Raw genomic sequence first — 57,671 nt, 5'->3', positions numbered from 1 at the left:
AACTGAAAGTGTAGAAGGGCATTAGGAGATACGCTTACCGATATGTGCCCCATCGGGTAATGGGGCGCTAGGTTATCTAAACTCAGGCTAGGGTGACATCGCTGTGGAGTTGGCAACTACAGGCCAGCACGTAGCCTTGTTCGATTTCCGTCGGGGTTAACGTCATGGTGCTGCTGGTGGTGTATTGGCCATCGATAATGCGGGTTTTGCACGAACCGCAAACGCCAGCACGGCAGGCGGCATTAACCGGTAACTTGTGGGACTCCAGCGCTGCGAGCAGGGTGCTGCCGACCGGTACGCGGAATTCACGCAGCGGCTGACCGATGCGCAGCGTCAATTGCTCACCTTGCCCATCATCAACTTCTGCCGAGGTGTGGAACTGTTCCTGGTGGAAGTTGGCTGCCGGCACGCCGAGCTGTAGGCAAAGCTGTTCAACCTGCTGCATGTAAGGGGCCGGGCCGCAGGTCATCACGGTGCGCGAGGCAATATCCGGTACGACCTGTTGCAACACCTGCTCGTTGATGCGGCCAGACAGGAAACCGGGCTGTGCATCCTGTTCTGCCATCAACGTCAACTGGAGTTGCGGATGAGCGGCGGAGAGTTGCTGCCACTGTTCGGCAAAAATCACATCCGCAGGCGTGCGAACGTTGAAGATCACCTTGATATCACATTGTGGGCGGTTGACTACCAGCCAACGACACATGGAAATTATCGGCGTGACGCCACAGCCTGCGGCCAGCATCAGGTAGCGATCGCTCGGGTGTTGAACGCAGCTGAACTCCCCTTGGGCATCCGACAGCCACAGTGTCTGGCCCGGTTTGACCTCTTGCGTCAGCCAACGCGAGCCAAGCCCATCCGCCAAACAGCGCACGCTGATGCTGATAAACGGGCTCAGACCGGGCGAAGAGGAGAGGGTGTAGGCGCGCAGCGTGTCTTCACTGTCGCGAATGCTGACCAATGCAAACTGACCGGGCTGATAAGGGTAAAAATCGTTGTTGATCAGATTCAGCGTCCAGACGTCGGCGGTTTCCTGGTGCAGGGAATGTACCTGCATCCGGTTGGGGCATAGTGGGCTGGGTTGGCTCATGGGGCACCTCAAAACAAACGGGGCCACCGCGAAGGGCAGCCCCGGAACATCGGCCTTAGCCGAGAAGAGTTTGCATATCCTGCTCTACGGTGGTGACCGAACGCAGGCCGAATTTCTCATTCAGCACTGCTAACAGATTGTCGGTCAGGAAGGCCGGTGCGCTTGGGCCGGTGACGATGTTTTTCACTCCCAGCGACAGCAGCGTCAGCAGAATGACGATCGCTTTCTGCTCGAACCATGACAACACCAGGCTGAGCGGCAGATCATTGACCGTTCCACCGACTTTCTCGGCGAGTTTGACCGCCAGCATCACGGCAGAATAGGCGTCGTTACATTGGCCTACGTCCAGCAGGCGCGGCAGGCCTTCCAGCGTACCGAAGTCCAGTTTGTTGAAGCGGTATTTACCGCAACCCAGCGTCATGATCAGGCAATCTTGCGGTACGTTGCGGGCAAAGTCGGTGAAGTAGCTGCGTTCATCACGGCTGCCATCACAACCGCCAACCAGGAAGACATGGCGCAGTTTTTTCTGCACGACCAGATCGACGACGGTATCCGCAGCGCTGAGCAATACCTGGCGGCCAAAACCGACGGTGATCAGGTGTTCAATCTCGCTGTAAGGGAAGCCAGCCAACTGCTGTGCCTGAGCGATCACGGTGCTGAAATCATCGCCTTCCAGATGGTTGACGCCTGGCCAGCCAACGATACTGCGCGTCCAGATGCGATCGCCATAATTACCGACGTTCGGATCGATAATGCAGTTGGAGGTCATCACGATCGAGCCTGGGAATTTGGCGAATTCGGTCTGCTGATTCTGCCAGCCGCTGCCGTAGTTCCCCACCAGATGCGGGAATTTTTTCAGCTCTGGGTAGCCATGGGCTGGCAACATTTCGCCGTGGGTATAGACGTTGATGCCGGTGCCTGCGGTCTGTTCCAGCAGCAGGCGCAGATCTTTCAGATCGTGGCCGGAAATCAGGATCGCCTTGCCCGCGACCGGGCGCACGTTGACGGTGGTCGGCTGTGGATCGCCAAAGGCGCTGGTTTCGCCGCGATCCAGAATGGCCATCACGCTGAAGTTCATTTTGCCGATGGCCATCGAGTTGTTCAGCAGGGTGTCCAGATCGCTCGGTTGAGTGCCCAGCCAGGCCATAAAGGCGTGGTAATCGGCGTAGATCTGGTTGTCGAACTGGCCCAGCACATGGGCATGTTCCATATAGGCAGCGGCCCCTTTCAGGCCGTACAGGCACAGCATACGTAGGCCGTGGATATCGTCGCCCACTTCGGCTTTATCGTTATTGAGGGCAAACTGCGCGGCCTGTTGCAACAGCGCTGGCATATCGTCACCGGCCAGTTGCAGCTGGGCCAGAGGGTGATCGACCCGTACGCTGGCATCGAGCAGACGGCAGCGAACCGCCAGCGAATCACGCAGGGCAATGGTGTCACGCGCATAGCCGATAATGCGAGCGGAATCGAAGTTGACGTTGGTCAGCGTAGAGAAGAAGGCGCGTGGGGAAAAACTGTCGACATCATGGTCGATAATCCCTAATGCACGCGCCTGCAAGGCCCAGGCAGACAGCCCTTGCAGCGCCGCTATCAACAGATCCTGCAGGTCTGAAGTTTCTGCCGTTTTCCCGCACATCCCTTGAGCGTAAGAGCAGCCGTTGCCTGCCGGTGTCCGGATGGTTTGTTCACATTGCACACAGAACATAATCGCTTCCTTTTTTAAAGTTGCATTTATAATGCTTGTTTTGAAGCATAGATCGATGGCGCAACCTTAAAAAGGCTTTTTTGACACAACTTTAACAAAGATTGATTTAGAACAAGTTGACGTGCGGATGGGAATTATTACGATTTTACCGTTTGGGCGCGGCAAATGAACCGCGCCCGTGATGGTTACGAGAACAGGGCGATCAACACCGGAGCCAACAGGCTCAGCAGGAATCCGTGTACGATGGCCGGAGGCACCATTTCCATCCCGCCGCTGCGTTGCAGCACCGGCAGCGTGAAGTCCATCGAGGTGGCACCGCATAAGCCTAATGCGGACGAACGACTGCGGCGCACCAGCGTAGGCAGCAGCATAATCGCCACCAGCTCACGAGCCAGATCGTTGAAGAAGGCGGCGCTGCCCATCACCGGGCCATAGGCGTCGGTGATCAGGATGCCGGAAAGGGAATACCAGCCAAAGCCCGAAGCCATCGCCAAACCGGCTTTCAGCGGCAACCCCAGCAGCAGTGCGGCGATTGCTCCACCGAAAAGCGAACTGGCGGCCACCACCACGGCGACCATCATGCCACGGCGATTGAGAGCGATTTGGCGCAGCGTCATCCCGCTGTTGCGTAACTGCGCGCCCACCAGCAACAGCAGAAACAGCAGGGCGTATTCGCTGCCTTGGCCGGCAAATTGCAGCCAGTGCCATTGGGTGAGGCCCAAGGCAAAACCCCCAATTACCACTCCACAGAGTTTCAGGGATTCCAATGCCATATGCAGACGCGAGGGTAACGTTTCTTGCTTGTGAGCGCTGTGCCAGGGGCGACGGCGTTCAAACAGAGATAACCACAGGAGGTTGGCGCAAAAGATGCACAGGAAAAACACCAGGGTGTACTGAAAGATCAACAGCAGATTGCTGCTGAGGTTTTCCAGGAATGCCAGGCTGATCCCCATAAAGAACAGGATCACATACACCATCCAGCTCAGCAGGCGGTTAATGGCCCGGATCAGAGTGACGCTACGCAAGGGGACAAGATAACCGACGATCAGCGGTATCAGTATAATCAGCAGTCCTGAGTACATGTGAAACGAGCGTCCTTTAATGTTAAGGGGGTAAGGCAAACCCAACACGCTAACCAAAATAATCGTCTGAGTAAAGTGGCTGATTTGCGGTGTTTACCGCACGCATGGGAATGTCTGCTTGACCTGCAATGGCTTTATTGCTCATCCTCAAGGTATCAGGCGAATAAAGGAGTCAGCAGATGTACCTGGAGCGCATTGAGATTGTAGGGTTCCGCGGAATTAACCGGCTTTCACTGACGCTGGATGATAACACTGTATTACTAGGGGAAAATGCCTGGGGTAAGTCCAGCCTGCTGGACGCCATGACCTTTTTGCTGGCTCCGGTTCAGACGCTGTATCGCTTCGAAGCCAAAGACTTCTACTTCCCACCGGGGGAGGAGGCGGCCAAAGATCGTCATTTGCAGATTATCTTCACCTTCTGCGAGAAAGATCTCGGTCATGCACATCTGCCGCGCTATCGCCACCTTTCGCCGCTGTGGTCGAAGGGGGAAGATAACCTGAGCCGCATTCATTACTGCTGCGAAGGGGAGTTGGCCGATGATGGCACGGTATGTACCTGGCGGCGTTTCCTTGACGCAGATGGCAATGCCTTGCACCTGCACCATATCGATCAACTGGTGCACGCCCTGATCCGTATTCATCCGGTGCTGCGGCTGCGTGATGCGCGCTTTATCCGCCGCCTGCGGCCCAGCTCGCTCAGCGATCGTCTCCCCGCCGATAACGAAGCCCTGGCACAACAATTGGATCAACTGACGCGTGAACTGGTGCGCAATCCGCAAAAGCTGACCAATGCCGAACTCAGGCAGGGGCTGGCGGCAATGCAGCAACTGCTCGAGCACTATTTTGCCGAGCAGGGCTCACAGGTTGCCGGGCCTCGCCATCGTCGCCAGCCGGAACAGCAGGCGTGGCGATCGCTGGACAGCATCAACCGCATGATTGCCGAACCTAACAGCCGCAGCATGCGTCTGATCCTGCTCGGGATGTTTTCTACGCTGTTGCAGGCCAAGGGCAACGTCAAGCTCGATCCCCATGCCCGGCCACTGTTGCTGGTAGAGGATCCGGAAACGCGCCTGCACCCAATCATGCTGTCGGTGGCCTGGGGGTTGCTCAATCAGATGCCGTTACAGCGCATTACCACCACCAATTCCAGCGAACTGGTATCGCTGGTACCGGTGGAGCATATTTGCCGCCTGGTGCGCGAATCGGCACGAGTCGCCACCTATCGCCTTGGGCCGAAAGGGTTAAGCGCGGAGGATGGACGACGCATTGCGTTCCACATCCGCTTCAACCGGCCTGCCTCGCTGTTTGCCCGCTGCTGGCTGCTGGTGGAAGGGGAAACCGAGGTTTGGCTGCTCAACGAACTGGCGCGCCAGTGTGGCTACCGTTTCGAGTCCGAAGGCGTGCGGGTCATTGAGTTTGCCCAATGTGGGCTGAAGCCCCTGCTGAAGTTTGCCCGCCGTATGGGCATTGAATGGCATGCCCTGGTAGATGGTGATGAAGCAGGCAAAAAATACGCCAACGCCGTGCGCAGCATGCTGGATAACCACGAAGATAACGAACGCGATCGCCTGACCGCACTGCCCGCACCGGATATGGAACACTTCATGTATCGGGAGGGCTTCAGTTCGGTCTATCATCGGGTGGCTTCAATACCGCCAAAGGTACAGATGCCGGTACGCAAGGTGATCATCAAGGCGGTGCATCACACTTCCAAACCCGATCTGGCGATTGAGGTGGCCATGCAGGCCGGAGCGTGGGGCACCGATTCTGTGCCGCCATTGCTGAAGAAAATGTTTTCCCGCGTGATGTGGCTGGCACGGGGTAAGGCCGACTGACCGGGCCACAGATTGACTGGTTGGGGAATTAAACGTGTTACAGATTGTCTACTTGAGCTGATTACGGCTCCAGGGCAGCTCCCTCTCCTGTGGGAGAGGGTTGGGGTGAGGGCAAAATTTACGTGGGTTGTCGGGGTTGGCAACTGGAAATCGCTAGGAACAGAGATTGATGTGGGTAAAAAAAGGTAAAAAACGCGGGTTGGTGGTATGCGCCGTTCTGGTGGTGCTCGCCATTTTGGCTTATTGGCACTTTAGCCATCCGGCCCCGGTAGAGTTTAAAACGGTCAAGGTGGTCAAACGCGATCTGGAGCAAAGCGTGCTGGCGACCGGCCAACTGGATGCCGTACGCAAGGTTGACGTGGGTGCCCAGGTCAGCGGGCAGTTGGAAAGCCTGAAGGTCGAGATTGGCGATAAGGTACAAAAAGGCCAACTGCTCGGCATTATCGATCCCCAGCAGGCGCAAAACAGCATCCGCGAAGGCGAGGCCACGCTGCAGCAACTGCAAGCCCAACTGCAACAGGCGCAGGCGGAGCAGCAACTGGCCGAGGTTACCTTGCAGCGTAACCGCGAACTGGCCAAGGTGCAGGCGGTATCGCGCCAGGATTTGGATCAGTTCGCCACCAATCTGGCGGTGAAAAAGGCGCAGGTTGCCACCACCCGGGCGGAGATCGCCAAAAATCAGGCCAGCCTGGACACCGCCAAGATCAATCTGGCCTATACCCGTATCGAAGCGCCGATGGACGGTGACGTGGTGCAAATCACCACCTTGCAGGGCCAGACGGTGATCGCCGCGCAGCAAGCGCCCAATATTCTGACGCTGGCGGATATGAGCACCATGCTGGTGAAGGCACAGGTTTCCGAGGCGGATGTGATCCATCTCAAACCGGGGTTGAAAGCCTGGTTTACCGTGCTGGGGGATCCGAGCAAACGCTTTGACGGCGTGCTGAAAGACATTCAGCCCACGCCAGAAAAGGTCAATAACGCTATTTTCTATTACGCACGTTTCGAAGTGCCAAACCCACAGGGTTTGCTGCGTCTGCAAATGACCGCGCAGGTGCATATTCAACTGGCTGGGGTCAGCGATGCGCTGGTGATCCCGTTGGTGGCATTAGGGGATCAGATCGCCGATAACCGTTACCACATTTCGGTGCTGCAACAGGGCAAGGAAGAGAAACGGGAAGTCACTATCGGCATTCGCAACAACGTGGATGTGGAGATTATCAGCGGGTTACAGGCCGGTGAAGAGGTGATCGTCAGCCGCGGCGGCGCGGAGGCCAGCTGATGACCGCACTGTTAGAACTGAGTGATATCCGGCGTAGCTATCTCTCCGGCGATCAAACCGTGGACGTGCTGAAAAACGTCAGTCTGCGCATTGATGCCGGTGAGATGGTGGCGATTATGGGGGCTTCTGGCTCCGGTAAATCAACGCTGATGAACATTCTTGGCTGTCTGGACAAACCCAGCGCCGGGACTTACCGCGTCGCCGGGCAGGACGTGGCGACGCTCGATGGCGATGCGCTGGCTCAGCTGCGGCGCGAGCATTTTGGTTTTATCTTTCAGCGTTATCATCTGCTGCCTCACCTGAGTGCGGCACATAACGTCGAAGTGCCTGCGGTGTATGCTGGGCTGAGCAAGGCAGCACGGCGCGAAAGAGCGGCAGCCTTGCTGCAACGCCTGGGGTTGGGAGAGCGTATCTCCTACCGGCCAAGCCAGCTTTCCGGGGGGCAGCAGCAGCGCGTCAGTATTGCGCGGGCATTGATGAACGGCGGTCAGGTGATCCTGGCGGATGAGCCAACCGGTGCGCTCGACAGCCATTCCGGTGAAGAAGTGATGACGATCCTCAAGCAGCTGCGTGAGCAGGGGCACACGGTGATTATCGTCACGCACGATCCGGCGGTAGCCCAGCAGGCGGAACGGATTATCGAGATCCGCGACGGAGAAATCATCGCCGACTCCCGGCCGCAGGCGCAGGGCAACCCGCAGGCCAAGATGCTGGAGCTCGCCACGCCAGCGCCTTCCTGGCAGCAGATGGCCGGCCGTTTCCGCGAGGCCCTGGTAATGGCCTGGCGAGCCATGGCGGCCAACAAGATGCGCACGGCGTTAACCATGCTGGGGATCATCATCGGCATCGCCTCGGTGGTGTCGATCCTGGTGATCGGCGACGCGGCCAAGCAGATGATCCTGGCTGACATCAAATCCATCGGCACCAACACGGTGGATGTCTATCCCGGCAAAGACTTTGGTGACGACGATCCCACCTTCCGTCAGGCGTTGAAATATGGCGATCTGAGCGCGTTACGTGAGCAGCCCTATGTCAGCGCGCTGTCGCCCAATATCAGTAGCAGCATGCGGCTACGGTTTGGCAATATCGATGTTGCCGCCAATGTCGCGGGCGTCAGCGAGCAGTATTTTCGGGTTTATGGCATGACGTTCTCACAAGGGGTAGGTATTGACGCCATGCAGGTACAATCTCAGGCGCAGGTGGTGGTCATTGACGCCAACACGCAGCGCCGCCTGTTCCCCTATCAAAAGAACGTGGTGGGTGAGGTGATCCTGGTGGGTAATATGCCCGCCACGATAGTTGGCGTCGCGCAGGAAAAGCAGTCAATGTTTGGCAGCAGCAAGACGCTGAGCGTATGGGTGCCCTATAGCACGATGGCTAACCGGTTGATGGGGAATGACTACTTTGACTCGATCACCGTGCGTATCCGCGATGGTTACAACAGCCAGGAGGCGGAGCAACAGTTGACGCGCCTGCTGACGTTACGCCACGGCAAGAAAGACTTCTTCACCTACAACATGGACAGCCTGGTGCAGACCGCAGAGAAAACCACCCGCACGCTGCAACTGTTCCTGACTCTGGTCGCGGTGATCTCGCTGGTGGTGGGGGGGATTGGGGTGATGAATATCATGCTGGTTTCGGTCACGGAAAGGACGCGTGAAATCGGCATTCGTATGGCGGTCGGGGCGCGTTCCGGCGATGTTCTGCAACAGTTCCTGATCGAAGCCGTGCTGGTTTGCCTGGTGGGGGGCGCGTTGGGGATCGCGCTGTCGTTCGCGATTGGTCTGGTGGTGCAATTGGCGATGCCGGGGTGGCAGATCAGCTTCCCGCCGGTGGCCCTGCTGAGTGCGTTCTTGTGTTCCACCGGTATTGGCGTGGTATTCGGCTACTTACCGGCTCGAAGCGCCGCACGGCTGAACCCGATTGATGCGTTGGCGCGTGAGTAACAGCAAAAATAAAATGCCAGTCATACGGCGACTGGCATTTTAACTTGGCTATGCAGAAGGGGGCTTGTGGGAGCGTCTAGGCCATTGCCTCGCTTTCCAGCGGCATAATCAGGCTCGCATGGTTCCCTTTCGGCCCTTGATGCACGTCGAACCTGACCTGTTGGCCTGCTTTCAACGTTCGGTAGCCATCCATTTTAATTGTTGAATAATGCGCGAAGATATCTTCACCGCCGCCTTCCGGGCAGATAAAACCGAACCCTTTGGCGTTATTGAACCATTTAACAGTACCCGTCTCCATGCTTCTACATCCCTCGCAACGCAATTTTTAGATGAGATGAATAACTGATTCTGGTGAGTCCCTGCTGGTCAAAAGACCAGCAACCCACGAATTTACACTCTAGAGCAAATGATCATCACGTCAAGGGATCGGCCAATGACCGCTTCGAGCAGTTCACCAAAGTTTGAGCTAGTTAACGCTATTGACATGGTTTGGTAACAATTTATCGCCGCGATTATTCGCTTTGTGCTGCGGCACGTTACCTACGAAGATGGTAAAATGATCTCGATAACCCAGTTTGAATAACCCGAACATGGCCCCATATACTGAGGCATGGCAGAGAAGATGAGCAGCGATGGGCAATAGCAACGATTGGCTAAATATTGAACACTTGGCCGAAGAAAAACAAATCGATGCGGTAAAACCGCCGTCAATGTATAAAGTTATACTTAACAACGACGATTACACACCGATGGAATTTGTGATTGACGTTCTGCAAAAGTTCTTTTCTTATGATATTGAACGTGCAACGCAACTGATGCTCACGGTCCACTATCAAGGCAAGGCGATCTGCGGGGTTTTCACCGCCGAGGTCGCGGAAACCAAGGTGGCCCATGTGAACCGTTACGCAAGGGAGAACGAGCATCCGTTGCTCTGTACGCTGGAAAAAGCCTGAAAAGGCAATCTATTGGGGAGGTGCCTATGCTCAATCAAGAATTGGAACTCAGTCTCAACATGGCTTTCGCCAGAGCGCGCGAGCACAGACATGAGTTTATGACCGTGGAGCACCTGTTGCTGGCGTTACTCAGCAACCCTGCCGCGCGCGAAGCGCTCGAGGCTTGTACGGTGGATCTGGCCGCGTTACGCCAGGAGCTGGAAGCCTTTATCGAACAAACCACACCGACGCTGCCTACCAGCGAAGAGGAGCGCGACACCCAGCCGACGCTCAGCTTCCAGCGTGTGTTGCAGCGTGCGGTATTCCACGTGCAGTCCTCCGGCCGGAGCGAAGTGAGCGGTGCCAACGTGTTGGTGGCGATCTTCAGCGAACAGGAGTCCCAGGCGGCATACCTGCTGCGTAAACACGACGTCAGCCGTCTCGACGTGGTGAACTTCATTTCACATGGCACACGTAAAGATGAGCCGGGCCAGGCACCTAATGCGGAAAACCCGGTAAACGAAGAGCAGCCTGGAGGGGAAGACCGTATGGAAAACTTCACCACCAACCTCAACCAACTGGCCCGCGTGGGCGGTCTCGATCCGCTGATTGGCCGTGACCGTGAACTGGAGCGCGCCATTCAGGTGCTGTGCCGCCGTCGTAAAAACAACCCGCTGCTGGTGGGGGAATCCGGCGTAGGTAAAACCGCGATTGCCGAAGGGCTGGCCTGGCGGATCGTGCAGGGCGACGTGCCAGAGGTCATGGCAGACTGCACGCTCTACTCGCTGGATATCGGCTCATTGCTGGCAGGCACCAAATACCGTGGCGACTTCGAGAAGCGCTTCAAGGCGCTGCTCAAACAGCTGGAGCAGGATAAGAACAGCATCCTGTTTATCGACGAAATTCACACCATCATCGGTGCCGGTGCGGCTTCCGGTGGGCAAGTGGATGCCGCCAACCTGATCAAACCGCTGCTGTCAAGTGGCAAGATCCGGGTGATCGGCTCGACCACCTATCAGGAGTTCAGCAATATTTTCGAAAAAGACCGCGCGCTGGCGCGTCGCTTCCAGAAAATAGACATTACCGAACCAACGCCGGAAGAGACCATTCAGATCATCAACGGTCTGAAAACCAAGTACGAAGCGCATCATGACGTGCGTTACACCGCCAAAGCGGTACGTGCAGCGGTTGAGTTATCGGTGAAATACATCAATGACCGTCATTTGCCGGACAAGGCGATCGACGTGATCGATGAAGCCGGTGCGCGCAGCCGCTTGCTGCCGGTGAACAAACGTAAGAAAACGGTCAACGTGGCGGATATCGAATCCGTGGTGGCGCGCATTGCGCGTATCCCGGAAAAAACCGTCTCTGCCAGCGATCGCGACGTGCTGAGAAGCCTGAGCGACCGTCTGAAAATGCTGGTGTTCGGCCAGGATCCGGCTATCGAGGCGCTGACCGAAGCGATCAAGATGAGCCGTGCTGGTCTGGGCCAGGATCGTAAACCTGTAGGTTCCTTCCTGTTCGCCGGGCCGACCGGGGTGGGGAAAACCGAGGTTACGGTACAGTTGGCGAAAGCGCTGGATATCGAGCTGCTGCGGTTTGATATGTCCGAATATATGGAACGCCATACCGTCAGCCGTCTGATTGGCGCACCTCCGGGCTACGTCGGTTACGATCAGGGCGGCCTGTTGACCGATGCGGTGATCAAACATCCGCATGCGGTAGTGCTGCTCGATGAAATCGAGAAGGCGCACCCGGACGTGTTCAACCTGCTGTTGCAGGTGATGGATAACGGGACGCTGACCGATAACAACGGCCGTAAGGCGGACTTCCGTAACGTGATCCTGGTGATGACCACCAACGCCGGGGTACGCGAAACGGAACGCAAATCGATTGGCCTGATCGAGCAGGACAACAGCATCGACGCGATGGAAGAGATCAAGAAGGTGTTTACGCCAGAATTCCGCAACCGTCTGGACAACGTCATCTGGTTCAACCATCTGTCTCCGGCGGTGATCCAGCAGGTGGTCGACAAGTTTATCGTCGAACTGCAAGCACAGCTGGATGCCAAGGGCGTGTCGATGGAAGTGAGTGACGAAGCGCGTGATTGGCTGTCAGTGAAAGGCTATGACCGTGCGATGGGCGCTCGCCCAATGGCGCGTGTGATGCAGGAAAGCCTGAAAAAACCGCTGGCCAACGAACTGCTGTTTGGTTCACTGGTTGACGGTGGTTCGGTGAAAGTCGAACTGGATAAAGAGAAGAAACAGCTGACTTACCACTTCCTCAGCGCCCAGAAGCGTAAAGCGGATGAAGGTGCAGTGCACTAAGCGGTAGGGAGTTCACGAAAAAGCGATGCCTAGGCATCGCTTTTTTTATACGTGAAATTCACATACCGCAGAAATGAGTGAGCCCTCTCAGTTTACCTGCGCCAACACAACTCGGTGGAGAACGTTGCTGCGGCGGTAAACGGAAAGGGCTCTTTTTGAGGGATCACATCCTCGGTGTCACCAATGGCTGGCGACGGGTGAGCCGATTAACGGCTACGGAAGACAATGCGGCCTTTGCTCAGGTCGTACGGGGTCAGCTCTACAGTGACTTTGTCACCCGTCAGGATGCGGATATAGTTTTTGCGCATTTTACCGGAGATATGAGCGGTTACCACGTGCCCGTTTTCCAATTCAACACGGAACATGGTGTTTGGCAGCGTATCAAGAACGGTGCCCTGCATTTCAATATTGTCTTCTTTGGCCATCGAATCCTCTAGGTCTAACTACCATAGTTTTTAACCGGCAAGATAATGCCGAAAAACCCACATTATGTAAAGGAGTGTCGGTGAACAATGCACCGATCCCACAAAATTAGTCAGTCTGGGTGGGTAGTACAACCAGCTGTGGGGGTATGACTTGCGCTGTCCAGCACTCCGGCGCTAAGGTCCTGCGCTGAAGGTTGCTCAACTGCTGTAAAAATAGGCGGCGGGGGATTTCCCTCGCTCCAAGCCGGGCAGTGTGAGCGTTAAGCACCTGACAGTCAACCAATTCCCCACCATAACCGGCAAAATGGCGGCAAAACGCCAATAAAGCACACTTTGAGGCATTGGTCGTGCGGCTGAACATCGATTCCCCGCAAAACAGCGCCCCTTGAGCCACGCCGTACAGGCCGCCGACCAGCTCTTCCCCTTGCCACACTTCAACGGAATGGGCATGCCCTAGATGATGTAACTGCAAATAGGCTTGTTGCACCTCTTCGCCAATCCAGGTGCCTTCGTCGGGACGGTATGAGCAGGCGGCGATCACGGCGGCAAAATCATGATTGAGGGTAATACGGAACGGATCGCTGCGCAGGAAGCGTCTGAGGCTGCGGCTGACGTGATATTCCGCAGGGAACAGCACTGCCCGTGGGTCTGGCGACCACCAGAGGATGGCTTCCCCAGGCGAATACCAAGGGAAGATACCGCGCTCATAAGCCGCCAGCAGTCGCGCAGGCGTAAGATCGCCACCAATCGCCAGCAGACCGTTAGGATCGTGAAGAGCGCCCTCTGGTGAAGGAAACGCGACGGACTGCGATGACAGCTTAACAATGCGCATAAAACCTCTTAGCGTTGCCTACAGGCCGTTTTACAGCGATACATGGCTGATACGTTGATGGAACTGGGCATAGCGGCCAGGCTGGCGCATCAGCGCCGCATGGCTGCCTTGTTCGACGATACTGCCACCGTCCATCACGCAGATGCGGTCGAAATGCTCCAGCCCATATAACCGATGAGTGACCAGGATTAACGTCTTGCCTTGGCAATGCTGGCGTAGCAGGGCCAGGATCTGTTGCTCGGTCTCGGCATCCAACCCGTCGGTAGGTTCATCAAGCAGCAGCAACGGTGCGTGATGCAGCAAAGCACGGGCAATGCCCAAACGGCGTTGTTCACCACCGGAAAGCTGACGGCCACCTTCACCCAGCCAGGCATTCAGTCCTTCGTTTTCCAGCAGCTTATCCAGTCCAACCTGTTGCAGCACAAGGTTTAACGCCTCATCGCTGGCCTCAGGTGCGGCAATACGCAGGTTTTCTCGCAGCGTAGAGCTGAAAATATGCACCCGCTGGCTCACCACCGTGGTCATGGCGCGCAGCGTAGTTTCATCATAGCTAGCCAGCGGCTGGCCGTTGAGTTGGATCTGTCCGCTGTCAGCATTCCAGGCGCGGGTCAGCAATTGCAGCAGGGTTGATTTACCGCAGCCGGTACGGCCCAACAGCGCGATGTGTTCGCCAGCGGCAATAGACAACGTCACGTTGTTCAATACCGGTAGCGGCTGGTCGGGATAGGTAAAGGACACCTCGCTCAGTTGCAGCGCCGCGCCCGGCTGTGGGGCTGGGCCGCTGGCAGGGAAGGTGACTTCCGGTTGTTGATCGATAATTTGTTTGACGCGGGTGGCTGAAGCGATCACCTGACCCAGATGTTGGAACGCGGCAGCAACGGGCATCATGGCTTCAAAAGAGGCCAGGGCAGCAAAGGCAAACAGGGCGATCAACGCTCCAGGTTGGGTGTCGCCACCAATCCCCGCCGCGGCAAGCCACATCAGCAACGTAACGGTAAGGCCGCTGGCCAGGATCATCAGCGCCTGAGCAATTCCCCCAAGCGAAGCCTGTTGCCATTGGCGGCGCTGCCAGCGCTGTTCGGTTGCGATGAGTTTATGACGGAAAGCGTCCAGCGCGCCGAACACTACCAGTTCGGCCTGCCCTTGTAGCCAGGCAGTCAGATCGGTGCGGTACTGGCTGCGTAACAGGGTCAACTCTTCCCCGATGGGCTTACCTGCGCGATAGAAAATCGGTGGCACGGCCAGCAACAGCAATAACAAAATCCCGCCCAACGTCAGTGCGAGCGGGACATCCAGCCAGCTAAGGCCGAAGGTGACCACCACAATCACCACCGCAGCGCTGACCATCGGTGAAATCACCCGTAGGTAGAGGTGATCGAGCGTATCGACGTCGGCCACCAGGCGGTTGAGCAGTTCGGCCTGACGGAAACGGGCAATACCCCCCGGCGACAGCGGCAGGATCTTGCGGAAGGTGAATACCCGCAGATGGGACAATACGCGGAAGGTGGCGTCATGGCTGACGACCCGTTCTGCATATCGCCCGGCGGTACGGAAGATCGCCGCCCCCCGCACGCCAGCGGCCGGTAACATGTAGTTGAAGGTCATTAATCCCGCCAGCCCGGCCAGCGAAGAGGCGGCCAGGAACCAGCCGGACAGCGCCAGCAGGCCGATACTGGCCAGTAAGGTGACGATGGCCAGGACGATGCCCAGCAAAATCAGCAACGTGTGGCGGCGATACAACGCCAGGAATGGCAGCAAAACGCGCATGATTATAGCTCCCCGCTGCGGTGTGCAATCAGTTTGGCAAACAGACCGGGCTGGGCGCAGAGCGTGGCGTAGTTGCCCTGCTGCACGATCTTCCCGCTGTCCATCACCCAAATCTGGTCGTAATCTTCGGTATCTTCCAACTGGTGCGTGACCAGCAGTGTGGTTTGCTGATGGGAGGCCGCATTGAGCGCCTGCATCACCAGGCGTTCGCTGTGGGCGTCCAGACTGGCCGCAGGCTCATCCAGTAACAGCAAACGGCGGGGGCTGAGCAGCGCTCGGGCCACGGCCACACGCTGAGCTTGCCCAACGGAAAGACGAGCCGCGCCATCACCCAGGTCAGTTTCCAGCCCTTTTGGCAGATGCGGCAGGAATTCGCTGACGTAAGCCTGCTCGACGGCCTGCTGCAATTGGCCCTCGCTGGCCTGCGGATAGCCGAGCAGAATATTGTCCCGCAGGGTTCGGGCTGGCAGGTGGGGATTTTGACCCACCCAGCCCAGCTGCTGACGCCAGTTAACCGCAGCCAGCTCGCGCAGCTCGATGCCGTTGATCAGCAATGAACCGCGATAAGGCAGAAAACCGAGTAGCAGATTCAACAGGGAGCTTTTCCCAGCACCGCTAAGCCCGACCAAGGCGATACGCTGATTGGGGAGCAGGGTAAAATCAAGCGGCCCGGCCAGCAGTACGCCATTGGGGGAGAGAATTTCCAGGCCCCGTGCCTGAACCGTCAGCGGCTCTTCGCTATTTAGCGTTTGCGCGCCATTCCCTACCTGCTCGCCAACGGCAGCCAGAAAGGTTTCCAGCGCTTCGGCTGCGCCCACGGCCTGTGCTTTGGCGTGGTAAAACGCACCCAGATCGCGCAACGGTTGGAAAAACTCCGGTGCCAGGATCAGCACCAGGAAACCGGCAAACAGCGTCACGCCCGTGCCGTAACTGCCAAAATCCAGCTCACCGAGGTAGGAGAAGCCAAAGTAGACCGCCACCACGGCGATGGAAATCGAAGCGAAGAATTCCAGCACGGCAGAGGAGAGGAAGGCCAGGCGCAGCACTTCCATGGTGCGCTGGCGGAAATCTTCCGACGATCTGGCAATGCGATCGGTTTCTGCCTGGCCGCGATTAAACAGACGCAGCGTATCCAGACCGCGCAGGCGATCGAGGAAGTTGCCGCTAAGCCGCGCCAATGCCACAAAGTTACGGCGGTTGGCATCGGCGGCCCCCATACCGACCAGCGCCATAAACAGCGGGATCAGCGGGGCGGTGGCCAGCAGGATAAACCCGGCTGCCCAGTTGATAGGGAAGACGGTGATCAGGATCAGCAGCGGGATAAACACGGCCAGATACATTTGCGGCAGATAGCGGGAATAGTAATCCTGCATGTCTTCGATCTGCTCAACGATGATGCTGGCCCAGCTACCGGCAGGTTTACCCTGAATCCAGGCAGGGCCAAGCTGTTGCAGCTTATCCAATACCTGGGAGCGCATACGCTGGCGGATAACCTGCCCACAGATAAAGCCAACCCGTTCACGCAGCCAGCTCAGGAAGGCCCGCAGGGCAAAGGTGGCTGCCAGCCAGATAAACGATGAGACAAGCTCAGCGCGAGGCTGGTGTTCAATAATCAGGGCATGGAGCAGGGAAGCCAACAGCCAGGCCTGGGCGACAATCAAAATGCCGCTTGCCAGACCTAACAGCATGGATAAACGCAGCCAACGCTGCGCTAACGTACTCTGTGTTTTGAGCCAACGGGTTAACTGGTGCTGTCTGGTTTTTTTCATCAGGTAGTCTGCGTCGCCGATGCCTGTTGTAACAGGCTTGGTTAACGTACTGTTAAAAAAGTGTTTGTCTCAGCCGGAAATAAGACAAGTGAACGCTAATGTTACCTCGTCACTCGTTAGACGTGAAATAATTATCCCTTTCATAACTTGGGCAGCAGTCACGTTTTTAGCGTGGATAGGGTTGTTTTGAACGTTTAACTGCGGGGGATAAAAACAAGGCGGCCAATCGGCCGCCTGATACTGCTGAAGCTTTATCAGCAGGTTCGCTACGTAGGGCGCTGCATACTGCGCCCGTTTGCAGCTAGGTTATTTGCATTCTGCCTGTGCAATGCCGTCGAGATAGCGCTCGGCATCCAGTGCGGCCATACAGCCTGTTCCGGCGGAGGTGATCGCCTGGCGGTAAATGTGATCCATTACGTCGCCTGCGGCAAACACGCCCGGAATGGAGGTCTGGGTCGCGTTACCGTGAATACCGGACTGCACTTTGATATAGCCGTTTTCCAGCTCAAGCTGCCCACCGAAGATTGCAGTGTTAGGGCTGTGGCCGATGGCGATAAACACCCCAGCAAGCTCTAGCTCTTTGGTCTGCTCTGCGTCTTTGGTGCTGCGCAAACGCATCCCGGTGACGCCCATCTGATCGCCCAACACTTCGTCCAGCGTGCAGTCCGTGTGCAGAACGATATTGCCGTTCTTCACTTTTTCCATCAGGCGATTGATCAGGATCTTCTCGCTGCGGAAGCTGTCACGGCGGTGCACCAGATGAACTTCGGAGGCGATGTTCGACAGATACAGCGCTTCTTCCACGGCGGTGTTACCTCCACCGACCACGGCGACCTTCTGGTTGCGATAGAAGAAACCATCGCAGGTGGCACAGGCGGAAACCCCTTTGCCTTTGAAAGCCTCTTCCGATGGCAGGCCTAAATAGCGGGCCGATGCGCCGGTAGCGATGATCAAGGCGTCGCAAGTATATTCGCCGCTGTCACCGATCAGACGGAAAGGGCGGTTCTGCAGATCGACACTGTTGATATGGTCGAACACGATCTTGGTGTCGAACTTCTCCGCGTGCTCACGCATGCGTTCCATCAGCGCCGGGCCGGTCAGGCCTTCGGCATCGCCTGGCCAGTTCTCGACTTCGGTGGTGGTGGTCAACTGACCGCCTTGCTCCATGCCGGTGATCAGTACCGGGTTCAGGTTCGCGCGTGCGGCATAAACCGCTGCGGTGTAGCCAGCCGGGCCAGAGCCCAGGATCAATAATTTGCTATGTTTAGCCGTGCCCATGAATAACCTCGTTTCCCACAATGGCGGACAATGGAACCGATTGTAGGGAAAATGCGGCAGTAAAAAAAGCGCCAGGGGATGTTGTTACCGATTTGTTTGATAACCAGCGCCTATTAGCCGGCATTTTATCACTGGAAAGCGCGGAGGAACGACCGCAATAATTTTGTACAGCAGTGGTCTAAAAGTGCGTTTTTTGCGGGGTTTGTGCGGGTAACTGCGGGGTTTTGAATGGGGGAAATTCCTAACAAAAAATCAGGTGTCCAGTTTTGCTGGCGGTACGTTCTACTGATTTTACTTCTTTTACTTTGACAATCCGCTGCGCATTTGCGAAAACATCATAGGAAGAAGAAATTAACCCCGTGCCAGCAGCAAATCGTAGGCATTTTCGCCACCGAGGCAGAACATTGCCGGGTCGCGATGGGTGAGGGTGCGTTTGCCCTGGTGGTGGTTGATGGATTTCTCAATGGAAATCATTTGAATTCGTGGCCCGGAGGTGACAGACAGGCTGGGCAACGGCGGAAGATGGTAGTGACGAAGCACAAGGGCGGTTGGTAATACGCATCTTGTTCCCTCTGGGGAATGAACCGCTAAACACAGGCATCGGGTCTTCGCTTGGAACAAATCCTTGCACATTGACGTTGGCTAGGGTGTGGCAAGTGCAGGGAAGAACATAAGAGAGACAATAATAATGGTAGATACTAAAAAACGCCCGGGTAAAGATCTCGACCGTATCGATCGCAACATCCTCAATGAGTTGCAGAAGGATGGGCGCATTTCGAACGTCGAACTTTCAAAGCGCGTGGGGTTATCCCCAACCCCTTGTTTGGAGCGTGTGCGCCGTCTTGAGCGTCAAGGCTTTATTCATGGGTATACCGCATTGCTTAACCCGCATTATCTGGATGCGTCTCTGCTGGTCTTCGTGGAAATCACGTTGAACCGCGGTGCGCCAGACGTGTTTGAGCAGTTCAACTCAGCGGTGCAAAAACTTGAAGAAATCCAGGAGTGTCATCTGGTTTCCGGCGATTTCGACTATCTGTTGAAAACCCGTGTGCCAGATATGTCAGCTTACCGTAAGCTGTTAGGCGAAACTCTGTTGCGCTTGCCGGGGGTTAATGACACCCGTACTTACGTCGTGATGGAAGAAGTGAAACAGAGTAACCGTCTGGTTATCAAAACACGGTAAGGTGCAGGTGCAAAACCTGATTAAATTCGTTACACTCCTGTTTATTCATACAGTTTTGGCGCCGGGAAAGCATCCCGGCGCTGTTACTCTATCCGTCAACAGGAACCTGGAGTGCCTTTCTTGAGCCAGGAATACACAGAAGATAAAGAAGTTACCCTGAAAAAACTCAGCAGTGGGCGGCGTTTGCTCGAGGCTGTGTTGATCGTGGTAGCCATTTTTGCCGTTTACCTCATGGCTGCGCTGGTCAGTTTCAACCCTTCCGATCCCAGTTGGTCGCAAACTGCCTGGCATGAGCCGATCCACAATCTGGGCGGCGGCGTAGGCGCATGGTTGGCCGACACGTTGTTCTTCACCTTTGGGGTCCTTGCCTATGCGATCCCGCCGATTATGCTGGTGTTGTGCCTGTCGGGTTACCGTCGGCGCGATAACGGCGAGTACGTCGATTTCTTCGGGCTTTCGTTGCGTTTGATTGGTACGTTGGCGCTGGTGCTGACCTCGTGCGGCCTGGCCGCGTTGAACGTTGACGATCTCTATTACTTCGCTTCCGGTGGGGTGATTGGCAGCCTGTTGAGCAATGCCATGTTGCCGTGGTTTAACGGTATTGGCGCCACTTTGGCGCTGCTTGGCATTTGGGCGGTGGGGCTGACTCTGTTCACCGGCTGGTCGTGGCTGGTGATTGCGGAAAAAATTGGTGGTGTGGTACTGGGAGCCGCTACCTTTATGACCAACCGTTCACGCCGTGAAGACCGCTATCACGATGATGACGACGTGGTATTTGATGAGCACGAGGAAAGCGGAAAACAGGCGGCACCGGTTGCTGCCATGGCCGAAGAAGAGGACGACGTCTTGTTCTCTGCGCCTTCCGTGACCGAAACCGCCGAAGAAGCAGCGCAAGATGCCGCCGATCCTTTACTTAGCGGTTTACGTGCCAGCGAGGATGAAACCCCGTTTGCCGAGCCAACGGCGATAGTGACCGATATTCCGGTAATGCCGAAAGCGGCCGTTCAGGCTCCGGTTACCGTGGCCCCGGCCGCGCCTGCTTCCATCAATCAACATTCCTTAACCCCTGCGCAGCCACAAGACACGCCGCCGCTGTATTCGTTTGAACTGCCAGAAGAAACACCGGCACCGAGAACGACGCGCGTGGTGGAACCAAAGCGTGAAGAACGTGAGCCGCGCCTGGGTGACTGGCAGACCCCTGTTACAGCAAAACCGGAGCCGTCACCGTTCGATTTCTCTGCGGCTCAGCGGGATAGCGACGATGTCATTGGCTCTACCGGCTTCAGCGCGACAGAGGCGGTCAAGCCAGCGGCAATTGCCGCAGCGACTGCTACCGCTGGCGCGGTAAACAACACCTTCATGCCGGCATTTACTGCCACCAGCGATGCGAGTTCGCAGGTCAAGCAGGGCATTGGCCCGGAACTGCCACGACCAAATCCGGTGCGTATTCCTACCCGGCGTGAGCTGGCCTCCTACGGCATCAAGCTGCCTTCACAGCGGATCGCAGAGCAGGAACAGCGTGAACGCGGGGATGAGCCTCAACCAGATCTGGCCAGTCATGCGCAGGAAGTAGACGTCGATGAAGCCTTGCAAGAGGCCGCATTGCGTCAGGCCTTTGCCGAACAGCAAAGCCAGCGCTACGGCGAAGAGTTCCCGCAAGATGAGTCTCCAGTGGATGACGAAGATGCGTTGCGTGAGGCCGAACTTGGCCAGGCATTTGCCGCGCAGCAGCAGGCACGCTATGGGGTAGAAGAACCGCAGCCTGTGCCACAGCCGGCTCCGGTGACGCGTTCGGTGGATACCCGCCAGGCCTATAGCTTCTCGCCGATGGCGGATCTGGTGGATGACGGCCCAACCGAGCCGCTGTTTACCCTGTCACCCCAGCTTGAAGACAGCATTGAGCAGGAAAGCGAGCTGGAAGATGATGTGCCTTTCGGGCAGTTTGAGCCTGAGGCGCCCGCTTATCAGGCTTCGCGTCCGCCAGCGCCTACTTACCAGCCGCAACAGGCATATCAACCACCGGCTCAGCAGCAACCGCCAGCGCCTGCGATGGACAGCCTGATCCATCCGTTCCTGATGCGTAATGACATGCCGCTGCAGAAGCCGACGACGCCACTGCCAACGCTGGATCTGTTGACCGAGGCCCCGAAAGAGGTCGAACCGGTCGATACTTTTGCGCTGGAACAGAAAGCACGGCTGGTGGAAGCCAGTCTGGCGGATTACCGCGTCAAGGCCGACGTGGTCGATATCCTGCCTGGCCCGGTCATTACCCGCTTTGAACTGGATTTGGCTCCTGGCGTCAAGGCCGCGCGCATTTCCAATCTATCGCGCGATCTGGCCCGTTCATTATCAACTTCCGCTGTGCGTGTGGTGGAGGTGATCCCGGGTAAGCCTTACGTCGGTCTGGAATTGCCGAACGTTAAACGCCAAACCGTATATCTGCGCGAAGTGCTGGATTGCCCAGCCTTCCGCGACAATCCATCGCCGTTGGCGATCGTATTGGGTAAAGATATCGCGGGCCAGCCAGTGGTTGCCGATCTGGCGAAAATGCCACACCTGCTGGTAGCCGGTACCACCGGTTCTGGTAAGTCGGTCGGGGTCAACGCCATGATCCTCAGCATTTTGTATAAGGCCACGCCGAAAGAAGTGCGCTTTATCATGATCGACCCGAAAATGCTGGAACTGTCGGTCTACGAAGGTATTCCGCACCTGTTGACCGATGTGGTTACCGATATGAAAGACGCCGCCAATGCATTGCGTTGGTGCGTAGCCGAGATGGAACGCCGCTATAAGCTGATGTCTGCCTTGGGGGTGCGTAACCTGGCGGGCTACAACGAGCGGGTCGATCAGGCCGAGGCCATGGGGCGGCCGATCCCGGATCCGTTCTGGAAGCCAAGCGACAGCATGGATATCACGCCGCCGGTGTTGGAAAAAGAACCGTACATCGTGGTGATGGTGGATGAGTTTGCCGATCTGATCATGACGGTGGGCAAAAAGGTTGAAGAGTTGATTGCCCGTCTGGCACAGAAAGCGCGTGCTGCCGGTATCCACCTGGTGCTGGCAACGCAGCGCCCTTCGGTGGACGTGATCACTGGCTTGATCAAGGCCAACATCCCGACGCGTATCGCCTTTACCGTCTCTAGCAAGATCGACTCCCGTACCATTCTCGATCAGGGCGGTGCAGAATCCCTGCTGGGGATGGGGGACATGCTGTATCTGGCACCGAACTCTTCGATACCGGTGCGTGTGCACGGGGCGTTTGTGCGCGATCAGGAAGTCCATGCCGTGGTCAAAGACTGGAAAGCGCGTGAGCGGCCGCAATATAAAGAGGGCATTCTCAGCGCCGGTGAAGACGGTGAGGGTGGCGCAGGTAGTGGTCTGGACGGCGATGAAGAGCTGGATCCGCTGTTCGATCAGGCGGTCGAGTTTGTGGTGGATAAACGCCGCGCCTCGATTTCCGGCGTGCAGCGTCAGTTCCGCATTGGCTACAACCGTGCCGCGCGTATCATCGAACAGATGGAAGCGCAGGGCATTGTCAGTGAGCAGGGGCATAATGGTAACCGTGAGGTTCTGGCCCCGCCACGGCACGATTGATTGCCATTGAATTTGCTTAGCGTTAATGCTTGCCAGTTTTCTGGCAAGCAGCTTTTCTCCTAAATATCCCCCTCACCCCAGCCCTCTCCCTAAAGGAGAAGGAGCTGTTGCGGAGTTGCAGTCAGGTATGACAGCCAGCATGTGGCATGTTCGATCCCCTCTCCCTATGGGAGAGGGTTAGGGTGAGGGGCTCTTGTGCAAAGAAGCGTAAACCCCTGCTTTATCGGAATTGTGCTCTGGTTGTCGGCCAAGCGCTTCGGGTAGAGTGGAGGTGTTCAGGGTTATATTGACCCAGCTTGCGGTAACCGCATTTCATAAGGTATCTGGAATAATGAAAAAACTGTTGATTGCCTGTTGTCTGCTTTCGGGACTCGCGTCTACTTCCGTGTTGGCGGATGCTGCGCAAGATTTGCAAGGTCGTCTGGCGAAAGTAAACAGTTTCCATGCCAGCTTCTCCCAATCGGTCACCAGTAGTGACGGCGCTAACGTGCAGCAAGGAGAAGGCGAATTATGGGTAAAACGCCCAAACCTGTTTAACTGGCACATGACTTCGCCGGATGAGAGCATACTGGTTTCGGACGGTGAGACCCTGTGGTTCTACAACCCGTTCGTTGAGCAGGTAACGGCTACCTGGCTGAAAAATGCCACCGGCAATACGCCCTTTATGCTGATCACCCGTAACGATGCTAACGACTGGAAACAGTACAACGTGAAGCAGAAAGGGGATGACTTCGAACTGACGCCAAAGGCCAGCAGCGGTAATCTGAAGCAGTTTGCCATTAGCGTAACCAATAGCGGCACCATCAAGAGCTTTACCGCGGTTGAGCAGGATGGCCAGCGCAGTGCCTATCAGTTGAAGAGCCAGCAGAGCAGCGGCGTTGATGCTGCCAAATTCAAATTTACCCCACCGAAGGGGGTGACGCTGGACGACCAGCGGAAGTAGAGGTCTACGTGAGCAACATGTCACTCGATTTTTCCCACAATGAGTTCCAGCCACTGGCCGCACGTATGCGGCCAACCACGCTGGCGCAATACATTGGCCAGCAGCATTTGCTGGCTCCGGGCAAGCCGTTGCCACGTGCCATCGAGGCTGGGCAACTGCACTCGATGATCCTGTGGGGGCCACCGGGAACCGGGAAAACGACGCTGGCAGAGTTGATTGGCCGCTATGGCCGGGCTGATGTCGAGCGCATCTCGGCGGTCACTTCCGGCATCAAAGAGATCCGCGAAGCTATCGAGCGCGCTCGGCAAAACCGCGACGCTGGCCGCCGCACCATCCTGTTTGTCGACGAAGTTCACCGCTTCAATAAAAGCCAGCAGGATGCCTTCCTGCCGCATATCGAAGACGGCACCATTACCTTTATCGGCGCCACGACGGAAAACCCTTCTTTTGAACTGAACTCGGCGTTGCTGTCCCGGGCGCGAGTGTATCTGCTCAAAGCGCTGACGGCGGACGACATTGGCCAGGTGCTGGATCAGGCGATGGAAGACAAGGCGCGTGGTTTTGGCGATCAAAACATCGAGTTGCCGCCAGAAACCAGGCGCATGCTGTCGGAACTGGTCGGTGGCGACGCTCGCCGCGCCTTGAACAGCCTGGAGATGATGGCCGATATGGCTGAAATCGACGGCAAGGGCATGCGGGTATTAACCCCGGAACTGCTCAAGGAGGTCTCCGGTGAACGCAGCGCACGCTTCGATAACAAAGGCGATCGCTATTACGATCTGATTTCTGCGCTGCATAAATCCGTACGTGGTTCGGCACCGGATGCCGCCTTGTACTGGTATGCGCGTATTATTACCGCCGGTGGCGATCCGCTGTATGTAGCACGCCGCCTGCTGGCAATTGCCTCTGAAGACGTTGGCAACGCCGATCCGCGCGGTATGCAGGTGGCGATTGCCGCCTGGGACTGCTTCACCCGCGTTGGCCCTGCGGAAGGTGAACGGGCTATCGCACAGGCGATCGTCTATCTGGCCTGTGCGCCAAAAAGCAACGCCGTCTATACCGCCTTTAAAGCCGCCATGCGCGACGCCAAAGAGATGGCGGACTATGACGTACCGGAGCATCTGCGTAACGCTCCGACCAAGCTGATGAAAGAAATGGGGCTGGGCGCGGAATACCGTTATGCCCATGACGAACCCAACGCCTACGCGGCCGGAGAGAGCTATTTCCCGGCGGAAATGGCCACCACACGCTACTATCATCCGACCTCACGCGGGCTGGAAGGCAAAATCGGTGAAAAGTTGGCATGGCTGGCTGAGCAGGATCAAAATAGCCAGACAAAACGCTACCGCTAGCGTTGCCGTTGCGGTAAGGTTAGCGGGTATCACTCTTCTTTTATGCGGCCATACCGTTGCCGCATAAAACATAATTTCTCTTTCAATAACAACAAGCACAGGATTAGCATGCTCGATCCCAATCTGCTGCGTAATGAGCTAGACGCAGTCGCCGTAAAACTGGCTCGCAGAGGCTTTAAACTCGATCTGGATCTGCTGCGTTCACAAGAAGAGCGCCGTAAGGTTCTGCAGGTAGAAACTGAGACATTGCAGGCAGAACGTAACTCCCGATCGAAATCCATCGGCGCGGCCAAAGCGCGTGGTGAAGATATCGAGCCGCTGCGTCGCGAAGTGAACGAACTGGGTGACAAGCTGGATGCTGCCAAGGCCGCACTGGATAAGCTGCAGAACGAGATCCGTGATTACGCATTGGTGATGCCGAACGTGCCGGACGACGCGGTACCAGATGGCAAAGACGATAGCGAAAACCTGGAAGTCAGCCGCTGGGGTGAACCACGTCAGTACGATTTCCCGGTGCGCGATCACGTTGAGCTGGGCGAAATGGCCGGTGGGCTGGATTTTGCCGCGGCGGTGAAGTTGACCGGTGCACGCTTTGTGGTGATGAAAGGCCAAATGGCGCGTATGCACCGTGCGCTGGCCCAGTTTATGCTGGATCTGCACACGGAAAAGCATGGCTATCTGGAAACCTATGTGCCGTACCTGGTAAACCATGCCACGTTGTACGGTACCGGCCAGTTACCGAAGTTTGGTGAAGATCTGTTCCATACCAAACCGCTGGAAGAAGAGGCAGAAAGCAGCACCTATGCGCTGATCCCAACTGCGGAAGTGCCAGTGACCAACCTGGTACGTGACGAGATCCTCAATGAAGAAGATCTGCCACTGAAAATGACCGCGCATACGCCGTGCTTCCGTTCGGAAGCGGGTTCTTATGGCCGTGATACCCGTGGTTTGATCCGTATGCATCAGTTCGATAAAGTCGAAATGGTCCAGATCGTGCGCCCAGAAGACTCGATGGATGCGTTGGAAGAATTGACCGGCCATGCGGAAAAAGTGCTGCAATTGCTGAATCTGCCATACCGCAAAGTGCTGCTGTGCACCGGCGATATCGGTTTTGGCTCCTGCAAAACCTACGATCTGGAAGTGTGGCTGCCTGCGCAGAACACCTACCGCGAGATCTCTTCCTGCTCCAATATGGGGGATTTCCAGGCGCGTCGTATGCAGGCTCGTTGTCGCAGCAAGACCGAGAAGAAACCTCGTCTGGTTCACACGTTGAACGGATCTGGTTTGGCCGTAGGGCGTACTCTGGTTGCGGTGCTGGAAAACTACCAGCAGGCCGATGGTCGTATTCAGGTGCCAGAAGTATTGCGTCCTTATATGGGCGGCCTGGAATATATCGGGTAATCTGCTTCACGTTCCAATGAAAGCGCCTACGGGCGCTTTTTCGTTTGAATAGTTTTCATTTACGAATGAAAGCACCATTTATTGATAGCAGACAAAGTTTCCTACCCCCTTGTGAGTAATATCCTTACCTATGCAGGGGGAATTACTTTCCACATCAGATTACCTGGCGCTAATTTAGCCTCCTCCTGTCTCTGCCGGCCAAGGCATGACTTTTCCCGTGATGCGGGCAAAACCTGGAGTGAGCTATGTCGAAGCAAAAATCTGCAACATCATCATCCACCGGTATCAGCCGTCGCACATTGGTGAAAACCGGCTCGGTAGCGGGGCTGACGCTGGCCGCTGGCGGTTTTTCGTTGCCTTTCAGCCGTCAGGCACTGGCAGATACGGTAAGCACGGCGGTACAGCCGGCACCACAGGATAAAGTGGTATGGGGTGCCTGCTCGGTTAACTGCGGTAGCCGCTGTGCCTTACGGCTACACGTGCGCGATGATGAAGTTTACTGGGTTGAAACCGACAATACGGGCGATGATGTGTATGGCAACCATCAGGTGCGTGCCTGTTTGCGTGGCCGCTCGATGCGTCGCCGGATGAACCATCCAGAACGTCTGAATTACCCGATGAAGCGCGTCGGTAAACGTGGCGAAGGCAAATTCAAACGCATCAGTTGGGAAGAGGCTTACAGCGAAATTGCCACCAGCCTGCAACGTATCGTCGCCAAATACGGCAATGAGGCGGTGTATATCAACTACACCTCCGGCATTGTCGGTGGCAATATCACTCGCTCCTCGCCTTATGCCTCGCTGGTTGCCCGCCTGATGAACTGTTACGGCGGTTTTCTTAGCCACTATGGCACCTACAGTACCGCCCAGATTGCCTGCGCGATGCCGTATACCTACGGCAGCAACGAAGGCAACAGCACCTCTGATATCGAAAACAGCAAGCTGGTGGTACTGTTCGGTAACAATCCGGCAGAAACCCGCATGAGCGGTGGCGGCATCACCTACTTCCTGGAACAGGCACGGGAACGTTCAAACGCGCGCATGATCGTCATCGATCCGCGCTATACGGATACGGCCGCCGGGCGAGAGGATGAATGGATCCCGATCCGGCCAGGCACCGATGCCGCACTGGTCGCCGGATTGGCGCATGTGTTGATCAGCGAAAATCTGGTCGATCAGCCGTTCCTGGATAAATACTGCGTGGGTTACGATGAGAAAACCTTGCCTGCCGGCGCGCCTGCCAATGGTCATTACAAAGCCTATATTCTTGGCCAAGGGCAAGACGGCGTAGAAAAGACCCCACAGTGGGCATCCCAGATCACCGGTATCCCGGCCGACCGTATCATCAAGCTGGCCCGTGAGATCGGCAGTACTAAACCGGTTTATATCTCGCAAGGCTGGGGGCCGCAGCGCCAGGCAAATGGTGAGCTTACTTCGCGTGCCATTGCCATGTTGCCGATCCTGACGGGTAACGTGGGGATCAACGGCGGTAACAGCGGTGCGCGCGAGTCAACCTACACCATTACCATCGAACGTATGCCGGTGCTGGAAAACCCGGTAAAAACGCAGATTTCCTGCTTCAGTTGGACCGATGCCATCGCTCGCGGCCCGGAAATGACCGCCAAACGTGACGGGGTGCGCGGTAAAGACAAGCTGGACGTGCCGATCAAGTTCATCTGGAACTATGCCGGTAACACCATCACCAACCAGCACTCCGATATCAATAAAACCCACGACATTCTGCAGGATGATTCGCAGTGTGAAATGATCGTGGTACTGGAAAACTTTATGACCTCCTCGGCGAAATATGCCGATATTCTGCTGCCGGATCTGATGACGGTCGAGCAGGAGGACATCATTCCAAACGACTACGCTGGCAATATGGGATATCTGATCTTTATCCAGCCTGCCACCTCTGCCAAGTTTGAGCGTAAACCCATCTATGAAGTGATGAGCGAGGTGGCGCGCCGCCTGGGGCCTGAAGTACACCAAAAATTCACCGAGGGACGTACCCAGGAACAGTGGTTGCAATACCTGTACGCCAAAATGTTGGAAAAGGATCCGCAACTGCCGTCGTATGAAGCCTTGCGCAGCATGGGCATTTACAAGCGCAAAGATCCTAATGGGCACTTTGTGGCTTATAAAAAATTCCGTGACGATCCCGCCGCCAACCCGCTGAAAACGCCTTCAGGCAAGATCGAAATCTATTCAGCCAAATTGGCGGAAATCGCCAACAGTTGGGAGTTGGAAAAAGACGAAACTATCAGCCCGTTGCCGGTCTATGCCTCAACCTTCGAAGGCTGGGACGATCCCTTGCGTAAAACCTATCCGTTGCAAATGTTCGGTTTCCACTACAAGGCACGAACTCACTCCAGCTACGGCAATATCGACGTGTTGCAGGCCGCATGCCCGCAGGAAGTGTGGATCAATCCGTTGGATGCCAGCCAGCGGGGCATTGCCAGTGGCGAAACGGTGCGGGTATTCAATGGCCGTGGCGAAGTGCGCGTGGCCGCCAAGGTGACACCGCGCATCATGCCGGGTGTGGTAGCGATGGGGCAGGGAGCCTGGCATCAGGCCAATATGAACGGTGACCGTATCGATCACGGTGCCTGCATGAATACGCTCACCACCCATCGGCCATCACCGCTGGCGAAGGGCAACCCCCAGCATACCAATCTGATCGAGATCGAAAAGGTGTGAAATAGCAATCATTATCAATAAAGGCTGTAATATCAGCAATTTATTGATTGTGAACAAGGTGGGGCTACCTCTTTTGGAGGATAGTTCCTCCTAGCGCAGGCCATAATAAAAATACGATTACCTGTCGTTTAAAACCGGTCTGCAGAGTGATTTGTAGATTTTTTTGTAGCCATACCCTGGCTGATTGAAGCAACCTAGAGTGAAATATTATGAGCGAGTCCACCAAAAAACCTCTAGCCGGCTTTCAGTGCTCCAGGCGAAAGCTGGTTAAAAACAGTGCCATTGGCGGGCTTGCCCTAGCTGTTGGTGGCGTTTCCCTACCTTTCAGCCGTCGTGCCAATGCTGAATCTCCAGCATCCGCTCTCGCCAAGCCCGAAGAAAAAGTGGTGTGGAGTGCCTGTACCGTGAACTGTGGTAGCCGTTGCCCGCTGCGAATGCATGTGGTTGACGGCATGATCAAATATGTCGAAACCGATAATACCGGCAACGACGAGTATCAAGGGTTGCATCAGGTGCGTGCCTGCCTGCGTGGGCGTTCGATGCGCCGTCGCGTATATAACCCGGATCGCCTGAAGTACCCCATGCTGCGCGTGGGCAAGCGTGGCGAAGGAAAATTCAAACAAATCAGTTGGGATGAAGCCTTCACGCTGATTAGCGATAACCTGAAACGCATCATTAAAGATTATGGCAATGAAGCCATCTACCTGAACTACGGCACCGGCACCTTGGGGGGAACAGTGACCCGCTCCTGGCCGCCGGGATCTACGTTGATCGCCCGTTTGATGAACTGCTGCGGTGGTTATCTGAACCACTATGGCGACTACAGTACCGCGCAGATCGCCATGGGGCTGAATTACACCTACGGCGGTTGGGCGGATGGTAACAGCCCGACGGATATCGAAAACAGCAAGCTGGTCGTGCTGTTCGGTAATAACCCAGGCGAAACTCGCATGAGCGGTGGTGGGGTCACTTATCTGCTGGAGCAGGCGCGTGAGCGTTCGAATGCCCGCATGATCGTGATCGACCCGCGCTACACCGATACCGCAGCGGGCAGGGAAGATGAGTGGATCCCAATCCGCCCTGGCACCGATGCGGCATTGGTTGCCGGGTTGGCGCATGTACTGATCAGCGAGAATTTGGTCGATCAGCCATTCCTGGATAAATACTGCGTCGGTTACGACGAAAAGACGTTGCCTGTCGGGGCGCCGGCCAACGGTCACTATAAGGCCTATATTCTGGGCCAAGGTGACGATGGCATTGAGAAAACGCCTGCCTGGGCATCGAAAATTACCGGCATTCCGGTCGATCGCATTATCAAGCTGGCGCGCGAAATCGGTAGCACCAAACCGGCCTTTATCTCTCAGGGCTGGGGGCCACAACGCCAGGCTAATGGTGAGCTGACCTCACGTGCCATCGCCATGCTGCCGATCCTTACCGGTAACGTCGGGGTTCATGGTGGCAACAGCGGCGCACGTGAAGGTTCTTACGGGCTGCCGTTTGTGCGGATGCCAACGCTGGAAAACCCGGTGAAAACCAGTATTTCGATGTTCCTGTGGACCGATGCCATTCTGCGCGGCCCGGAAATGACCGCCAGGCGCGACGGCGTACAGGGCAAGGACAAGCTGGACGTGCCGATCAAGTTTATCTGGAACTACGCCAGTAACTGCCTGATCAACCAGCATTCGGAAATCAACCGTACTCACGACATCCTGCAGGACGATAAGAAGTGCGAGATGATCGTGGTCATCGATAACCACATGACTTCATCGGCGAAATATGCCGATCTGGTGCTGCCGGACTGCACCGCCTCCGAGCAGATGGACTTCTGTCTGGATGCCTCAAGCGGCAATATGGGCTACGTCATCTTTGCCGATCAGGCGATCAAGCCGCAGTTTGAATGCAAAAACATCTATGACATGACCAGCGAAATCGCCCGGCGTATGGGTGTTGAGCAGGAGTTTACCGAAGGGCGTACTCAGGAAGAGTGGCTGCGTCATCTCTATCAACAATCCCGTGAAGCCATTCCGGCGCTGCCAGATTTCGAACAGTTCCTTAAGCAAGGGATCTTCAAACAGCGCGATCCCGACGGCCACCATGTGGCTTACAAAGCCTTCCGGGCCGATCCGCAGTCTAATCCGCTGAAAACGCCTTCGGGCAAGATCGAGATCTATTCTGCTCAACTGGCGGAGCTGGCAGCGACTTGGGAATTACCTAAGGACGACATTATCGATCCTCTGCCGGTGTATGCGGCAGGTTTTGAAAGCCACGACGATCCGTTAAGCAGCAAATACCCGCTGCAAATGACCGGTTTCCACTACAAAGCCAGAACCCACTCCACCTACGGCAACGTCGACGTGCTGAAAGCCGCTTGCCGTCAGGAAATGTGGATCAACCCGATCGACGCGCAATCCCGTGGGATAGCCAACGGCGACCTGATCCGCATTTACAACGATCGGGGTGAGGTACGCATCAATGCCAAAGTGACGCCGCGTATGTTGCCGGGCGTGGTTGCCCTAGGCGAAGGAGGCTGGTATGCGCCGGACGGTAGTCGTATCGATCATGCAGGCAGTATCAACGTGCTGACCACCCAGCGCCCGTCGCCACTGGCCAAGGGTAATCCTTCTCACACCAATCTGGTCCAGGTCGCCAAACTTTAAGGAGTAGCTGATGACTACGCAATATGGATTCTACATTGATTCAAGTCGTTGCACCGGCTGCAAAACCTGCGAGCTGGCCTGCAAAGACTATAAAAACCTGACCCCGGACGTCAGCTTCCGCCGCATTTATGAGTATGCCGGGGGCGATTGGCAGCAGGACGGCGATAGCTGGCACCAGAATGTGTTTGCCTATTATCTGTCGATCGCCTGTAACCACTGCGAAGACCCGGCCTGTACCAAAGTGTGTCCGAGCGGCGCCATGCACAAGCGGGAAGACGGCTTTGTGGTGGTAAACGAAGAGGTATGCATCGGCTGCCGTTATTGCCATATGGCTTGCCCATACGGCGCGCCACAGTACAACGAAGCCAAAGGGCATATGACCAAATGCGATGGCTGTTATGAGCGTGTCGCCGTTGGCCAAAAGCCGATTTGTGTCGAGTCCTGCCCACTGCGTGCCTTGGATTTTGGCCCAATCGACGAACTGCGCAAACAACATGGCACCCTGGCGCAAGTAGCACCGTTACCGGCTGCTCACTTCACCAAACCGTGCATCGTGCTGAAACCTAACGCCAACAGCCGCCCGAGTGGTGACACTACCGGCCATCTGGCTAATCCGAAGGAGGTTTAAAATGGGAACGGGATGGCATGAATGGCCGCTGATGGTGTTCACCGTATTAGGGCAGTTTGTGGTGGGCGGCATTATTGTAATGGGGCTGGCGTTGATCGCCGGTAATCTGACCGATCGCCAGAGCAAGGCGGTACACGGTTCTATGTTTTTCCTGTGGTTGCTGATGGGGATTGCCTTTATCGCCTCCGTAATGCACTTGGGGTCACCTTTCAGGGCCTTTAACTCGCTCAATCGCATTGGTGAATCGGCGCTGAGTAACGAGATCGCCAGCGGTTCGGTATTTTTTGCGGTTGGCGGCCTCTATTGGCTGCTGGCAGTGCTGAAAAAGATGCCACCGGCGTTGGGCAAAGTCTGGCTGGTGGTCACCATGGCGCTGGGCCTGCTGTTTGTCTACGCCATGACGCGCGTCTATCAGATCGATACCGTTCCGACCTGGCATAACGGCTACACCACGCTGAACTTCTTCCTGTCGGTGCTGATCGGCGGCCCGCTGTTGGGCGTATTGCTGCTGCGTGTGGCTGGTCTGGAAGTGGCTGCCCGCGGTCAACTGATGATGGTCAGCGTGTTGGCATTGTTGCTCAGCCTATGCTCGGCGCTGTTGCAGGGCAGTGAGCTGGCCACCATCAGCAGCTCGGTACAGCAGGCGTCGGCGCTGATCCCGGAATATGGTCAGCTTATGGTTTGGCGGCTGGTATTGCTGGTACTCGGTCTGGGTTGCTGGATTTGCCCGCAGTTGCGCCGGGGTAACGCCAGTGTAATGGGGTTGACCTTGGGCTTTGTGTTAGTCTTTGCCGGTGAGTTGATTGGCCGTGGCGTGTTCTACGGTCTGCATATGACCGTTGGCATGGCCGTGGCTGGCTAACGTTAATCTGGGCGCGGCCTGGCTGCGCCCCTGGAGAAGCCCCAAGTTATGATGCTTGAAAAAATTGCCCTGACTGGCCGTGTGCTAGGTGTTTTATTGTATGCTCCACCGGAGAGCAAAGAGTGCCAGCCATTACTGGACTCTTTGGCCGATCCACAGTGGTTGACCGAATGGCCTTATGAAGGCGCTCAAGAGGCTGCAGCCCTGATTGCCGAAGGCCTGACGGGTAACCAGCCAGAAACGTTGTCAGAGGCTTATCAGCGCCTGTTTGTTGGCCCGCATACGCTGGTGGCGCCGCCTTGGGGTTCAGTCTACCTGGACAGAGAGAGCGTGCTGTTTGGTGATTCAACGCTGCGCCTGCGCCAATGGCTGCGGGTGAACGGTATCGAAGCCCAGCGCGATCAGAATGAACCGGAAGACCATATTGGTACTTTGCTGATGATGGCGGCCTGGTTGGCCGAAGAGAAGCAGCACAAAATGATTTCCGGGCTGATCGCACTACATCTGCTGCCTTGGGCTCCACGTTATTTGGAATTGCTGCAACAACACGCCGGACACCCATTCTATCAAGGGGTGGCGCAGTTGGCACAAATCACGCTGGCGGCCTGGGCGGAAGAGTGCCCATCGCCGGTGCCGAGCCTGGAGCTGTATTTCTGATGAACAACGACCAGCAGTTGTCTGCGCAAGGCAATAGCCGACGCCGGTTGCTGACTGGTTGGCTGGATCGCAATAAAGCCTTGCCGGAGCGGGAAACGCCGACCGCGACATTGCCTGCGGTGGCTCGTCCACCTCAGGCGTTGCCGGAAGCGTTGTTCAGCGCGTTGTGCAACGGCTGTGGCGGCTGCGTGAGCAGCTGCCCATACGGTTTATTGAAGATCGAGCAAGGCAAGGCGGTATTGAGCATCGATTTCACCGAGTGCGATGCCTGCCGGAAATGTACCTCCGCCTGCCAAACCGGAGCATTGCGCGACAAAATGCCCTGCGATACGCTGTTGCGCCCGCAAATCAGCCACAGCTGTCTGGGCCGGCAAGACAGTTGCCGGATGTGTACCATCAACTGCCCACAACAGGCTTTGGCCTTCCATCTTTCTGCCAGCGGCACCCGCCAATTACAGTGTGACGATACGCTGTGTAATGGTTGCGGGCTGTGCAAACTATCCTGCTTCCATGGGCATATTTCCCTGGCCGCCTCGGGTGAAAAATCGTTGCCGGAACAGCTATAAAGCCGGTTTTATCCGATTGTTAAACATATTGTGCGATCGCCCATTCACCGCCGATTGACTTTTTTATCGCCAGTGGCATGATGCGCGCACTCTACTTCGTCTGTTCGGTTTCAATTTCACTATGTCCGCATATTCTCGCCCAGTGCTTCTGTTGCTCTGCGGCCTATTGCTGCTTACGGTTTCCATCGCCGTTTTGAATACTTTGGTTCCCCTCTGGTTAACGCATGCCCAATTGCCAACCTGGCAAGTGGGGGTCGTCAGCTCGTCATATTTTACCGGCAACCTGCTGGGGACGCTGGTGGCGGGGAAACTGATCAAACGCATTGGTTTTACCCGTAGCTATCATCTGGCTTGCCTGGTCTTTGCCGTGGCTACCGTAGGGATGGTGCTGTCGATTGACTTCTGGAGCTGGATCGGTTGGCGTTTCTTTGCCGGGGTAGGGTGTGCCTGGATTTGGGTGATCGTTGAAAGTGCCCTGCTGCGCAGTGGTAATCTGAGTAACCGTGGCCAACTGCTGGCGGCGTATATGATGGTTTACTATCTTGGTACCGTGGCCGGGCAGTTGCTGCTAAGCCGCGTTTCAACCCAACTATTGGACGTCGTGCCTTGGGTGACCGCTATTGTGATGGCCGCCATGTTGCCGATGCTGTTTGCTCGTGTGAATCATCAGGATGAGGAACCGCAACAGGCCTCTATCTGGCAGATGTTCAAGCGCCGTGACGCCCGGCTAGGCATCAATGGCTGCATTATCTCGGGCATTGTACTGGGCTCGCTGTACGGCCTGATGCCGCTGTATTTGAACCACCAAGGGATGAACGACGCCAATGTCGGCTACTGGATGGCGCTGTTGGTCAGTTCCGGCATCATTGGCCAGTGGCCTATCGGGCGCTTGGCCGATCGCTATGGCCGCCTGCTGGTGCTGCGTATTCAGGTGTTCGTGGTGATCCTTGCCAGTATCGCGATGCTGGGTAACTATGCGATGGCCCCGGCGTTATTTATTCTGGGCTGTGCTGGTTTTACTCTGTATCCGGTGGCTATGTCCTGGGCTTGTGAAAAAGTAATGCCGCATCAGTTGGTAGCGATGAACCAGACATTGTTGATGAGCTATACCGTCGGCAGCCTGTTAGGCCCATCGATGACGTCGATGCTGATGCAGAGCTACTCCGATCGACTGCTGTTTGTGATGATTGCGGTGGTGGCGCTGGTTTATCTGGTGATGTTGCTGAAGAAGCCAGATCATCACCACACTCCGTTGGCTGCGGCTTGACCTCTCACCCCAACCCAAGGTACAGACAGAGAGCGTCATCAAAAAGGGTTTGGGGATAGGGTGTCGGTTTGGAGTCGCGGTAGGTACTGGTGTCAAATTGTGGCACGTTCGGTCCCCTCTCCTTTTGGGAGAGGGTTAGGGTGAGGGGGCGTCAGCGGAGCTTAATAGATCACTTTATGGCCGTAACTTTCCAGGATCCCTTTCACGCGATCCATGGTATCGGCCTTCGGCGGATGAACGCCGTCCAGCTTGTATTCTTCACCCATGGCAATCCACTTGTGCTTGCCAAGTTCATGGTAAGGCAGCAGCTCAATCTTCTCGATATTGGTCATGTCCTTGGTGAACTCACCGAGCAGATGCGTTGATTTATCATCATCAGACCAGCCCGGAACGACCACGTAGCGGATCCAGGTGCGTTGATTACGTTTGGCCAGATAACGGGCAAACTCCAGCGTGCGATGGTTGGAAACCCCCACCAGGTTCTGGTGAATATCATCATTCATCTGTTTCAGATCGAGCATCACCAGGTCGGTGGTATCCAGCAGTTCGTCTATCACCGGATCGTAGCGGCGGACAAAACCGTTGGTGTCCAGACAGGTGCTGATCCCTTCCTTGTGACAGGCGCGGAACCAGTCGCGGACAAATTCGGCCTGTAAGATCGCTTCGCCACCAGATGCCGTCACGCCGCCACCGGAAGCGTTCATAAAGTGACGATAGGCCACGGTATCGGTCATCAACTCTTCAACCGTGACCTCTTTACCTCCATGAGTGTCCCAGGTATCACGGTTATGGCAGTACAGGCAGCGCATCAGGCAACCCTGGAAGAACACGATAAAGCGGATACCTGGGCCATCAACGGTGCCACAGGATTCGAAAGAGTGGATGCGGCCTTTCAAGGACATTGCGGGTTTCTCCAAAATTGACTGTCAAACGCAGTCTAAATAGGCAGGTAGCTGTCGGGCAGGGATCGGCGATGTGGCCAGTGGCCAAGTGAAAAAGATCCCTGTTACCGGTTACGTGCCGGATAACTGTTTTGCCGGATATCCATGCAGTATATACCCTTCACAAGGTAAGCAGCAGCGTAGATACCCGGCAAAACAGACTCAAATTCAGAGTCAGGTGTTAATTAATAAAAAGGCCGGAATATCCGGCCTTGGTAAGACTTGTTTTGCGGGGCAGAGCGATCCGCCCCGGCGAAACCCTGATTAGATCGACTGGGTGAAAGTACGAGTAATCACGTCTTGTTGCTGTTCTTTGGTCAACGAGTTGAAACGTACTGCGTAACCAGATACACGGATGGTCAGCTGAGGATATTTCTCAGGGTTTTCCATTGCGTCCAGCAGCATTTCACGGTTCATCACGTTCACGTTCAGATGCTGACCGCCTTCGATTGACGCTTCGTGGTGGAAGTAACCATCCATCAGACCCGCCAGGTTGGCTTTACGCACGTCGTCATCTTTACCCAGCGCGTTTGGCACGATGGAGAAGGTGTAAGAGATACCATCTTTCGCATAGGCAAACGGCAGTTTGGCAACGGAGGTCAGGGAGGCTACAGCACCTTTCTGATCGCGACCGTGCATTGGGTTGGCACCTGGGCCGAATGGCGCGCCAGCGCGACGACCATCTGGAGTGTTACCGGTTTTCTTACCATATACCACGTTAGAGGTGATGGTCAGCACGGACTGAGTTGGTACCGCATTACGGTAGGTACGCAGTTTCTGAATTTTCTTCATGAAACGTTCTACCAGGTCACAAGCGATATCATCGACGCGAGAATCGTTGTTACCGAACTGCGGATATTCACCTTCGATTTTGAAGTCGACAGCCAGGCCATCTTCATCACGGATGGTGGATACTTTGGCGTATTTGATAGCAGACAGGGAGTCGGCTGCTACAGACAGACCCGCGATACCACAAGCCATGGTGCGATAAACATCACGGTCATGCAGAGCCATCAGCGCAGCTTCATAGCTATACTTGTCGTGCATGTAGTGAATGATGTTCAACGAGGTCACATACTGCTTGGCCAACCAGTCCATGAAGTGGTCCATACGTTCCATGACTTTGTCATAGTCCAGCACGGTGTCCATCATTGGCGCTTCTTTCGGGCCAACCTGCATTTTCAGTTTTTCATCAACGCCGCCGTTGATTGCGTACAACATGGTTTTCGCCAGGTTGGCACGCGCACCGAAGAACTGCATTTGCTTACCGACAATCATCGGGCTGACGCAACAGGCGATGGCATAGTCATCGTTGTTGAAGTCTGGGCGCATCAGGTCGTCGTTTTCATACTGTACGGAGGAGGTGTCGATAGACACTTTCGCGGCGTATTTTTTGAAGTTCAACGGCAGTTTTTCAGACCACAGGATGGTCATGTTTGGCTCTGGAGATGGCCCCATGGTGTACAGCGTGTTCAGGAAGCGGAAGCTGTTTTTGGTAACCAGCGTACGACCATCAACACCCATACCTGCCAGGGATTCGGTTGCCCAGATTGGGTCACCAGAGAACAGCTCATCATATTCAGGAGTACGCAGGAAACGAACCATACGCAGTTTCATGACCAGATGGTCGATCAGTTCCTGAGCTTGCAGTTCGTCCAGTTTACCGGCCTTGATGTCGCGTTCGATGAACACGTCCAGGAAGGTAGACACACGGCCGAAGGACATGGCCGCACCGTTCTGGGATTTTACTGCGGCCAGGTAGCCGAAGTAGGTCCACTGCACGGCTTCTTGAGCGGTGGACGCTGGGCCAGAAATGTCGTAGCCGTATTTGGCTGCCATTTCTTTAATCTGAGCCAGGGCGCGGTGCTGTTCAGCAATTTCTTCGCGCAGCTGGATGGTCATTTCCAGATCTTCGCCATTTTCCAGACGGGTCTGCAGGGACTTGAACTGGTTCAGCTTGTCGGCCATCAGGAAGTCGATACCGTACAGAGCAACGCGACGGTAGTCACCGATGATACGGCCACGGCCATACGCATCTGGCAGACCAGTCAGCACGCCTGACTTACGGCAGTTCAGGATGTCTTTGGTGTAAACATCGAATACGCCCTGGTTGTGGGTTTTACGGTATTCGGTGAACACTTTCTTAACCTGTGGATCCAGTTCACGGCCATAAACCTTGCATGAACCTTCAACCATCTTGATGCCGCCGAATGGGATCAGCGCGCGCTTCAGAGGAGCATCGGTCTGCAAACCAACGATGGTTTCCAGATCTTTATTGATATAGCCCGCATCATGAGAAGTCACGGTGGAGACGACGTTAGTATCGAAATCAACTGGCGCATGGGTGCGGTTTTCCAGTTTGATCCCTTCCATAACCTTGTCCCACAGGGTGGTAGTGGCTTGACTTGCGCCAGCCAGGAAGGATTCATCACCCTCGTAAGGAGTGTAGTTTTTCTGGATGAAGTCACGTACGTTGACTTCTTTCTGCCAGTCACCTTCGCTGAAACCTTGCCAAGCGGTCGCTAACTTCTCGTTAAGTTCGGTCATTATACACCTACCTTCTAATGTGGATTTCTTTGTAAACCCGGCGCCGTGCCAGCCAACAGATTAATGGTTCTGTTTGCCGCCACGCAGATAAATTACCCAGTAAGTCAACCCAACCAGCAGACCACCGCCAATGATGTTACCTATGGTGACGGGGATCAGGTTGTCGATGACAAAGTTGCTTACGGTCAGATGAGCGAATTGCTCGGGTGTTGCTCCTACGGCTTGCCAAAACTCTGGCGTAGCAAAGTGTTTAACTACTATACCCATAGGGATCATAAACATGTTGGCGATACTGTGCTCAAAGCCGCTGGCAACAAACATCGCGACCGGCAGGATCATGGCGAACATCTTGTCCATCAGGCTGCGGCCGGAGTAACTCATCCACACGGCCAGACAAACCATCAGGTTAGCCAGGATGCCGAGACAGACGGCTTCGATAAAGGTGTGATGCAGTTTATGGTCGGCGGTTTGTAATACGTTCAAACCCCACAGGCCATTCGCCGCCATATACTCACCAGAGAACCAGATCAGAGCCACGAAGAACAGGGCGCCAATCAGGTTACCCACATAGACGTTTAACCAGTTAAGAGCCAGCTGCCCCCAGGTAATACGCCCGCTGGCTTTGGCAATTACGGTCAGCACGGTGGAGGTAAACAGGTCTGCACCGCAAACCACGACCAGCATCAAACCCATAGAGAAGCAGATACCACCCACCAGCTTGGCGAGGCCGAAAGGAATGGCGGCGGTGCCGGTGGTCGCTGTGATATAGAAAACAAAGGCGATAGAAATGAACACACCTGCGGTGATCGCTAAATAAAAAGTCGTCAGCGGATGCTTGGTGGCTTTATACACCCCCGCATCTTCGGCAACTTTCGCCATCGCGGCAGGTAACAGCATATCGAAGGGGTTGTCAGCTCTCACACTAACTCTCGCTCTTAAGGGTTATTACAATACATTGAGATACTAGCAAAGCAGTATAGGGTAAAAATTGACTTGGATCATATCGCGCAGAAGTAAAACGGCCAAAAACCGCAAAATCAGTAGGGGTTAACAGGTTAATTTGTTGATTTTTATGTGAAAAATATTTTTTAATGTTTATAAAAAATTTTGAAGTTACGGCTGGATTTAGCTGGAAAAGGGTTAAATTTTTGCACTTATTGTCACTTTTTAGCGGATAAGTATTAATTGATGATTAATTAATATTTCACCTTGTTGCAACAATTGGCGATTTAATTCTCTTTTGGGGTGATAAGTGTCTTTTTGATATAAAAGTTGATTGATGACTTGAGCCTGATTTTTGTTCAACCAAACGAACCATGCTGCTTCTTTGTGAGTAGCGCCGGTAAAATTTTACCGGCGTATCAATCAGCTTTATGCTTGCGCCCAATGACGGCGTTTGGCGGTTTGCAGCTTTTCGTAAGCCGCCAACAGCGCTTGATGAGCCGGCAAGGCCTTCAATTCACTGTCGATGGCAAACAAACCGTTGAAGCGTTCTTCGCCGCTCATGGCCTTCGATGCCGCATCAACCGCATCCTGACCATACATCTTCACGAAGGCCGTGTGATACTGGGCAGGCTCACGCTCTGGCTCCAGTGCCAACAGCAGAAGCGTTTGCAGACAACGGTAATAGTTGCTGCGCTCAGGGGTAAACAGTGAGGCATTGAATTCCTGCGTCCACTCAGCCCAGATCAGCGCCTGCTCGAGATCGCCACCGGCCAGTGCCAGCATGGACTTCAGTTCGCCAACACGTAGCGTGTACCAGGCGTTGTCTTTACCTGAGGCAATGCCCAGCAATTCACGTACGCGAGTGAAATCGTCCAGCCCTTCATCATCCAACTGCTGGATCAGCGCCAGGTACTCTTCAGGTTCCAATTCGCTGCCCGGCAGTTGCAGCAAGGTTTCGCGCAGATGTGCGCCCATGCTGTTGTTCGCCAGCAGCAGATCCTCTGCCGGATAGATGTCGGACATCCCCGGAACGATGATGCGACAGGCGTAAACATCCAGGTGCTCGTAATCGGCAATGTACACTTCGGCATCTTCTTTATTGAAGATGTTCATCAGGGTGGCGAACTCTTCCTGCGTGCTGCCGCTGAAACTCCAGTCAACAAACGGATAGTCGGCATCCTGTTTGAACATATCCCAGGAGATCAAACCGCTGGAATCGATAAAGTGAGTTTCCAGGTTGGCGTGCTCGGCCACCTCTTCGTCATCGAAGGTTGGGGCGGTAAACACATCCAGATCTTTTAAGCCGCGGCCTTGCAATAGCTCGGTAACGGTACGCTCCAGCGCGACCCCAAAATCAGGGTGGGCACCAAAGGATGCAAAGCAGGTGCCGTTGGCAGGGTTGAACAACACCACGCAGATCACCGGATAGTTGCCGCCTAGCGAGGCATCATAGGACAGGATCGGGAAGCCTTCTGCTTCCAACGTGGCGATTGCCTCAACCACGCCAGGGTAGCGGTTCAGCACCTCGCCCGGGATTTCCGGCAGGCTGATGGATTCGGCGATGATGCGATTCTTCACATAACGCTCGAATACCTCGGAAAGGCCCTGTACTCGTGCTTCATTGGCGGTGTTGCCCGCTGACATGCCGTTGGACACGTACAGGTTGCCAATGATATTCATCGGAATATACACGGTCTGCTGATCCGACTGGCGGGAGAATGGCAGGGCGCAGATGCCACGATCGCTATTGCCAGACTGCAGATCGATCAGATCGCTGGCAGTCAGTTCCTGTTCTGGATCGTAGAAGGCGTGTGTGCGCTCATCCAGGATGCCCTGCGGCAGAGCGTTATCCGCTGGGATTGGGAACCATTTTTCATTCGGGTAGTGAACAAAATCGCCTTCGGCAATCTGTTGGCCCAAATAGAAATCGGCAAAGAAATAGTTGGTCGACAGGCGCTCAAAATACTCGCCCAGCGCGGAAGCCAGCGCGGCCTTCTTGCTGGCACCCTTACCGTTGGTGAAGCACAGTGGGCAATCGCGATCGCGGATATGCACTGACCAGACGTGTGGCACCGGATTCAGCCAGGAGGCTTCTTCGATATTGAAACCCAGATCGGTTAATTTCTGCTGAAAACGGGCGATGGAGTCTTCCAGCGCAGCGTCTTTGCCAGGAATAAAAGTTTGCGTCATTGTCTTCACTTATTTGGCGTACTAAAAACGCGCAATGATACGGGGTTTTGCTCTCAAGCTCCACGTATTCCGAAAGCCAATCAGATGTCACAGTTTTTATGGGGATAAAGACGATAATTCAGCGGGTTAACCATAATGGAGAAACGTAATGAAATCAGTAAAACTCAGCGTGTTGGCAATCTTGTTGGCCGGGGCTTGTGGCTCGGCATTGGCGTTACCGAATATCACCTTGCTCGCTACTGGTGGCACTATTGCCGGTGGGGGGGAGTCGGCAACCAAGTCCAACTACACTGCGGGTAAACTCGGCGTTGAGGCGTTGGTGGATGCCGTGCCGGAGCTGAAAAAAGTGGCCAACGTACAGGGTGAGCAGGTCGTTAATATCGGTTCGCAGGATATGAATGACGAAGTGTGGCTCAAGCTGGTCAAAAAAATTAATGCTGATTGTGCCAAAACCGACGGGTTCGTGATCACCCACGGTACCGACACGCTGGAGGAGACCGCGTATTTCCTGGATCTCACCGTCAAGTGTGATAAACCGGTAGTGATTGTTGGGGCGATGCGCCCGGCTACCGCCATGAGCGCCGATGGCCCTTTCAACCTGTATAACGCCGTTGTCACGGCTGCCGATCCGCAGTCGGCCAAGCGGGGCGTGCTGGTGGTGATGAATGACACGGTGCTCGATGGCCGCGACGTAACGAAAACCAATACCACCGGCGTACAGACTTTCCAGTCACCTAACTATGGTCCATTGGGGTTCATCCATAACGGCAAAATCGATTACCAACGTACGCCACAGCGTAAACACACCACTGAAACACCATTTAACGTGGATCAGATGAACACGCTGCCACAGGTTGGCATTATCTATAACTATGCCAACGCGTCGGATGCACCGGCCAAGGCGCTGATTGCCGAAGGTTATCAGGGGATCGTCAGCGCAGGCGTAGGTAACGGCAACCTATATAAAACCGTGTTTGATACGCTGGCGACGGCGGCGCATAACGGCGTGGCGGTAGTGCGTTCTTCCCGCGTGCCTACCGGTTCCACTACCGAAGATGCAGAAGTGGATGATAGCAAGCTCGGTTTTGTGGCTGCGGGTACCTTGAATCCGCAAAAGGCGCGCATTCTATTACAGTTGGCATTAACCCAGACCAAGGATGCCAAACAGATCCAGGCGATGTTTAATCAGTATTGATCTCCGAACCTGCGGGGGCGTAATGCCCCCATTTTCTCCGCCCAGACTATGCTGTATGAAACCACTTTTACGCAGGAACGATTTCATGCAGGCATTTGATATCCAAAGAATGGCATTTGACGAAACCACGCCAGAGTTTCTGGCCGAGGTGGCGCTACGCTGCCTGTTTACCTTTTTGCTGGTGTTTATCTTTTTAAAAATGACCGGGCGGCGTGGCGTACGCCAAATGTCGCTGTTTGAAGTGCTGATCATCCTGACTCTGGGGTCCGCCGCTGGTGACGTCGCGTTTTATCACGATGTTCCTTTGCTGCCGGTGCTGATGGTGTTTGTTTGTATGATGGTGATGTACCGCTTCTCCACCTGGCTGATGGATCGCTTCCAGAAGCTCCAGGTCTGGATGGAAGGTGAACCCCTGATCCTGGTCAGCGAGGGGCTATTCGATTGGGACATCCTGTGCCGGGAAAATATCACCCACGATGAGTTCTTTATGGAGCTCCGCCAAGCCGGGGTCGAACACCTCGGGCAGGTGAGATTGGCCATCCTGGAAGTGAATGGCACCATATCGGTGTATTTCTATCCGGATGATCAGGTGCGGCCTGGATTACCGGTATTACCGGCAAAATGCGTCAAGAGCCTGACCCAGATCGAGAGCAAGGGTGACTATGCCTGCGGCATGTGTAGCCTGATCTCAACATTGACGCCATCGCCTGATAACGTTTGCAAACGCTGCGGTAACCACAAATGGATAGCGGCAATGACCCATAGCCGGGTTAGCTGAATACAGCACAAAAAACCGCGTTAACCCGCTGAATACGCCAGTGTCACAGCGTTTTATGGCACAAATAAACCCTGAGGCCGCAGAGCCTGTTATTTGCGGTCTTGTCAGTTTCCCACCCTTGGAACAATAAGCATTGCAGCCGGGTTACGTGAGTGATAAAACCGATAGAGTTGGTTAACATCAGCGTTAACTTCGGGCATATGTCGAAAGCCGTTTGTTACGGCGCACAGTGAATGTGGTGAGGGGAAATGACTCAGGTTTATAATTTTAGCTCTGGCCCGGCGATGCTGCCGGTGGAAGTGTTGCGCCGTGCGGAACAAGAGTTGTGCAACTGGCACGGTCTTGGCACTTCGGTAATGGAAATCAGCCATCGCAGTAAAGAATTCATCGCCGTCGCCGAACAGTCCGAACAGGATCTGCGCGATCTGCTGAAAGTCCCCGCCAACTATAAAGTGTTGTTCTGCCACGGAGGTGCCCGCGCACAATTCGCCGCGTTGCCGCTGAACCTGTTGGGCGATAACACCACTGCCGACTATATCGATGGCGGCTACTGGGCGCACAGCGCAATCACCGAAGCGGAAAAATACTGCCAGCCGAAGGTGATTGACGTTAAAACCACCGTTGACGGTTTAAGCGGCATCAAGCCGATGAAAGAGTGGCAACTGAGCGATAACTCGGCTTACGTGCACTACTGCCCGAACGAAACCATCGATGGTGTTGCCATTGATGAAACGCCAGACTTTGACGATAAAGTGGTGATCGGCGATTACTCTTCGACCATTCTTTCCCGTCCGTTGGACGTCAGCCGTTTCGGCGTGATCTATGCTGGCGCGCAGAAGAACATTGGTCCGGCAGGTTTGACGCTGGTGATCGTGCGTGACGATCTGTTGGGTAAAGCGCGTCGTGAGGTCCCGTCGATCCTGGATTACACCGTGCTGGCAGAAAATGACTCGATGTTTAATACCCCGCCAACCTTCGCCTGGTACCTGTCTGGCCTGGTGTTCAAATGGCTGAAAGAGCAGGGCGGCCTGGTGGAAATGCAAAAACGTAACCAGGCCAAGGCCGAGTTGCTGTATAGCACCATCGATCAGTCCGATTTCTACCGTAGCCGCGTGGCTATTGCCAACCGTTCCTGGATGAACGTGCCGTTCCAGCTTGCCGATGCCGCGCTGGACAAAGTGTTCCTGAGCGAAGCAGAGGCCATTGGCCTGCAAGCGCTGAAGGGCCACCGCGTAGTAGGCGGCATGCGTGCTTCCATCTATAATGCGATGCCGCTGGCGGGCGTGAAGACCCTGACCGACTTTATGGTCGACTTCGAACGTCGCCATGGTTGATTGCCACCGCCCGCGCTGAACGGGCGGTCATACCGCTGTTGTCCTTTTGCATTAAAGCGGCTCCGGCATTATTCCGGGGCCGTTTCGTTTATCAGATTCTGGAGAGTTTTGTTCACATGGTGGATTCCCTGACGTTACAACCGGTTGCTTTGGTCGATGGCACCGTTAACTTACCCGGCTCCAAAAGCGTATCCAATCGGGCCTTGCTATTGGCTGCACTGGCACGGGGAACGACCCGGCTTACCAACCTGCTGGATAGCGACGACGTGCGTCATATGCTGAATGCCTTGCAGGCGCTGGGGGTGAGTTATCAACTCTCCGACGATCGCACCACCTGTTCCGTTGAGGGCAACGCTGGCCCATTGATTGCTAGGCAGCCGTTGGAGCTGTTCCTCGGTAATGCCGGTACGGCAATGCGTCCTTTGGCAGCAGCATTGTGCCTGGGAGAGGGCGATGTGGTGTTGACCGGCGAACCGCGCATGAAAGAGCGCCCGATCGGCCATCTGGTCGATGCCCTACGTCAAGGCGGCGCTCAAATCGATTATCTCGAACAAACGGATTATCCCCCAGTGCGTCTGCGTGGCGGTTTTCGCGGTGGCGATGTCAGCGTTGACGGCAGCGTTTCCAGTCAGTTCCTGACCGCCTTGTTGATGATGGCACCGTTAGCAGCCCAAGACACCGCGATCCATATCAAGGGTGAGCTGGTTTCCAAGCCGTATATCGATATTACTCTGCACCTGATGAACACTTTCGGTGTTGAGGTCACGCACGACAACTATCGCGTGTTCCATATCCGTGGTCAGCAGACCTACCGTTCGCCAGGCGACTATCTGGTGGAGGGCGATGCCTCTTCAGCCTCCTATTTCCTGGCCGCTGCGGCAATTAAAGGCGGCACCGTGCGCGTTACCGGTATCGGTAAAAAAAGCGTGCAGGGCGATACCAAATTTGCCGACGTGCTGGAAAAAATGGGCGCGCGTATCACCTGGGGCGATGATTTTATCGAATGCAGCCGCGGTGAGCTGAAAGGCATTGATATGGATATGAACCATATCCCGGATGCGGCGATGACGATTGCCACCGCCGCACTGTTCGCGACCGGGCCGACCACTATTCGCAATATTTATAACTGGCGGGTGAAAGAAACCGACCGTCTGGCGGCGATGGCAACTGAACTGCGCAAAGTTGGCGCAGAGGTTGATGAGGGTGAGGATTACATTCACGTTGTGCCACCAGGCAAGCTGCAATTTGCCGAGATTGGCACCTATAACGATCACCGTATGGCGATGTGCTTCTCGCTGGTGGCGTTATCCGATACGCCGGTGACCATTCTTGACCCGAAATGTACTGCCAAAACCTTCCCGGACTATTTTGAGCAGCTGGCGCGTATCAGCCAGTTGGCTTAATCCTGCTTGCTTGTCATCAATAGGCCTCGTTTGAGGCCTTTTTGCTCCCCTCTCTTGCATATCCGCTATACTTTTTGCGCATTAGTGCCCAGATTTTCGACAACCAGACAGTTCTAGGTAACAGTAAAGCCCGCAGGCGCGTATAATACGCCCCCGAATCTGCTCCTATCGGGGCAGAGAGCAGGTGTGTTCCTGTGAGGTTTCTACCTGAAGGAGAGAGAAATGACGGCTACAGTTCCGGTGATAACCGTTGATGGACCAAGTGGTGCGGGCAAAGGCACGTTGTGCAAAGCGCTGGCTGAGTCCCTTGGTTGGCGTTTGCTGGATTCCGGCGCGATTTATCGCGTACTGGCTCTGGCGGCGTTGCACCATCAGGTGGATATCACCTCTGAAGAGGCGTTAGTCCCCTTGGCCGCCCATCTCGACGTCCGCTTTATTGCTCAGGACGGCAAGCTGCAGGTGATTTTGGAAGGTGAGGACGTCAGTAATGAGATCCGCACCGAAACCGTTGGCAATACGGCTTCGCAAACGGCGGCATTCCCACGAGTTCGTGAGGCGCTGTTACGCCGTCAACGTGCATTTCGCGAGGCACCCGGCCTGATCGCCGATGGCCGTGATATGGGTACCGTGGTGTTCCCGGATGCACCGGTTAAAATTTTCCTCGACGCCTCTTCCGAGGAGCGAGCGCATCGTCGCATGCTACAGTTGCAGGAAAAAGGCTTTAATGTTAACTTTGAACGTCTTTTAGCCGAGATAAAGGAACGGGATGACCGTGACCGTAATCGGGCTATTGCGCCACTGGTACCGGCTCTCGATGCGCTCGTGTTGGATTCTACCAGCATGTCGATCGAGGAAGTGATCCAGCGGGCGTTGGCATATGCACATGAAGTGTTGGCGTTGCCGCAGCAATAAGCGCGGCGGCGTGATTATCTTTTTGTATATTTGTCATCGTATTGCATAGCAGTAACTGAATATATCGGGTAAAATTTTACCCCTGTAACCTAAACCCTGTCGGCATGGAGCCAATGGCGGGGTATGTCAAACAACCCCATTCGGCGGGATGCTAAATGGACGTTAAACTATAGAACCCTGAAGATTAAACATGACTGAATCTTTCGCTCAACTCTTTGAAGAATCCCTGAAAACAATCGAAACCCGTCCGGGTTCCATCGTTCGTGGTGTTGTTGTTGCTATCGATAAAGATATCGTACTGGTTGACGCCGGTCTGAAATCTGAGTCTGCCATCCCGGCTGAGCAATTCAAAAACGCCCAGGGCGAGCTGGAAATCCAGGTTGGTGACGAAGTTGACGTTGCGCTGGACGCTGTTGAAGATGGCTTCGGTGAAACTCTGCTGTCCCGTGAGAAAGCTAAGCGTCACGAAGCTTGGATCACGTTGGAAAAAGCTTACGAAGAAGCTGAAACTGTCGTCGGTGTTATCAACGGCAAAGTTAAGGGTGGCTTCACTGTAGAGCTGAACGGTATTCGTGCGTTCCTGCCAGGTTCCCTGGTTGACGTGCGTCCAGTTCGCGACACTCTGCACCTGGAAGGCAAAGAGCTTGAGTTTAAAGTCATCAAGCTTGACCAGAAGCGCAACAACGTTGTTGTTTCTCGTCGTGCAGTAATCGAATCCGAGAACAGCGCAGAGCGCGATCAACTGCTGGAAAACCTGCAGGAAGGCATGGAAGTTAAAGGTATCGTTAAGAACCTCACTGACTACGGTGCATTCGTGGATCTGGGTGGTGTTGACGGCCTGCTGCACATCACTGACATGGCTTGGAAACGCGTTAAGCACCCAAGCGAAATTGTCAACGTGGGCGACGAAATCACTGTCAAGGTGCTGAAGTTCGACCGCGAGCGTACTCGTGTATCTCTGGGCCTGAAGCAACTGGGCGAAGATCCATGGGTTGCTATCGCCAAACGCTACCCAGAAGGCACCAAGCTGACTGGTCGTGTAACCAACCTGACTGATTACGGCTGCTTCGTGGAAATCGAAGAAGGCGTTGAAGGTCTGGTACACGTTTCTGAAATGGATTGGACCAACAAAAACATCCATCCGTCCAAAGTTGTTAACGTGGGCGATGTAGTGGAAGTGATGGTTCTGGACATCGATGAAGAGCGTCGTCGTATCTCCCTGGGCCTGAAGCAGTGCAAAAACAACCCATGGCAGCAATTCGCAGAAACCCACAACAAGGGCGACCGCGTTGAAGGTAAAATCAAGTCTATCACTGACTTCGGTATCTTCATCGGCCTGGACGGCGGCATCGACGGCCTGGTTCACCTGTCTGACATCTCCTGGAACGTTGCAGGCGAAGAAGCAGTTCGTGAATACAAGAAAGGCGACGAAATCGCAGCTGTGGTTCTGCAAGTTGACGCAGAGCGCGAGCGCATCTCCCTGGGCGTGAAGCAACTGGCTGAAGATCCGTTCAATAACTACCTGTCTATGAACAAGAAAGGTACTATTGTTACTGGTAAAGTCACTGCAGTTGACGCCAAAGGTGCTACAGTTGAATTGGCAGGCGGCGTAGAAGGTTACCTGCGTGCTTCTGAAGCCTCTCGCGACCGTATTGAAGACGCAACTCTGGTTCTGAACGTTGGTGACGAAGTTGAAGCTAAATTCACTGGCGTTGACCGTAAGAACCGCGTTGTAAGCCTGTCCGTCCGTGCTAAGGACGAAGCAGACGAGAAAGATGCAATTGCTACGGTTAACAGCAGTAAGCCGGAAGAAAGCAACTTCTCCAACGCTATGGCTGAAGCCTTCAAAGCGGCTAAAGGCGAGTAATGACGGGGGGCGGTTTGTTAACCGCCCCGATACGGTAGTTTAGCTGCAAAGCTTGGAGGTACTATGACCAAGTCTGAACTTATTGAAAGACTTGCTGGCCAGCAATCTCATATTCCGGCGAAGGCCGTTGAGGATGCAGTGAAAGAGATGCTCGAACACATGGCAGCTACGCTTGCCGAGGGTGAGCGCATCGAGATCCGCGGATTCGGCAGTTTTTCTCTTCACTACCGTGCTCCGCGCGTCGGCCGTAACCCTAAAACGGGTGATAAAGTCGAGTTGGATGGCAAGTACGTCCCTCACTTCAAGCCAGGTAAAGAGTTACGTGACCGTGCCAATATCTATGGCTAGTCGCTGACCACCCATAGTGTTGTTGCTTGTAAAGAATATAAAACGGTGCCTTAGGGTGCCGTTTTTTTTCGCCTGTAAAATCTCCCTCCATTGTTATGCCCACCCAGTTTTGTGTTTCTTCACGCAATCGTCCCTGCAAATGATCGATAACCCACGGATTGTTTGCGTCCCACTTTCCTGAACAAAATTCCGCAACTGGCGCTTAGACGGTTGAGAAGTAACCTCTGTTGCAGATGCTATTTCCCCGCGACCCAATCCTAGGTGCTGAGGTCAGGCACGGGAGCTAATTTGTAGCACGCTCAGTCCCCTCGCCTTTTGGGAGAGGGCTAGGGTGATGGGCGTTTAACTGAGTGTCATCATTGCAAGGAGAGCGAAAATCAGGATCTCACTGGATATGGCCGCCATCGCTTTGGTGATAGGGATGCTGCCAATACTGTTGCTCCCCCAATTGCCGTCGTTGCCTGTATTGTTAGGGCTGGCGGTTATGGCGTTGTGGCTATGGCGTCATAAACCGAACCCTTGGAGCCGGGCATTGTGCTGCTGCCTGCTGGGTTTTATCTACGCCACCGGCAGCGCCAGCCTGCTGATGCAACAGGTCGCAACGTTAACGATCAGCGGCGATAAAGTCGTGATAGCCTCCGTGCAAAGCATTTGGCTGGATGGGGCTGAGATGCCACAGGTTCAACTGCGTATTGAGCAGGTCAGTGGGTATTGGTTGGTTCCCGCGCTGTTCTTTAAGGCTAACTGGCGCGGAGAAAAGCCCTGTGCGGGCCAACGTTGGGAACTGAAGGTTCGTTTCCGTCCGGTGCACAGCAGCCTGAATGAAGGGGGATTTGACGGGCAACGCTGGGCGATTGCCAATCGGCAACCGTTGCGTGGTTTTATACGAACCGCAACGCTGTTGGATGAGGGTTGCTACTGGCGGCAGCGGATCGTTAAGCAGATGGATCAATCGCTCATGCCACTGACGCAGCGCCCGGTGTTGTTGGCGCTGGCTTTTGGCGAGCGGGCGCTGATGGCTAATGAGTTGCGCGGGCAACTGATGAAAACCGGCGTGGCCCACCTGATGGCTATTTCTGGCCTGCATATTTCCCTCGCCGCCGCCTTCGCCTGGGGGCTGGCGCGCGGCGTACAGTATTTATTGCCCGCGCGTTATATCGGCTACCGTTTCCCGCTGATTGTTGGCTGGCTGATGGCGCTGTGCTATGTCTGGCTGGCGGGGGGGCAACCTCCAGCGATGCGAGCCTTTATTGCCTTGTCCCTGTGGTTCTGGCTCCGTCTCAACGGCGTTTCCTGTACTTCCTGGCAAATCTGGCTGTGGTGCATCTGTTTATTGTTGCTGTGCGATCCGCTTTCCGTGCTCTCGGACAGTCTCTGGCTCTCCGCCTTGGCGGTCGCGGCCTTAATCTTTTGGTTTGAATGGGCCCCGCTGCCAAGGCGCTTCAGCGCATTTTGGGGCTGGGCACCTTTGCGTTGGCTGCATATCCAACTGGGGATGACGCTGCTGCTGATGCCATTGCAGTTTGGTTTGTTTCATGGCTTGAGTTGGACGTCGTTACCCGCCAATCTGTGGGCGGTACCGATCGTTTCTCTGCTATCTGTGCCGTTGATCTTGCTGGCATTGATGCTGTTTTTCATTCCGCCGCTAAGCCGCTGGTGTTGGCAACTGGCCGATGCTAGCGTCAGTTGGGCCTTATGGCCGCTTCCTTGGCTCGAACAGGGGTGGCTACAGGTTGGAGCAGCCTTGCTGCAATTTAGCGCCCTTGGCTGGCTGGCGGTGGTTTGCTGGCGGTTTCGCTGGTGGTTTCACTTTCCTGTTGGTTGTGGCGTAGTGGTGCTGGCGTGCCTGCTTTGGCGCGAAAGGACTCCAGACTATCGCTGGCGGGTGGATATGATTGACGTAGGTCACGGGCTGGCGGTACTGATCGAACGCGAAGGTAAGGCCGTTATTTTTGATACGGGCAACCGCTGGCAAACCTCCAGTGCGGCAGAACGCATGATCTTGCCATTATTGCGCTGGCGGCAAATAACGCTGGAGCAAATCATTATCAGCCATAGTCATCTGGACCATATCGGCGGTTTGCCGGTATTGGCAGCGGCGTTTCCACAGGCCAGCGTGCGCACGCCGATAATCGACATTGGCCAATTATCTTGTGTGCAAGGGCAGCATTGGACGTGGCGAGAGCTAAACTTTCAGGTGCTGTGGCCGCCGGAGCGAAAAGATCTGGCGGGTAATGATGATTCCTGCGTGGTACGCGTCGATGATGGTAAGTTCAGCCTTTTGCTGACAGGCGATATTGAACGCCGGGCCGAGCAGGCGTTGCTGAAGCAACGGGCGAATTTACCCAGCACGCTACTCCAAGTGCCTCATCACGGCAGCAAGACATCCTCAACGCCGCCATTCTTGCGGGCTGTTGCCCCCGAGATGGCGTTAGCCTCCGCTTCTCGTTACAACGTCTGGCGCTTACCCGCAGGGAAAATCGTCAAACGCTACCGGGAAAACCACATTTCCTGGCGCGATACGGCGCGCTCAGGGCAGTTGAGCGTGTTGTTTTATGACAACGATTGGCAGGTTAAAGGCTTTCGTGAACAACTAAATCCGCGTTGGTACCATCAGCGGTTTGGCGTCGAGGGTGATAATGAGTAGAATAGGCCGCTATTTCTTCCGATGCTGGTATTTGCATGATGAATGATAAAGATCTTTCCACCTGGCAGACATTTCGTCGCCTCTGGCCGATGATTAAACCCTACCGTACCGGGTTGACTGTCGCAGCCGTTGCGTTGGTGTTCAACGCAGGCGGGGATGCGCTAATGTTATCCCTGCTTAAGCCGCTACTGGATGGATTTGGCAAAACCGATAGCCGCGTGTTGCTCTGGATGCCACTGGTAGTGATTGGCCTGATGATCATGCGTGGTATCACCAGCTATATCTCCACCTATTGTATTTCATGGGTTTCCGGCATGGTGGTGATGCAAATGCGTCGCCGTCTGTTCGGCCATATGATGAGAATGCCGGTCGCCTTTTTTGACCAGCAGTCAACCGGGACGCTGCTTTCACGTATCACCTATGACTCCGAGCAGGTCGCTTCTTCCTCTTCAGGGGCACTGGTTACCGTAGTGCGTGAAGGGGCCTCGATCATCGGCCTGTTTATCGTGATGTTTTATAACAGCTGGCAGCTCTCGCTGATCCTGATTGTACTGGCACCGATTGTTGCTTTTACTATCCGCATGGTCTCCAAGCGTTTTCGTAATATCAGCAAAAACATGCAGAACACCATGGGGCAGGTGACCACCAGTGCCGAGCAAATGCTGAAAGGGCATAAAGAAGTGCTGATCTTCGGTGGTCAGCAGGTGGAAACCGAACGTTTCAATACGGTCAGCAACCGCATGCGTCAGCAGGGGATGAAGCTGGTTTCTGCGTCTTCTATCTCCGACCCGATTATTCAGTTGATCGCTTCGCTGGCATTGGCCTTCGTGCTGTTTGCCGCCAGCTTCCCTAGCGTGATGGAAACGTTGACCGCCGGTACCATTACCGTGGTGTTCTCTTCCATGATTGCCCTGATGCGTCCTTTAAAATCACTGACCAACGTGAATGCCCAGTTCCAGCGTGGGATGGCAGCCTGCCAGACCTTGTTCTCCATCCTGGACATGGAACAGGAAAAAGACTCTGGGACCCGCCAGATCGAACGTGCCAAAGGGGATATCGAATTTCGCAACGTGACCTTCTACTACCCTGGGCGTGATACCCCGGCGCTGCGTGATATCAATCTGAGCATTTCAGAAGGTAAAACGGTAGCGCTGGTTGGCCGTTCTGGCTCCGGGAAATCAACGATTGCCAACCTGTTAACGCGTTTCTACGACATTCAGGAAGGCGAGATCCTGATGGATGGTCACGACCTGCGGGAATATACGTTGGCTTCACTGCGCGATCAGGTTGCGCTGGTCTCGCAGAACGTTCATCTGTTCAACGACACCATTGCCAACAATATTGCCTATGCGCGTGAAGAGCGCTACAGCCGTGAAGAGATTGAGAAAGCCGCGCGCATGGCCTATGCCACCGACTTTATTGATAAAATGGAGAACGGCCTGGATACGGTGATTGGTGAGAACGGCGTAATGCTTTCTGGTGGACAGCGTCAACGTATTGCCATCGCTCGTGCCTTGCTGCGCGATTGCCCAATCCTGATCCTGGATGAAGCGACCTCCGCGCTGGATACCGAATCCGAACGTGCGATCCAGTCGGCGTTAGATGAACTACAGAAAAACCGTACCTCGCTGGTGATTGCCCACCGCCTGTCAACCATCGAGAAAGCCGATGAGATCCTGGTCGTTGAAGATGGTCGTATTGTTGAACGTGGCCAGCATGCCGAGTTGATCGAGCAGAAAGGCGCTTACGCACAACTTCACCGTATGCAGTTTGGTCAGTAATGATCGAGCGCATCTGGTCCGGTAGTTCACTGCTTTACCTGCTGCTGTTGCCGCTTTCCTGGCTGTATGGCCTGGTGAGCGGTCTGATCCGCCTTAGCTACCGCTGCGGTTTACGCAAAAGTTGGCGTGCGCCTGTGCCTGTGGTTATCGTGGGGAATCTCACGGCAGGGGGGAACGGTAAAACGCCGATGGTGATCTGGCTGGTGGAGCAGTTACAGCAGCGTGGCTACCGGGTTGGCGTGGTTTCCAGAGGCTATGGTGGCAAGGCAGCGGTTTATCCTCTGGTGCTGGATGCGCAGACCACCACTCGGCAGGCCGGTGATGAGCCGGTGCTGATCTATCAGCGTACCGGGGCACCGGTGGCTATTTCGCCGAAGCGTGCCGAAGCGGTGCAAGCCCTGTTAAAGCAGGGCGAATTGGATGTGATCATTACCGACGATGGCCTCCAGCACTATGCCTTGCAGCGTGATTTTGAGCTGGTGGTCATCGATGGCGTGCGTCGTTTTGGTAATGGCTGGTGGTTACCCGCAGGCCCAATGCGTGAGCGGGTTGCCCGTTTGAAAACGGTGGATGCCTGCGTAGCAAATGGCGGTGTTGCCCAGCCGGGTGAAATCGCCATGAAACTCCGGGCGCAGGATGCGGTGAATATCGCCAGCGGTGAACGCCGCCCGGCGATCGAACTACCGCATGTAGTCGCTATGGCAGGCATCGGTCATCCGCCACGCTTTTTCGCTACGCTGGAAAAGTTGGGTGTTGAGGTCGATCGCGAGGTAGCCTTTGCCGATCACCAGGAATACAACCACGGGCAGTTAGCCGCACTGGTGAGCCAGGGCCAAACGCTGCTGATGACCGAGAAGGATGCGGTAAAGTGCCGTGCTTTTGCCCAGCCTGAATGGTGGTATTTACCGGTTGAAGCGGTACTTCCCCCCGAGCAGGCCGAGCAACTGTTGCAAGACATCCAAAAGTTGGTCAAATAATTCAGGCTTCCAATGCGCGCAACCCCAGGGCTTGCGCGCAAGCTTGCAGTGAGCGCTGCTGCGTTTGCTGATAGAGTTCCATTTCATCTATTACGCCAATGCCTAATGCTTGTTCAAACGCCGCACGGCTTGATGCCGCTGCGTATTGCGTGTGGCGGCTATCCCCGAGATTCGACTGAAAAATTCCGGCGGCGCTGACTGGCAGGAAATCCTCATACACCAACGGTTGGAAACGGATATAGTCCAGAGCGATGAGCTGTTCTAGCGTGCAGTGTTGCTCCAGGGTATCTTTCGCCGCCAATCCGCATTCGGTAGGGAAATAGCGGAACCAGGCTAATTGCTGCACGCGTAGTGCTTGGTAATCATCTGGGAAGGCGCGGAAATGTTCAGCCAGCAGTTGGTAATAGCGTGGTGCGTTATCTTCTGTCGCCGGAACTTGTAATTCATCTTGGGTGGCTTGCAGCAGGCGATCGTAAAGGGCTCGTCCTTTGGTAGTCAGGGCTACGCCACGTTGTTCAATTTCCCCGAATCGCGCGGTGTGATGCCCCACAACCTGTTGGCCATCCGGTTCGATAAACAGCACCTCTTCTTCTAACGCCTTGAAACTGGTCTGACGTAACAGAATAGGGCAGTGGCGCGTCGGCGGTCCTTCGATCACCGCTTTGGGCGGAATACCCCGTTCCGGCATTGCCGTCTGTACCCGATCGATATCCAGCGTTCTTGGCGTCAGATGGTTGATATGTGGCCCCTTGAAGGCGACGATATCGGCGATCAGGCGATGTTGATGGTGCAGCTGTTGGTACTCGCTGGCGCTGACGGTGGCCAGACGGTGCCAACGGAAAGTTTCGAGCGCCTGGGCAACGAATTCCTGTGTCTGTTCAGCATCCAGGCCGCCCTGAATTTCATGTAACGCCATCAGTTCCAAAGCCCGCTCGGTAAAGATGCAGCGGCGATCAAGCAGCCGTTGTGCCAGCTCGCGCAGCGCTACATTCTCAATCAGTTCGAGTCGCAACAACGAGGTGAAGATGCGAAACGGGCTGATTTGCAGATCGGCTTCATGCACGGCACGAAAAGCGGTGGAATGGACAGGGACACCGGCAACGGTCAGATCGTAATAGCCCACCGCAGACATGCCCATCACGGCAAACAACCGCCGTAAGGTCTGCAACTCGGCTGCGGTGCCAACGCGGATAGCGCCGTGGCGCTCCATGGATAATCGACCGATTTCACCGGTAATCTGTAACCCGTGGGCCAAGGCGGAGTCTTCACTCAGCACCTGGCGGTTGGTTTCTGCGACCAGTTCGATCAAGTCTCCGTACAGTGGCACCTCTTGCTGATACATGGCCGACATCGCCAGGGAGAATTTGGCGCGAATTTCATTCGGCGAGACGAAGTGCTGGTCGATCATGCTGCTAGCTCCTTAGCTCAATAAAATCTGAAAAATGCGGTTTAGGCCGCCAATAGTGCTGGCTGGATGCACACTCACCGTGTTTTTGACTCAAGTCTAGTCAGTTGGTTCGTGATTTGTTATCGATTGGCTAACGATATTAGTGTTTTATGCGTTAGCTCTCATTTGCTGCTATCACCTCAAGCGGTGAACGGGGAGAGGATTGTTCCCGGGACCAGTATAAAACTGCAGGAATTTAATTTATTAAAATCATTGACATAGGGTTTTTCTTTGCCGGTATAGCTAAAAAGTGTGATAAACCTCTTGTCTTGATGATGAGTTT

42 protein-coding genes are annotated in these 57,671 nt (G+C 55.1%); 27 read left to right on the top strand and 15 right to left on the bottom strand.

What is annotated here, in order from left to right:
* Positions 1-82: 82 nt before the first annotated feature.
* The 3 genes from hcr to ACRDCA_RS13940 all read right to left on the bottom strand — a co-directional run bounded on the left by hcr (position 83) and on the right by ACRDCA_RS13940 (position 3,874).
* Complete coding sequence (hcr, locus tag ACRDCA_RS13950) at positions 83-1,087, bottom strand: NADH oxidoreductase (protein ID WP_438690041.1); 1,005 nt, start codon at positions 1,085-1,087, stop codon at positions 83-85.
* A 55-nt stretch (positions 1,088-1,142) separates the two neighbouring features.
* Positions 1,143-2,792, bottom strand: coding sequence for a hydroxylamine reductase (gene hcp, locus ACRDCA_RS13945; protein WP_438690040.1), 1,650 nt, complete (start codon positions 2,790-2,792; stop codon positions 1,143-1,145).
* A 185-nt stretch (positions 2,793-2,977) separates the two neighbouring features.
* Positions 2,978-3,874 (bottom strand): lysine exporter LysO family protein, encoded by an 897-nt coding sequence (locus ACRDCA_RS13940; RefSeq protein ID WP_438690039.1) that lies wholly within the window; start codon positions 3,872-3,874, stop codon positions 2,978-2,980.
* Positions 3,875-4,053: 179 nt separating this feature from the next.
* Between ACRDCA_RS13940 and ACRDCA_RS13935 the strand changes: the two genes are divergently transcribed.
* The 3 genes from ACRDCA_RS13935 to macB all read left to right on the top strand — a co-directional run bounded on the left by ACRDCA_RS13935 (position 4,054) and on the right by macB (position 8,937).
* Positions 4,054-5,709: an ATP-dependent endonuclease gene (locus ACRDCA_RS13935; RefSeq protein WP_438690038.1), complete on the top strand. Its 1,656-nt coding sequence runs from the start codon at positions 4,054-4,056 to the stop codon at positions 5,707-5,709.
* Positions 5,710-5,878: 169 nt separating this feature from the next.
* A complete protein-coding gene (gene macA / locus ACRDCA_RS13930) occupies positions 5,879-6,991 on the top strand; it encodes a macrolide transporter subunit MacA (protein ID WP_438690037.1) in 1,113 nt (370 codons plus the stop codon).
* Positions 6,991-8,937 (top strand): macrolide ABC transporter ATP-binding protein/permease MacB, encoded by a 1,947-nt coding sequence (gene macB / locus ACRDCA_RS13925; RefSeq protein ID WP_438690036.1) that lies wholly within the window; start codon positions 6,991-6,993, stop codon positions 8,935-8,937. The genes macA and macB overlap by 1 nt, the downstream gene beginning before the upstream one ends.
* A 76-nt stretch (positions 8,938-9,013) precedes the next feature.
* On the opposite strand, the gene cspD is transcribed toward macB, so the two are convergent.
* Entirely contained in the window at positions 9,014-9,235 is a 222-nt protein-coding gene (cspD, locus tag ACRDCA_RS13920; protein ID WP_021804952.1) for a cold shock-like protein CspD, read from the bottom strand.
* A 334-nt stretch (positions 9,236-9,569) separates the two neighbouring features.
* Between cspD and clpS the strand changes: the two genes are divergently transcribed.
* Both clpS and clpA read left to right on the top strand, forming a co-directional pair.
* Positions 9,570-9,890 (top strand): ATP-dependent Clp protease adapter ClpS, encoded by a 321-nt coding sequence (gene clpS / locus ACRDCA_RS13915; RefSeq protein ID WP_025119360.1) that lies wholly within the window; start codon positions 9,570-9,572, stop codon positions 9,888-9,890.
* 26 nt (positions 9,891-9,916) lie between these two features.
* A complete protein-coding gene (gene clpA, locus ACRDCA_RS13910; protein ID WP_438690035.1) occupies positions 9,917-12,196 on the top strand; it encodes an ATP-dependent Clp protease ATP-binding subunit ClpA in 2,280 nt (759 codons plus the stop codon).
* A 206-nt stretch (positions 12,197-12,402) separates the two neighbouring features.
* Here the strand turns inward: clpA and infA are convergent, their stop codons facing one another.
* The 6 genes from infA to ACRDCA_RS13880 all read right to left on the bottom strand — a co-directional run bounded on the left by infA (position 12,403) and on the right by ACRDCA_RS13880 (position 18,741).
* On the bottom strand, positions 12,403-12,621 hold the full coding sequence (gene infA, locus ACRDCA_RS13905; RefSeq protein WP_002211347.1) for a translation initiation factor IF-1: 219 nt from the start codon (positions 12,619-12,621) through the stop codon (positions 12,403-12,405).
* A gap of 106 nt (positions 12,622-12,727) precedes the next feature.
* Entirely contained in the window at positions 12,728-13,453 is a 726-nt protein-coding gene (aat, locus tag ACRDCA_RS13900) for a leucyl/phenylalanyl-tRNA--protein transferase (RefSeq protein ID WP_438690034.1), read from the bottom strand.
* 30 nt (positions 13,454-13,483) lie between these two features.
* Positions 13,484-15,220 (bottom strand): heme ABC transporter ATP-binding protein/permease CydC, encoded by a 1,737-nt coding sequence (cydC, locus tag ACRDCA_RS13895; protein ID WP_438690033.1) that lies wholly within the window; start codon positions 15,218-15,220, stop codon positions 13,484-13,486.
* Positions 15,221-15,222: 2 nt separating this feature from the next.
* A complete protein-coding gene (gene cydD, locus ACRDCA_RS13890; protein WP_438690032.1) occupies positions 15,223-16,989 on the bottom strand; it encodes a heme ABC transporter permease/ATP-binding protein CydD in 1,767 nt (588 codons plus the stop codon).
* A 306-nt stretch (positions 16,990-17,295) separates the two neighbouring features.
* On the bottom strand, positions 17,296-18,267 hold the full coding sequence (gene trxB, locus ACRDCA_RS13885) for a thioredoxin-disulfide reductase (RefSeq protein WP_438690031.1): 972 nt from the start codon (positions 18,265-18,267) through the stop codon (positions 17,296-17,298).
* 351 nt (positions 18,268-18,618) lie between these two features.
* Positions 18,619-18,741 (bottom strand): hypothetical protein, encoded by a 123-nt coding sequence (locus ACRDCA_RS13880; RefSeq protein ID WP_438690030.1) that lies wholly within the window; start codon positions 18,739-18,741, stop codon positions 18,619-18,621.
* 214 nt (positions 18,742-18,955) lie between these two features.
* Between ACRDCA_RS13880 and lrp the strand changes: the two genes are divergently transcribed.
* The 12 genes from lrp (at position 18,956) to ACRDCA_RS13820 (ending at position 36,076) form a co-directional block, all read left to right on the top strand.
* Positions 18,956-19,450 carry a leucine-responsive transcriptional regulator Lrp gene (lrp, locus tag ACRDCA_RS13875; protein WP_021804943.1) on the top strand — a complete coding sequence of 165 codons (495 nt, stop codon included), beginning with the start codon at positions 18,956-18,958 and terminating at the stop codon, positions 19,448-19,450.
* 120 nt (positions 19,451-19,570) lie between these two features.
* Positions 19,571-23,044 carry a DNA translocase FtsK 4TM domain-containing protein gene (locus tag ACRDCA_RS13870; protein WP_438690029.1) on the top strand — a complete coding sequence of 1,158 codons (3,474 nt, stop codon included), beginning with the start codon at positions 19,571-19,573 and terminating at the stop codon, positions 23,042-23,044.
* A 331-nt stretch (positions 23,045-23,375) separates the two neighbouring features.
* A complete protein-coding gene (gene lolA / locus ACRDCA_RS13865; protein WP_438690028.1) occupies positions 23,376-23,987 on the top strand; it encodes an outer membrane lipoprotein chaperone LolA in 612 nt (203 codons plus the stop codon).
* Between the two features lie 8 nt (positions 23,988-23,995).
* Positions 23,996-25,339, top strand: a complete 1,344-nt coding sequence (locus tag ACRDCA_RS13860) for a replication-associated recombination protein A (RefSeq protein ID WP_429620567.1) — start codon at positions 23,996-23,998, stop codon at positions 25,337-25,339.
* 108 nt (positions 25,340-25,447) lie between these two features.
* Entirely contained in the window at positions 25,448-26,740 is a 1,293-nt protein-coding gene (serS, locus tag ACRDCA_RS13855; RefSeq protein WP_438690027.1) for a serine--tRNA ligase, read from the top strand.
* 245 nt (positions 26,741-26,985) lie between these two features.
* Positions 26,986-29,439, top strand: a complete 2,454-nt coding sequence (gene ynfE / locus ACRDCA_RS13850; RefSeq protein WP_438690026.1) for a selenate/tellurate reductase subunit YnfE — start codon at positions 26,986-26,988, stop codon at positions 29,437-29,439.
* Between the two features lie 209 nt (positions 29,440-29,648).
* A complete protein-coding gene (gene dmsA, locus ACRDCA_RS13845; RefSeq protein WP_438690025.1) occupies positions 29,649-32,096 on the top strand; it encodes a dimethylsulfoxide reductase subunit A in 2,448 nt (815 codons plus the stop codon).
* Positions 32,097-32,106: 10 nt separating this feature from the next.
* Positions 32,107-32,724 (top strand): DMSO/selenate family reductase complex B subunit, encoded by a 618-nt coding sequence (locus tag ACRDCA_RS13840; protein ID WP_024529862.1) that lies wholly within the window; start codon positions 32,107-32,109, stop codon positions 32,722-32,724.
* Position 32,725: 1 nt separating this feature from the next.
* Positions 32,726-33,586, top strand: coding sequence for a DmsC/YnfH family molybdoenzyme membrane anchor subunit (locus ACRDCA_RS13835; protein ID WP_438690024.1), 861 nt, complete (start codon positions 32,726-32,728; stop codon positions 33,584-33,586).
* 48 nt (positions 33,587-33,634) lie between these two features.
* Positions 33,635-34,243 (top strand): Tat proofreading chaperone DmsD, encoded by a 609-nt coding sequence (gene dmsD, locus ACRDCA_RS13830; protein WP_438690023.1) that lies wholly within the window; start codon positions 33,635-33,637, stop codon positions 34,241-34,243.
* On the top strand, positions 34,243-34,809 hold the full coding sequence (gene napF, locus ACRDCA_RS13825) for a ferredoxin-type protein NapF (protein ID WP_438690022.1): 567 nt from the start codon (positions 34,243-34,245) through the stop codon (positions 34,807-34,809). The genes dmsD and napF overlap by 1 nt, the downstream gene beginning before the upstream one ends.
* Before the next feature lie 121 nt (positions 34,810-34,930).
* Entirely contained in the window at positions 34,931-36,076 is a 1,146-nt protein-coding gene (locus tag ACRDCA_RS13820) for an MFS transporter (RefSeq protein WP_438690021.1), read from the top strand.
* A gap of 161 nt (positions 36,077-36,237) precedes the next feature.
* Here the strand turns inward: ACRDCA_RS13820 and pflA are convergent, their stop codons facing one another.
* The 4 genes from pflA to ycaO all read right to left on the bottom strand — a co-directional run bounded on the left by pflA (position 36,238) and on the right by ycaO (position 42,699).
* Positions 36,238-36,978 (bottom strand): pyruvate formate lyase 1-activating protein, encoded by a 741-nt coding sequence (gene pflA, locus ACRDCA_RS13815; protein WP_024484611.1) that lies wholly within the window; start codon positions 36,976-36,978, stop codon positions 36,238-36,240.
* A gap of 303 nt (positions 36,979-37,281) precedes the next feature.
* Complete coding sequence (pflB, locus tag ACRDCA_RS13810; protein ID WP_438690020.1) at positions 37,282-39,564, bottom strand: formate C-acetyltransferase; 2,283 nt, start codon at positions 39,562-39,564, stop codon at positions 37,282-37,284.
* A 60-nt stretch (positions 39,565-39,624) separates the two neighbouring features.
* Positions 39,625-40,485, bottom strand: coding sequence for a formate transporter FocA (gene focA / locus ACRDCA_RS13805; protein ID WP_438690019.1), 861 nt, complete (start codon positions 40,483-40,485; stop codon positions 39,625-39,627).
* Between the two features lie 450 nt (positions 40,486-40,935).
* Positions 40,936-42,699 (bottom strand): 30S ribosomal protein S12 methylthiotransferase accessory factor YcaO, encoded by a 1,764-nt coding sequence (gene ycaO / locus ACRDCA_RS13800; RefSeq protein WP_438690018.1) that lies wholly within the window; start codon positions 42,697-42,699, stop codon positions 40,936-40,938.
* 148 nt (positions 42,700-42,847) lie between these two features.
* Between ycaO and ansB the strand changes: the two genes are divergently transcribed.
* The 10 genes from ansB to lpxK all read left to right on the top strand — a co-directional run bounded on the left by ansB (position 42,848) and on the right by lpxK (position 55,941).
* The gene (gene ansB / locus ACRDCA_RS13795; protein ID WP_438690017.1) at positions 42,848-43,894 is read left to right on the top strand and encodes an L-asparaginase 2; all 1,047 of its coding nucleotides are present in this window, start codon (positions 42,848-42,850) and stop codon (positions 43,892-43,894) included.
* A gap of 85 nt (positions 43,895-43,979) precedes the next feature.
* On the top strand, positions 43,980-44,672 hold the full coding sequence (locus ACRDCA_RS13790) for a DUF421 domain-containing protein (protein ID WP_438690016.1): 693 nt from the start codon (positions 43,980-43,982) through the stop codon (positions 44,670-44,672).
* Positions 44,673-44,920: 248 nt separating this feature from the next.
* The gene (gene serC, locus ACRDCA_RS13785) at positions 44,921-46,006 is read left to right on the top strand and encodes a 3-phosphoserine/phosphohydroxythreonine transaminase (RefSeq protein ID WP_438690015.1); all 1,086 of its coding nucleotides are present in this window, start codon (positions 44,921-44,923) and stop codon (positions 46,004-46,006) included.
* Between the two features lie 116 nt (positions 46,007-46,122).
* On the top strand, positions 46,123-47,409 hold the full coding sequence (gene aroA / locus ACRDCA_RS13780; protein ID WP_438690014.1) for a 3-phosphoshikimate 1-carboxyvinyltransferase: 1,287 nt from the start codon (positions 46,123-46,125) through the stop codon (positions 47,407-47,409).
* Between the two features lie 222 nt (positions 47,410-47,631).
* Positions 47,632-48,321: a (d)CMP kinase gene (cmk, locus tag ACRDCA_RS13775; protein WP_438690013.1), complete on the top strand. Its 690-nt coding sequence runs from the start codon at positions 47,632-47,634 to the stop codon at positions 48,319-48,321.
* Positions 48,322-48,511: 190 nt separating this feature from the next.
* A complete protein-coding gene (gene rpsA, locus ACRDCA_RS13770; protein WP_025119385.1) occupies positions 48,512-50,188 on the top strand; it encodes a 30S ribosomal protein S1 in 1,677 nt (558 codons plus the stop codon).
* Positions 50,189-50,251: 63 nt separating this feature from the next.
* Entirely contained in the window at positions 50,252-50,536 is a 285-nt protein-coding gene (gene ihfB / locus ACRDCA_RS13765; RefSeq protein WP_004928264.1) for an integration host factor subunit beta, read from the top strand.
* 358 nt (positions 50,537-50,894) lie between these two features.
* The gene (locus ACRDCA_RS13760) at positions 50,895-53,183 is read left to right on the top strand and encodes a ComEC family protein (protein ID WP_438690158.1); all 2,289 of its coding nucleotides are present in this window, start codon (positions 50,895-50,897) and stop codon (positions 53,181-53,183) included.
* A gap of 35 nt (positions 53,184-53,218) precedes the next feature.
* Positions 53,219-54,964 carry a lipid A ABC transporter ATP-binding protein/permease MsbA gene (msbA, locus tag ACRDCA_RS13755; protein WP_438690012.1) on the top strand — a complete coding sequence of 582 codons (1,746 nt, stop codon included), beginning with the start codon at positions 53,219-53,221 and terminating at the stop codon, positions 54,962-54,964.
* Positions 54,964-55,941, top strand: a complete 978-nt coding sequence (lpxK, locus tag ACRDCA_RS13750; protein ID WP_438690011.1) for a tetraacyldisaccharide 4'-kinase — start codon at positions 54,964-54,966, stop codon at positions 55,939-55,941. The genes msbA and lpxK overlap by 1 nt, the downstream gene beginning before the upstream one ends.
* A 1-nt stretch (position 55,942) precedes the next feature.
* Here the strand turns inward: lpxK and hglS are convergent, their stop codons facing one another.
* Positions 55,943-57,349 (bottom strand): 2-oxoadipate dioxygenase/decarboxylase HglS, encoded by a 1,407-nt coding sequence (hglS, locus tag ACRDCA_RS13745; protein ID WP_438690010.1) that lies wholly within the window; start codon positions 57,347-57,349, stop codon positions 55,943-55,945.
* Positions 57,350-57,671: the final 322 nt, after the last annotated feature.

It is taken from the genome of Serratia sp. (in: enterobacteria) (assembly GCF_051654945.1).
GTDB lineage: Bacteria > Pseudomonadota > Gammaproteobacteria > Enterobacterales > Enterobacteriaceae > Chania.
Note: the sequence above shows the minus strand (reverse complement) of the source record. Positions and strands in the feature narration are given on the sequence as shown.

Excerpts from the sequence above, each read along its gene's own strand:
- aat (WP_438690034.1), bottom strand. The coding sequence starts at position 13,453 with ATGCGCATTGTTAAGCTGTCATCGCAGTCCGTCGCGTTTCCTTCACCA.
- lrp (WP_021804943.1), top strand. The coding sequence starts at position 18,956 with ATGGTAGATACTAAAAAACGCCCGGGTAAAGATCTCGACCGTATCGAT.
- ACRDCA_RS13935 (WP_438690038.1), top strand. The coding sequence starts at position 4,054 with ATGTACCTGGAGCGCATTGAGATTGTAGGGTTCCGCGGAATTAACCGG.
- clpS (WP_025119360.1), top strand. The coding sequence starts at position 9,570 with ATGGGCAATAGCAACGATTGGCTAAATATTGAACACTTGGCCGAAGAA.
- ycaO (WP_438690018.1), bottom strand. The coding sequence starts at position 42,699 with ATGACGCAAACTTTTATTCCTGGCAAAGACGCTGCGCTGGAAGACTCC.
- ACRDCA_RS13790 (WP_438690016.1), top strand. The coding sequence starts at position 43,980 with ATGCAGGCATTTGATATCCAAAGAATGGCATTTGACGAAACCACGCCA.
- clpA (WP_438690035.1), top strand. The coding sequence starts at position 9,917 with ATGCTCAATCAAGAATTGGAACTCAGTCTCAACATGGCTTTCGCCAGA.
- dmsD (WP_438690023.1), top strand. The coding sequence starts at position 33,635 with ATGATGCTTGAAAAAATTGCCCTGACTGGCCGTGTGCTAGGTGTTTTA.
- rpsA (WP_025119385.1), top strand. The coding sequence starts at position 48,512 with ATGACTGAATCTTTCGCTCAACTCTTTGAAGAATCCCTGAAAACAATC.
- ACRDCA_RS13840 (WP_024529862.1), top strand. The coding sequence starts at position 32,107 with ATGACTACGCAATATGGATTCTACATTGATTCAAGTCGTTGCACCGGC.
- serS (WP_438690027.1), top strand. The coding sequence starts at position 25,448 with ATGCTCGATCCCAATCTGCTGCGTAATGAGCTAGACGCAGTCGCCGTA.
- cspD (WP_021804952.1), bottom strand. The coding sequence starts at position 9,235 with ATGGAGACGGGTACTGTTAAATGGTTCAATAACGCCAAAGGGTTCGGT.
- hcr (WP_438690041.1), bottom strand. The coding sequence starts at position 1,087 with ATGAGCCAACCCAGCCCACTATGCCCCAACCGGATGCAGGTACATTCC.
- napF (WP_438690022.1), top strand. The coding sequence starts at position 34,243 with ATGAACAACGACCAGCAGTTGTCTGCGCAAGGCAATAGCCGACGCCGG.
- ACRDCA_RS13940 (WP_438690039.1), bottom strand. The coding sequence starts at position 3,874 with ATGTACTCAGGACTGCTGATTATACTGATACCGCTGATCGTCGGTTAT.
- ynfE (WP_438690026.1), top strand. The coding sequence starts at position 26,986 with ATGTCGAAGCAAAAATCTGCAACATCATCATCCACCGGTATCAGCCGT.
- ACRDCA_RS13835 (WP_438690024.1), top strand. The coding sequence starts at position 32,726 with ATGGGAACGGGATGGCATGAATGGCCGCTGATGGTGTTCACCGTATTA.
- msbA (WP_438690012.1), top strand. The coding sequence starts at position 53,219 with ATGATGAATGATAAAGATCTTTCCACCTGGCAGACATTTCGTCGCCTC.
- macA (WP_438690037.1), top strand. The coding sequence starts at position 5,879 with ATGTGGGTAAAAAAAGGTAAAAAACGCGGGTTGGTGGTATGCGCCGTT.
- lpxK (WP_438690011.1), top strand. The coding sequence starts at position 54,964 with ATGATCGAGCGCATCTGGTCCGGTAGTTCACTGCTTTACCTGCTGCTG.
- serC (WP_438690015.1), top strand. The coding sequence starts at position 44,921 with ATGACTCAGGTTTATAATTTTAGCTCTGGCCCGGCGATGCTGCCGGTG.
- ACRDCA_RS13820 (WP_438690021.1), top strand. The coding sequence starts at position 34,931 with ATGTCCGCATATTCTCGCCCAGTGCTTCTGTTGCTCTGCGGCCTATTG.
- infA (WP_002211347.1), bottom strand. The coding sequence starts at position 12,621 with ATGGCCAAAGAAGACAATATTGAAATGCAGGGCACCGTTCTTGATACG.
- cydC (WP_438690033.1), bottom strand. The coding sequence starts at position 15,220 with ATGCGCGTTTTGCTGCCATTCCTGGCGTTGTATCGCCGCCACACGTTG.
- pflA (WP_024484611.1), bottom strand. The coding sequence starts at position 36,978 with ATGTCCTTGAAAGGCCGCATCCACTCTTTCGAATCCTGTGGCACCGTT.
- trxB (WP_438690031.1), bottom strand. The coding sequence starts at position 18,267 with ATGGGCACGGCTAAACATAGCAAATTATTGATCCTGGGCTCTGGCCCG.
- macB (WP_438690036.1), top strand. The coding sequence starts at position 6,991 with ATGACCGCACTGTTAGAACTGAGTGATATCCGGCGTAGCTATCTCTCC.
- hglS (WP_438690010.1), bottom strand. The coding sequence starts at position 57,349 with ATGATCGACCAGCACTTCGTCTCGCCGAATGAAATTCGCGCCAAATTC.
- ansB (WP_438690017.1), top strand. The coding sequence starts at position 42,848 with ATGAAATCAGTAAAACTCAGCGTGTTGGCAATCTTGTTGGCCGGGGCT.
- hcp (WP_438690040.1), bottom strand. The coding sequence starts at position 2,792 with ATGTTCTGTGTGCAATGTGAACAAACCATCCGGACACCGGCAGGCAAC.
- cydD (WP_438690032.1), bottom strand. The coding sequence starts at position 16,989 with ATGAAAAAAACCAGACAGCACCAGTTAACCCGTTGGCTCAAAACACAG.
- dmsA (WP_438690025.1), top strand. The coding sequence starts at position 29,649 with ATGAGCGAGTCCACCAAAAAACCTCTAGCCGGCTTTCAGTGCTCCAGG.
- pflB (WP_438690020.1), bottom strand. The coding sequence starts at position 39,564 with ATGACCGAACTTAACGAGAAGTTAGCGACCGCTTGGCAAGGTTTCAGC.
- aroA (WP_438690014.1), top strand. The coding sequence starts at position 46,123 with ATGGTGGATTCCCTGACGTTACAACCGGTTGCTTTGGTCGATGGCACC.
- ACRDCA_RS13880 (WP_438690030.1), bottom strand. The coding sequence starts at position 18,741 with ATGATTTCCATTGAGAAATCCATCAACCACCACCAGGGCAAACGCACC.
- ihfB (WP_004928264.1), top strand. The coding sequence starts at position 50,252 with ATGACCAAGTCTGAACTTATTGAAAGACTTGCTGGCCAGCAATCTCAT.
- cmk (WP_438690013.1), top strand. The coding sequence starts at position 47,632 with ATGACGGCTACAGTTCCGGTGATAACCGTTGATGGACCAAGTGGTGCG.
- lolA (WP_438690028.1), top strand. The coding sequence starts at position 23,376 with ATGAAAAAACTGTTGATTGCCTGTTGTCTGCTTTCGGGACTCGCGTCT.